The sequence below is a fragment of the Kitasatospora sp. NPDC089797 genome (genome assembly GCF_040684795.1).
Classification (GTDB): domain Bacteria; phylum Actinomycetota; class Actinomycetes; order Streptomycetales; family Streptomycetaceae; genus Kitasatospora.
In genome coordinates this window covers 1-56,959 of the sequence record NZ_JBFBGS010000008.1, presented here as the reverse complement: position 1 = coordinate 56,959, position 56,959 = coordinate 1, and the positions used below count along the sequence as shown (strand labels likewise).

Genomic DNA, 56,959 nt, shown 5'->3' with positions numbered 1-56,959 from the left:
ACATCTGGATTGCCTCCGATGAGATGGGTCGACCCCGCCCGGGCGGGTTGCCCGACGGGGACCTCTACGGCGGCGAGTCCGCACACTCGCTGCGGTTCTTCCTGCGCATCCTACGAGCGCGCCCCCGGCCCGGCACCCCCGGACCGCCCCTCCGGAGGCGGAGGGGCGGTCCGGTCCGGCGGACCGGCCGTCAGGACGGGGTGTTGATCAGCTGGTCGATCGCGGCGTCGGCGTCCTTGGTGGCCTGGTCCACGGACTTGCCCTTGAGGATCGCGGTCAGCATGTCGGGGATGATCTTCTGCTTCTCCACCGCGCCCCAGCCGGGGGCGAGCGGGGTGAACCAGGCGTCCGGGACGGCGTTGGCCGCGGCGGCGGTGGTGGGCTTGTTCTTCAGCGGGTTCAGCTGGGTGAGGTTGTTCGGCAGGATGTCCTTGTCGGCCAGCGCCTGCTCGGACTTGGTGCTGGTGAACATCCGGATCCAGTCGGTGGCCGGCGCCACCTGCGCGGACTTGGCGGTGACGGCGAGGTCGGAGCCGCCGATGAAGGTGGGCAGCGGCTTGCCGTCCGGGCCGGGCATGGTGGCCACCTTGACGGCGTCCTTGAGCGACGGGTCGCCGGTGACCGGCGCGATCACGCTGGCCGCCTCGAAGCCGTTGCCGTAGAAGGACGCGGCGTGCCCGCGCGCCATCGACTCGAACTGGTTCTGCTCGTTCTGCGCCAGGTCGCCCTTGTTGTACTTGCGGACGAGGTCGGCGAAGTGGCTGATGCCCTGCTGGGACTTGGCGTCGTGCAGGGTGCCGTGCCAGTTGCCGGAGCTGTCGAACTTGGCGATGCTGCCGCCGTACGCGGCCACGTAGCTCATCGCGGCGTACCAGTACGGACCGGGCAGGTAGAGCGGGGAGAAGGTCTTGTCGGACTTGTTCTTGTCGGCGATCCGGTCCAGGGCGGCCACCAGGTCGCTCTCGGTCTTGGGGAAGTCGGCGCTGCCGGTGGCCTGTTGGAACGCGGTGGAGTTGTAGACGGCGACCCGGGCGCCAGCGTAGTACGGGACGCACCAGAGCTTGTCCTGGTACGTGCAGGTGTTGGCGAGCGCCTTGATCCAGCTGTCGGAGTTGTCGAAGGTGGTGCGGTCCACCGCGGCCAGCGCGCCGGAGAGCACGTACTTCATCGTCTCGGTGTTGCCGAGCTCGACCACGTCGGGGGCGTTGCCGTCGGCGAGCGCCTTGTCGAGCTTGCCGACCTTGTCGGCCCAACCCTGGTAGACCAGCTTGAGGTTGATGCCCGGGTACTTGGCCGCGAACTCGTCGTTGACCCGCTGGACCAGGTCCGGCCAGTTCTTCTGGGCGTCGTCCATCAGCCAGACGGTGACGGTACCGGTGGCGCCCTTCGGGTCCGCGGCGGCGCTCTTGCCGTCGCCCGAGGGTGATCCGGACGAGGAACAGGCCGTCAGTGCGACCGCCAGGGCCATGATCCCGAGCGTCGAAACGAGCTGACGCTTCTTCACGCCATCCTCCGAGGGTTTTCCAGGAACGGTGGTGCCCGCCGACAGCGTGATTGGCGCCCGCGGCGGTGGTCCGGGTGGGGGCGGCGAAGAGCTTCGAGGAGGGCGCGATACCACATCCGGCGAGGTTCAAGTTCGAACCGGATGCATGGACTCTGGCCTAGACCAAGGGTGGTGTCAACGGCCAACAGGCCCTGTGGCCAAGGCCGTTGCAGAGCCGTTGTACCGGGTGGCGATCAGTCGTCGGGCCGTCACCCACCGTGGGACTTAAGGTGGATTTAAGGCCCACTTGAGGGAACACGGTCATTCGACGAAAGCCCAGGTCAACACCCGGGAAACGGAACGGGCCCGCCATGCGACATGCGCATGACGGGCCCGTCGGCCGACGCCTCCCGGACACGGCCGGTGACGTCCTCGCGGTCGGTTCAGCCGATCGCTCCCGGCTGCCCGGTGAGCACCTCGACGGCCGCCAGCCCGCAGACCCGGGCGGCGCCGTGGGTGGCGATGTACAGCGCGCCGACCGGCTCGGACTGGGGCAGCCCCATCTCCACCACGGCGGCGTCCGGCCGGGCCGCCACCAGGCGGCTCAGCGCGGCGGCCATCCAGGCGTGCCGGTGGGCGTCCCGGACCACCAGCACCAGCCGGCGGCCCTCGGCGCCCGCCACCAGCTCGGCGACCAGGGCGTCCAGCGCCTCCGGCGCGGCCTCGGCCGCCGACACCGCACGGGTGCGGGTGCCGGGGAAACGGTCGGCCAGCATGCCGGCCACGCCCCACGGGGTCACGTCGCCGACCGCGATGTTCGGCTCGTCCGAGAACGAGGCCACGTACGGGCGTTCGCTCACCGGCAGCACCTCGCGGCCCGGCGCCCGGACCACCTTCAGCGCCCGGCGCGCGGCCCGCAGGCCCACCGCGAGGTCCGGCTCGGCCTGCTCGCCCTGGGCGGCGATCCGGCCCCAGCTGCCCAGCGCCCGGACCCGGTCCGCGGCGTCCGCCAGCCGCTCCTCGGTGAGCCGGCCGGAGCGCACGCCCGCCACGATGGCGTCGCGCAGCATCAGCACGGTCTCCTCGTCGGCCAGGCCGCCACCGACGCAGATCGCGTCCGCGCCGGCCGCCAGCGCCAGCACGGTGCCCTCGCCCATCCCGAAGGTGTCGGCGATGGCGCCCATCTCGATCGCGTCGCTGACGATCAGGCCCTGGTAGCCGAGGCCGCCGTCCGCCGGGGCGGCGCGCAGCAGGTCGCGCAGCACGGTCGGGCTCAGGGTGGCCGGCAGCTTCGGGTCCAGCGCCGGGACCATGATGTGGGCGGTCATCACGGCCTTGGTGCCGGCCGCGATGGCGGCCCGGAACGGCACCAGGTCACGGCTGCGCAGCACCTCCAGGTCGACGTCGATCACCGGCAGGCCGTGGTGCGAGTCCACCGCGGTGTCGCCGTGGCCGGGGAAGTGCTTGGAGCAGGCGGCCACGCCGGCCGACTGGAGGCCCTCCACCCAGGCGGCGGTGTGCCGGGCGCACAGCTCCGGGTCGGCGCCGAAGGAGCGGACGCCGATCACCGGGTTGCGCGGGTTGGAGTTGACGTCGGCGGTGGGCGCCCAGTTGTAGTTGACGCCGGCCGCGGCCAGCGCCCGGCCCAGCTCGCGGGCGACGTCCCGGGTCAGCGCCGGGTCGTCGATCGCGCCGAGGGCGAGGTTGCCCGGCCAGGAGGAGCCGGAGCCGGCCTCCAGCCGGGTGACGTCCCCGCTCTCCTCGTCGATCGCGATCAGCAGGTCGGGGTTCTCCGCGCGCAGCGCGCCGGTGAGCGCGGAGAGTTGGTCGAGGTCGACCACGTTGCGGTCGAACAGCGCGACCGAGCCGAGGCCGGCGGCCAGGTGGCGGCGCAGCCAGGCGGGCGGCTCGGTGCCGACGAAGCCGGGCTGCAGGACGGTCAGGGCGTCCCGGTGCAGTTGGTCGCTGTCCGGGGCGGTGGGAATGAGGATGCTCACGATGGCTCAGCCCTTCACGGCGCCGTCGGTCAGACCGCCGACCGCCTTGCGCTGGAGGAAGACGAAAAGGATCAGCACGGGGACGGCGAACATCGTGGAGGCCGCCATGGTGGCGCCCCAGTCGTTGCCGAAGGCGGTCTTGAAGGAGGACAGCCACAGCGGGAGGGTCTTGCCCTGCTCCTTGTTCAGCCACAGGACGAGCGGGAACTCGTTCCAGGCCGTGATGAAGCCGAACAGCGAGGTCGACATCAGCCCCGGGGCCAGCAGCGGGAAGATCACCTTCATGAAGGCCTGGGTCCGGGTGCAGCCGTCCACCATGGCCGACTCCTCCAGCTCCTTCGGCACCGCGGCGATGAAGCCGCGCAGCGTCCAGATGGTGAAGGGCAGGATCATCATCATGTAGAAGAACGTCAACGGCAGCAGGCTGTTCAGCATGTCGTTGTCGCGGGTGATGATGTAGGCGCCGACGGTCATGACCTCCCAGGGCGCCATCTGGGCCAGCATGATGACCAGCACGAAGGCCTTGCGGCCGCGGAACCGCATCCGGGCGACGGCGAAGGACGCCAGGGTCGCGATCACCAGCGAGATCAGCACCGCGCCGACGGTGACGGTGACGCTGTTGGTGACGTACGTCCAGAAGTTCGGCGCGTTCACCGCGGTGGTGAAGTGCTCGAAGGTCCCGTCGAGGGGCAGGAAGACCGGCGTCTTGCTGATGATGTCGTTGTTCTGCTTGAACGCCGTCGCGATCATCCAGTAGACGGGGAAGATGAAGAAGACGACGAGGACGACCGCGATCACGTTCGGCCAGGTGCGTCCGAAGAGAGAGCGCCTCACAGCTCGTCCTCCTGCTTGATCATGATGCGGAAGTAGTAGGCCATCAGGACGCCGAGCATCAGGATGGTGAGCACCGCGATCGCGGCGCCGACGCCGTAGTGCTGGCTGCCCTGGCCCTCCAGGAAGGCGTGCACGGGCAGGGTCCGGGTGAGCTTCTCGGGGCCGCCGCCGTTGATCGCGTAGATCTGGGTGAAGGACTTGAACACCCAGATGACCTCGAGGAAGGTCGTGGCCAGGAAGAAGGGCTTCAGGTTCGGGAAGATCACCGAGCTGAAGATCTTCGAGGAGCCGGCGCCGTCCATCCGGGCGGCCTCGTAGAGCTCCTTGGGGATGGTGGTCAGACCGGCGTACATGTTGAACGCCACGAACGGGATCGACTGCCAGACGATCAGCAGGATGACCACGAAGAACGTCGAGTACTCGTCGCTCATCCAGTTGTAGTGCGCCATCGAGTGCCAACCGAGCTTGTCCAGGAACCAGTTGACGACGCCCCACTGCTCGTCGAACAACCAGGTGTAGACCGTGGTGGCGGCGACCACCGGCATCGCCCAGGCCATCAGCAGCGCGATCGACAGCGCCAGCCGCATCTTCTTGCCGAGGTGGTTGAGCAGCAGGCCGACCAGGGTGCCGCCGACCATGATCAGCACCACGTTCACCAGGGTGAAGACGACGGTGCGCCCGGTGACCGACCAGAACTCCGGGTCGGTCAGCTGCTCCTTGTAGTTGTCGAAGCCGGTCCACTCGGTCAGGTGCATCACCAGCTGGCGCCGGTTGAGGTCCTGGAACGACAGCAGGAAGGTCTTCAGCAGCGGCCAGCCGAGCAGGACGATGGTCGCCACGATGGCCGGCAGCAGCAGCAGGTACGGCGCCAGGCGGGCACCGAGGGCGGGACCGCCCGCGGATCTGGTGCCCTTCGGCGTGGTGCCCCTGGCCCCGCCGCCGGCGGCACTGGTGTCAATCTCGGCCACAGCAGCCTTCCCTGACTCCGGGGACTGCGTCTGCACCCGGTCCGAATGCACAGCCATCGTTCTCACTTCCTCACAACCCGGCCACGACGGACGGGCGCCGCCCACCGACCCCCCGCCGGGGGCCGGTGAGCGACGCCGCTCAATGCCTTAGTTCTTCTGGTTGAGCCGCTTCGCGATCTCGTCGTCGTACTTCTTCGCGGTGGCCGCGTAGTCGCCGCCCTGGAGGGCCGCGGTCAGGAAGTCCTTGATCGGGTTCGGGGTGTTCTCGACGCTGGCCCAGTTCGGGGTGTTCGGGGTGATCCCGCCGACCGCGGTGGCCGCCTGGGCGGCCTTCGCGAAGTCACCGGTGAGCTGGCTGTTCAGGGCCGGCTTGTTCGGGATGTTGCCGGCCGCGGCGACCAGGCCCTCGTTCTTGTCGTTGAGGGCGACCTTCAGGAAGTCCTTCGCCATGTCGGTGTTCTTGCTCTGCGAGGCGATCGCGAGGTTCGAGCCACCGATGAAGACGCCGGACGGCTTGTCCGCGGTCTTGCCCGGGATCGGGAAGAAGCCGATCTTGTCCTTGGCCATGCTCTTCTCGTCCGGGAGCTCCCAGCCGAGGGCGATCATGGCGCCGACGTCACCCTTGGCGAAGACGTCCTTCTGCTGCGGGGTGGCCTCGTCCTTGTCCTTCGGACCGGTGGCCGAGTAGCTCTGCAGCTTCTTGTAGGTCTCGAAGGCGCGCTGGGCCTCGGGGGACTCCAGGCCGCCGACCCACTTGCCGCCGTCCTGCTTGGCGATCTTGCCGCCCTCACCGGTGAGCAGACCGAAGTAGGTGTACCACTCCTGGCCCGGCAGGTAGATCGGGTCGGTGACGCCCGGGGTCTTCTTCAGGGTCTCCAGGTCGGTGTAGAACTCGTCCAGGGTCTTCGGGGCGGCGGTCAGGCCGGCCTTGGCCCAGAGGTCCTTGTTGTAGGCGACCACGCGGTTGGAGACCCACCACGGGGCGGCGTACTGCTTGCCGTCCAGCACCGCGGCCTCGTTCTGGTTGGCGGCCCAAGCGTCGCCGCCCAGCGCGGACTTGTCCTTGGTGATGTCCAGCAGACCGCCGGAGGCGGCGTAGCCGGCGGTCTGGGTGTTGCCCAGCTCCAGGACGTCGACCGAGCCCTCGGAGAGCGCGGCGGTGATCTTCGGGCCGATGTCGGTCCACTCCTGGGTCTGGAAGTCGACCTTCGAACCCGGGTAGGTGGTCTCGAACTCGGACTTGACCGCGTCGGTCCAGCCCTTGGGGGCCGAGCCGGTCATCGTCCACACCTTGAGCGTCTTGCCCTTGTACTTGTCGGCGGCGTTGGAGGACGACGACGAACCGCTGTCGTCCTTCTTGCCGTCCGAGCTACAAGCCGCGAGACCGACGACCATGGCCGCGACGCCGACCGCCGCGATGAGCTGACGCTTCACGCCATCCTCCTGAGGGATGCCTGGGTTACCCCCGTCGGGCGGTTGCGGCATACCCACGCAAAGCGGGAGAACAGGTGCCGCGGACACCTTCGAACGGGTGGGGGGATTCATCGTTACCGGCCTAGTGGTGTAGACCAGATGCCTGGAGCTTGGCCTAGACCAATGGGCCTGTCAACGGCTGTTCGACCGATCTCGACCACCCGTTATCAAGCCGACACCGCACATCGTTCATCGCGTGATGAGGTATTCGTTCCGTAGCCATACATGCAACGATGTGATCCGTTAACGATGTGGCGGGGCGGTAAAAGGCCCCGCGAGAAGCGGGAGAACAGGTCCGATGAGCAGCGACGGGGGAACCACCGCCCAGGCCGACGACCCCGAGGTGAGGAACGTCCCGACCCAGGCCGGCACCGACCCGACCGCGCGCGTCCCCAAGTACTACGGCCTCAAGCGCCACCTGCTCCAGCTCACCGAGACCCAGCCCGCGGGCACCCCGGTCCCGCCCGAGCGCGCGCTCGCCGCCCAGTTCGACACCTCGCGCACCACCGTCCGCCAGGCCCTCCAGGAGCTGGTCGTCGAAGGCCGGCTGGAGCGCATCCAGGGCAAGGGCACCTTCGTGGCCAAGCCGAAGGTCGCCCAGGCGCTGCAACTCACCTCCTACACCGAGGACATGCGCGCCCAGGGCCTGGAGCCCACCTCCCGGCTGATCGAGATCGGCTACATCACCGCCGACGACCGGCTCGCCCCGCTGCTGGACATCAAGCCCGGCGGCCGGGTGCTGCGGATCGAGCGGCTGCGGCTGGCCAACGGCGACCCGATGGCCATCGAGGTCGCCCACCTGTCCGCCAAGCGCTTCCCCGCCCTGCGGCGCAACCTCGCCAAGCACAACTCGCTGTACGCGGCGCTGCGCGAGGTCTACGGGGTGACGGTCGCCGAGGCCGAGGAGACCATCGAGACCACCCTCGCCAACCCGCGCGAGGCCGGCCTGCTCGGCTCCGACCTCGGGCTGCCGATGCTCCAGCTCTCCCGGCACTCCTTCGACGGGGACGGCGACCCGGTCGAGTGGGTCCGCTCGATCTACCGCGGCGACCGCTACAAGTTCATCACCCGGCTGAAGCGCCCGGAGTAACCGGGCGCCCCCTGCTCACCACGGGCACCGGCGTGCGCGACCCGCGCGTGCCGGTGCCCGTCGGCGTTCCGCACCCCCTGCTCCTCCCGCACCCCGGTCCGGACCGGCGCCCCGGGCCGCGCGTGTCCTCACCCCGGAATGCGCGCGTCCCCATTCCGGGCCGCGCGTCCCCGTGCGTCCGGATGGCGGGAAGTTGTGTCGAATCCGGTGACATGGATCACTCCATGCCCTAGATTGCGCAGCCGTACTGACTGCCGATCACCGATGGTGCTGCTCGGCGGGCTCACGGGGGGTGCGCGGTGCTCCCGGGGCTGCGGCGCCGACGGGGAGAACCCTCCGGAGCGGAGCCGAAGATGCCGTCTGACCAGTCCCCCGACCGAACTGTCATGCCCGAGCCATCCACCAGACCCGTGCCGGCGGTGACGCCCGAACGGGTGCTGGCCGGGCTCGCCCTGCTCGTGCCGATCGTCGCGATGCTCTGGGTCTCCTCGTACGACAAGACCGACCCGGCGCTGGCCGGGCTGCCCTTCTTCTACTGGTACCAACTGCTCTGGGTGCCGGTGTCGGCCGTGTTCACGGTCGCCGCCTACCTGCTGATCAACCGGGACGAGAAGGCCCGCAAGGCGGCCCGGGACGGCGGTGCGCGATGAAGGACGTCAACGTGCCGGCCCTGGTGGTCTTCGCGCTCTTCTTCCTGCTGGTCACCGTGATGGGCTTCCTCGCCTCGCGCTGGCGCCGGGCCGGCGACGCGGCGCACCTGGACGAGTGGGGCCTGGGCGGGCGCAGCTTCGGCACCTGGGTGACCTGGTTCCTGCTGGGCGGCGACCTCTACACCGCCTACACCTTCGTGGCCGTCCCGGCGGCGGTCTACGCGACCGGCGCGGCGGGCTTCTTCGCGGTGCCGTACACGATCGTCGCCTACCCGCTGGTCTTCCTGTTCCTCCCCCGGCTCTGGTCGGTCTCCCGGGTGCACGGCTACGTGACCCCGGCGGACTTCGTCCGCGGCCGCTACGGCTCCCGGCCGCTCTCCCTGGTCATCGCGCTGACCGGGATCCTGGCCACCATGCCGTACATCGCCCTGCAGCTGGTCGGCATCCAGGCGGTGCTGGACGTGCTCGGGGTCGGCGGCGGCGCGGACGCCAACTGGTTCGTCAAGGACCTGCCGCTGTTCCTCGCCTTCGGCGTGCTGGCCGCCTACACCTACTCCTCCGGCCTGCGCGCCCCGGCGCTGATCGCCTTCGTCAAGGACGCCCTGGTCTACATCGTGATCATCGTCGCGGTGATCTACATCCCGATCCGGCTCGGCGGCTACGGGCACATCTTCGACGCGGCCGCGGACCACTTCAAGCAGACCAAGGCCGGCGGGCTGACCCTGCCGGAGAACAAGCAGTGGACGTACGCCACGCTGGGCCTGGGCTCGGCGATGGCGCTGTTCATGTACCCGCACTCGGTGACCGGCGTGCTCGCCTCCAAGTCCCGCAACACCGTGCGCCGCAACATGGCGATCATGCCCGCCTACTCGCTGATGCTCGGCCTGCTGGCGCTGCTCGGCTTCATGGCGATCGCGGCGGGCGTGGGCAGCGGGGTCAAGGGCTACAACTCCCAGCTGTCGGTGCCGCAGCTGTTCGCGAGCATGTTCCCGGACTGGTTCACCGGGGTGGCCTTCGCCGCCATCGGGATCGGCGCGCTGGTGCCGGCCGCCATCATGTCCATCGCGGCGGCCAACCTGTTCACCCGCAACGTCTACAAGGAGTGGCTCAAGCCCGCGGCCACCCCGGCGGACGAGACCCGGATGGCCAAGCTGGTCTCGCTGCTGGTCAAGGTCGGTGCGCTGGTCTTCGTGCTCGGGATGGACAAGCAGGCCGCGATCAACCTCCAGCTGCTGGGCGGCCTGTGGATCCTGCAGACCTTCGTGGCCATCGTCGGCGGCCTGTTCACCCGCTGGTTCCACCACTGGGCGCTGTTCGCCGGCTGGGCGGCCGGCATGGTCTACGGCACCTGGACGGCGTACGGGCTGGCCAGCCCGGCCACCAAGCACTTCGGCGGCAACGCGGCCGAGATCCCCGGCATCGGCGAGCTCGGCTACATCGGCCTGACCGCCTTCGTGCTCAACCTGGTCGTCGCGGTGGCGCTCACCCTGGTGCTGCGGGCGGTCAAGGCGCCCGACGGCCCGGACGAGACCAAGCCCTCCGACTACAGCGCCGAGGCCGGCGAGGACGAGCGGAAGAACGCGCCGGAGCCCGTAGCGGCGCACTGATTGGACCTGCGCGCGCCCTGTGATCGCGCCGCCTCCTCCGTGAACACTGGAGGAGGCGGCGCGATCATATGTATGAACAGGCGTGCACGCCGGGCACCACCAGACCGGACCGGCATCCGGCCGGAACATGATCGACCCACGGGGAGCTCGCGGCCATGGCAGAACTCGGCACCACCCTCAACGGCCAGCACCAGACCACCCAGAACCCGCACCAGGCCGCCCAGGGGGCGCACCACCTCGTCCCCGGTCACCGCCCGGCGGCGGCCACCCGGCTGCCGTCCGTGCTGATCGCCACCCGGCACGGCGAGTCCACCGCCAACGTCGAGTTCCAGCGGGCCGACGCCGCCGGCGCGCTCAGCGTCCCGATCAGCTGCCGGGACGCCGACATCCCGCTGTCCCCGCGCGGCGAGCAGCAGGCCCAGGCACTCGGCCGCTGGTGGGCCGCCCTGCCCGGCGCCGACCGCCCGCGCAGCGTCTGGTGCTCGCCCTACGTGCGCACCACCGAGACCGCCCGGATCGCGCTCGCCCAGGCCGCCGGGCTCGGCGCGGTGCCCGTCGCCCTGGCCATCCGGTACGACGAACGGCTGCGCGACCGCGAGCTCGGCGTCCTGGAGATGCTGCCGAAGGCCGCCATCGAGGCCGAACACCCGCAGGAGGCGGCCCGGCGGCGCAAGATGGGCGAGCTGTACTACCGGCCGCCCGGCGGCGAGTCCTGGGCCGACGTCGCGCTGCGGGTGCGCAGCCTGCTGCGGGACCTCTGCGAGGAGGAGGCCGGACGGCCCGTGCTGGTGGTCGCCCACGACTGCACCGTGCTGATGCTGCGGTACGCGCTGGACCGGCTCACCGAGCAGCAGCTGATCGCGCTCGGGCCGGTGCACAACTGCTCCACCAGCCTGTGGCGGGCCCAGGAGGGGAGACTGCGGCCGGAGCGCTGGAACGGCCTCGACCACCTGAACGGTACGGCGAGCTGACTGACTGTCAGTCGGCGATCCGGTCCGCCGTTCGGTCCGCCGTCCCGTTCACCGTCCCGCCCGCCGTCCCGTTCACCGTCCCGCCCGCCGGGCCGTTCGCCAGTCCTTCCGTCCGGCCGTTCGCCAGTCCTTCCGCCGGGCCGTTCGCCAGTCCTTCCGCCGGATCGGCGAAGCAGCGCCGGTAGGCCAGCGGCGTGGTGCCCAGCCGACGGCCGAAGTGGTGCCGCAGCGCCGCGGCGTTGCCGAAACCGCAGCGGGCGGCGATCGCGTCCACCGACTCGGTGGTGGACTCCAGCAGCCGCTGGGCCAGCAGCACCCGCTGCCCCACCAGCCAGCGGTGCGGGGTGGTGCCGGTCTCCTGCTGGAAGCGCCGGGCGAAGGTGCGCGGCGACATGTGGGCCCGGGCGGCCAGTTGCTCGACGCTCGCCTCCTGGTCCGGGTGGTGGCGCATCCAGTCCAGCAGCGGGGCCAGCGAGTCGCCGCCCGCCGGCAGCGGACGGCTCACGAACTGGGCCTGCCCGCCCTCGCGGTGCGGCGCCACCACCATCCGGCGGGCGATCCTCCGGGCCACCTCGGCGCCCTGCACCTTGCGGACCAGGTGCAGGCAGGCGTCGATGCCGGCCGCCGTACCGGCCGAGGTGATCACCGGGTCCTCGTCCACGTACAGCACGTCCGGCTCGACCACCGTCCGCGGGAAGCGCTCGGCCAGCAGGTCCGAGTACCGCCAGTGGGTGGTCGACCGGCGGCCGTCCAGCAGCCCGGCGGCGCCCAGCACGAAGGCGCCGCTGCAGATCGACAGCACCCGGCCGCCGTCCGCCACCACCGCGCGCAGCGCCTCCAGCAACGGCTCCGGGTACCGCTCGCGGATCGCCGTGGCGGTCACCACCGCCAGGTCCGCCCCGGCCAGCCGCTCCGGGCCGTACGGGACGTCCACGGCGAAGCCGGCGTGGGTCGTGTGCAACCCGGGCCGGGCGCCGGCCAGCGCGAAGTCGTAGCCGGGCAGCCCGTCGGCGGTGCGGTCCAGGCCGAAGACCTCGCAGGCCACCCCCAGCTCGAAGGGGTGCGCCTCCTCCAGCACCACCGCGACCACGTTCCTCAGCATGCCGCCCAGGATGCCCCCGACGGGCGGGCGCCGGGAAGGGCCCGGCCGGATCGGGCTGGCAGGATTTCGAGGCAACCCGACGTTCCTGCCACTCGTGGGCCCCGGCACCGCCCGGCCACAGTGGTGGGCATGGACAGCGACCTCCTCTCCGGTGCACTCGCCCTGGCCGGCGCCGTCTTCGGCTTCGGCCTGCTCGGCGCCCTGATCGGCCGTGAACTCTCCCGCGGCCCCGCCGCCCACCGCGACAACTACCACCGCCCGGGCGGCTACCCCGCCGACCCCGACCGCGCCGACCGGCTGCACGGCACCCCGGCCGTCCCGCCGGCCCCGGTGGCCCCACCGGCCCCCGTGTACGAACGCCTGACCGGCTCCGGCACACTGGCCCGATGGACTACCTCATCCGCCACGCCCTCCCCCGGGACCTCGACGACGCCGGCCGGATCACCGTCGACGCCTTCGTCGGCGACGGCTTCACCCAGCCCACGAGCGGCTACGTCGAGCTGCTCCGCGACGCCGAACGGCGCTCCCGCGAGGCCGAGCTCCTGGTCGCGGTCGACGCGGCCGACGAACGGGTCCTCGGCTGCGTGACCTTCGCCGTCGGCGGCACCGAGTGGGCCGACATCGCCACCCCGCAGGAAGGCGAGATCCGGATGCTCGCCACCGCCGCCGTCTCCCGCGGCCGCGGCGTCGGCGAGGCCCTGGTCCGCGCCTCGGTCGCCCGCACCCGCGAACTCGGCCTGACCGGCATGGCCTTCTCCACCCGCCCCGAGATGACCACCGCCCACCGCGTCTACGAGCGGGTCGGCTTCCGGCGCACCCCGGACCGCGACTGGGCCCCCTACCCGGGGATGAACCTGATGGTCTACACCATGGCCGTCTGACCCCGCCCCACCCACCCGGCGGCCCGGACCGCGGCGGTCCGGGGCCGGTCACGGCCTCCGGTCGTACCCGGGGGCCACGTAGACGGTGTACTGGCCGTGCTCACCGCTCTTCACCACGGTGGCCACCCGGTACCCGGCGGCCTTCAGGGTCGGCTGGACCGCCCGGTCGGTGTCCCCGGTCTGGGTGAAGTCCAGGACCACCACCTTCCACTCGTGCGCCGCGATCCCGGCCTGGACGGCGGGCACTCCGTTCTCCATCCGCCCGGTGGCCGGATCCCTGCGGAACACCGCCACCAGGTCGTGCCACTGCTGCCAGTTGCTCTGCTCGCGCAGGTAGTAGGCGGGGACGTTGTAGTTCTCCACCAGGTAGCGGTCGTCGCCCTTGACCACGTACGGCTCCAGCGCGGCGACGAACTCCTTCGAGTTCGACCACTCGCCGAACATCTCCCGGCCCTGGGCCACCCCCACTCCGGCCAGCGGGCCGACCACCAGCGCGGCGGCCACGATCCCGGCGGTGACGTGGAAGCGTCCCTTCAGCCACAGCACCGCGCGGGCCAGCACCGCTCCCACCACGATGCAGGAGAACCAGGCGCCGAAGTCCACGTGCTTCTGCAGCGACAGCCAGGTGTGGATGCGGATCTGGTTCACCGGCGCCAGCAGCCCGGCCACCAGCAGCAGGCCGGCCAGCCAGAACCCGGTCCAGGCCGCGCCGCCGCGCCGTCGCGCCGCCACCAGCTGCGCCAGGACCCCGAGCAGCGCGACCACCAGCAGCGGTCCGACCCAGCGGGCGGCCTCCCCCGCCACGTACGCGTAGGCGTCGTGGCCCGGCGCGCGCTGGAGCGTGGTGTGCTCGAAACCGTCGAGGTACTGCTTGCCGGCCGCCGCGGCCGCCGCTCCGGCCGCGACCGCGAAGACGGCCAGGACCAGCAGCCCCCGCCGCCAGCGCGCCCGGGCCCGCACCGGGCCGCCGGTACCCGCCAGCACCGCGATGCCGCACACCACCGGCACCCACAACAGCGCGGCGTACTTGGTCACCCCGGCCAGCGCCAGCAGCAGCCCGGATCCCAGCAGGCTCGGGTACCCGCCGCCGGTGGTCAGCCGCACCGCCAGGTACCCGGCCCAGGCGAGGACCGCCAGCGCCATCGCGTCGTAGGTGGCCAGGGCGCCCAGGAACTGGGTCGGGCCGAGCGCCGCGAACGCCGCCGCCGCGCAGAAGGCCGCGAGCGAGCCGTGCAGCCGGCGGGTGGCCAGGTGGACGGCCACGGTCGCGGACAGCATGAACGCCAGGCTGAGCAGGCGGGCCGCGGTCAGCCCGCCGGCGAAGTCCGCCAGCGCGACGACCACCGGGTAGACCAGCGGGGAGCCGGAGAAGAAGGTCTCGTACGTCGCCACCGGCGTGCCGTGCCGCAGGTGCGCGATCTCCTGGTAGCCGGAGTAGATGTAGGTGCCCTCGTCGATGAAGGCGGTGTTGCTGAGGATCAGGTGGTACGAGAGCGCCCCCTGCACCAACAGCACCGCCAGCAGCGGCAACCAGTCGGCCCGCAGGACCGGCCGCGGCGGGTGCGGCACCCGGGGCAGGCCGGGCTTGCGGCGCCGCCGGTCGGTCGGGGCCGGCCGGACCACCGCGGTCGCGCGGTCGCGCCCGTCCAGCGCCGCACCACCGGCCGGACGGGCCCCGGCGGGGCCCAACACGGGCTTGCGGGTGGACTCGGGCCGGATCCAGCGACCGTCCGCGCTCATCAGTACTGCTCCTATCTGGGGCTCTGCGTCCGGATGCGCCCGCTGGGCGCGACACGCTCCGGGGCGCGCGCCGGCCGCCCCGCGCGGCCGTGACGGCGGTGCGGGGCGGCCGACTTGACGCTCTCTCGGGCCGAGCGGCTCAGCCGTTCAGCCAGGCGCCGGTCGGCGGAACCGACGGGGGCGAGCTCGGGCCCGCCACGATCTTGACGATGTCGGCCTCCGGCAGCACCTGGTCCCAGGTCTGGATGTCGGCCACCGCGCCGTGCCACGGGTCGACCCACTGCGAGTTCGAACTCAACCGGCCGACCTGGAGGTTGTTGTTGCCGGAGGGCTGCACGCCGGCCGACTTGGCCGAGGTCTGCGGAACGCCGTTGACGTACAGGGTGAGCTGCTGCGACGGGTCGTCGTACACCCCGGTCAGCAGCACCCACTGGTTGACCGTCGCGTCGGCCTTGGACCAGGCGATGGCCGAACCGCCGCCCGGCACCTGGACCTTGAAGTACCACTGGTCGTGGCCGTTGTTGTTGGCCCGGCCCAACGCGTAGGCGTAGTACTGGCCGTCGCCCTGGCTGACCGCGCTCCGGTTGCCGGCCGGCAGGTCGACCAGCACCCGCGCCGAGACGGTGAAGCTCTTGCTCACGTCGACGGCCTGGCCGGAGGTCGAGGCGAAGGAGTCCTGGCCGCTCGGCAACTTGAGGACCTGCCCGGAGAAGCCGCTCACCGTCCCCGGCTTGGCGTCCGCGCCCAGGTTCAGCACCTGGCCCGTCCTGGCGGCCAGGGTGCCGACGGTCGGCGGGCTGTCGATGCCCTTGACCGGCGGGGCGCTGTTCGTGGCGGACGACGGACCGGTCGACGCGGGAGTGCTCGCCGAGGCCGTGGGGCCCGGCTTCCGGTCGCTGTCCTTCTGGTACAGCCAGAACCCTGTGCCGGCGCCGGCCAGGACCACCACGGCGGTCGCCGCACCGATCAGCTTGAGCCGGCGGCCGCGTTTGGCAGTTCGTTCGTTCTGCTCGGCCAGGGCCTCCCAGTCCGGGGTGCCGGAGGAGGCGGTCGGCGGCGGGAAGCCGGGCTGCGGCTGCCAGGCCGGCGCGGGCTGCGGCTGCGGCTGCGGCTGCGGCTGCGAGGGAAAGGGCTGCGGTGCGGCCGGGCCCGGCTGCACCGGGTACGGGGCCACCGGCCCGGGTTGCACCGGCCCGGGCCGGACCGGACCGGGCTGCACCGGGGACGCCCCACCCGGCTGCGGCACCGGGGGCACCGGCTGGGCACGGGGCGTCGGTTCCGGCCCGGGTGGTTGAGCGGGCCCACCGGGCGGAGGCCCGAAACCGGTCGCGGGGCCGAAGGCGCCGCTCGGACTCTGTGGTGGCACACCGGTGGCCGGAGCGGGCCCCCCGGCCGGTGCCTGCTGCGGTGGCGGGTAGGGCTGGCCCGGCTCGCCACTCGGTACCGGTCGATCGCTCATGGCCGGAATGCTAGGGCATCGGCACCATCGCGCCCATGGGGGGTGCGCGGGCGGATCACCGAGCCCACCGCCCCCGTCCGGACGCCGTCCGGGACGCCCCGACCGGCCCGCCCCGCCGACTCCCCACTCACGCGGCCCCGTTGTACGGGATCCTCCAACGCTGCGAGACCACGTCCGCGCACGGGCGCAGCTGAGCCGCCGTGCCCTCCGCGAGGACGCCGGCGGCGGTGCCCAAGCACAGGCCCGAGTCCGGGTGCGCCAACCTCCCGCCCGCCGCGGGCGTCCAGCGCTGGCCGGAGCCGCCGGTGCAGTCGGTCAGTGTCACCACGGTCCGGTCCGGCCCCGGCGCCAGACAGGCCGCTCCCGCGCGCAACGAACCGTCGTTGCCCACCGTCCAGTTGGTCGACGAACCCGGGTCACCGCAGGCTCCGACGGTCACCACGGCACCGGCACCGTGCCGCAGGCAGACGCCCGGTGCCCCGGCCGGGATCTCACCGACCGGCAGCCCGACCCGGTTGTGGAAGGCGAAGGACTCGCTGCGCAGACCGGTGCCTCCGCTCCACACCTCGAAACCCGCCTGCACCCGGCACAGGTAGGAGCCCTCGGGGACATAGCCGCGGGCCATCGCGTCGGCGGTGAACAGCCGCAGGTCCAAGCCCCTTGCGGTGTGGGTCGGTTGGGCGCGCACATAGCTGATGACGCTGTGCGGGCCGGTGATCGGCGCCTGGAACACGTTGTACGCCGCGTCCCCGAACTGCTGGTCGTCCGCGACCTTGTCCCCCGCCGGACGCACGCTGTCGGTGGCGTCCAGCCAGACCATCAGCTCGGCGCTCTCCCCCGGCGCGCAGTTGTCCGGGCTGGAGCCGTACCAGAGGTCGAACGACAGGTTGAAGGAACCGCTCACCCTCCCGTTGGCCTCCCAGTCGGCGGTCGCGTCACCGAGCGCGCTGACCGGCACCGGCAGCCCGTCCGCGCCCGGGGCGGTGGAGACATTGGGATAGGCCCCCGGGGCCAGCGGGTTCTTCGGGACGAAGTCACGGATCCGGGACACCGTGAAGCCGGTGTCGCCCACCGGGTCCACGCAGACCGTGCCCGCGGTGTTCCACGGATTGGGTTCGAGGACCTTCGACCCGGCGTCCAGCGCCAACTTGGGGAACGGGACCTGCGGGGTCGAACACAGACCCGCGTCCGCCGCCGCGGTGGTGAGCGGCGTCCGCTCCGCCGCACCGACCTGGCCGCTGCACCCGGCCAACAGCACGGCGACCGCACCGGCCGCGACGACCGTCCGCAGCCTGCGCGCGGCACGTCCGGCCCCACCGAACTCGATGTTCATCACGCTTCCCCGAACCGTCCTCGCCCCCTTGGGCGGCCAACCGTACACAAGTGCTTCAGTCGCACCGCCGTGCGCATCACGACCGGAACCCGCTACCGGTTCCGGGCGACCCCCGGGAGAGGGGGGAGAGAACTCACCGCAACCAGTCCCGTACGATCCTGGCGTCCCGCACGCGGCCGACCGGTAACGGCCGACCGGCGGGGAAGGTTCAGATCGACACGGCTTCGGGGGAGTAGAGCACGTGACCGTCACCGAGAGCACGCGACTCGCGGGCAGTGGTCAACCACCCGGCTCACGTCGCCGCAGCCGGCGTGCCCCGGCCGCCCGCAACCAGTGGGGGTTGCTCCCCCAACCACCGGACAACACCGAGAAGTACCTGTACGCGCGCACCCACCTGTGGGTGCTGACCTGCTTCTCCCTGATCAGCTTCGGCTGCATGGTGGCCAGCGAGATCGGCCTGCTGAGCGCGACGCCGTGGTTCCTCGTCTTCGTCCCGCCGCTCGCCTTCACCGTCGTCTACTACCTGATCTCCCGATGGGTGCACGGCTTCAACCAGACCTTCGACCTCGCGGCGCACCGCGCCCTGGTCAAGTCCTGGCAGCCCGAGCACTATCCGACCGTCGACGTCTTCCTGCCCGTCGCCGGCGAACCGATCGAAGTCCTGCACAACACCTGGACCCACGTCGCCCGCCTGCGCGACCAGTACCCGGGCGAGGTCACGCCGTACGTCCTCGATGACAGCAACAGCCCCCAGCTCGCGCAGATGGCCGTCGACTTCGCGTTCGTCTACGGCACCAGGAACAGGCTCGGCTGGTTCAAGAAGGCCGGGAACCTGCAGTTCGGCTTCCGCAACTCGGACAGCGAGTACATCCTCATCCTGGACGCCGACTTCGCACCCCGGCCGGACCTCTTGAGCGAGATGCTCCCCTACATGGCGGCCGATCCCCGCCTCGGCATCGTCCAGTCCCCGCAGTTCTTCCGCATCCTCGACTCGCAGAACTGGATCGAGCGCGGCGCGGGCGCCGTCCAGGAGCTGTTCTACCGGACCGTCCAGGTCTCCCGGCAGCGCAACGACGGCGCCATCTGCGTGGGCAGTTGCGCGATCTACCGGCGGGCCGCCCTGGAGGAGAACGGCGGCACCACCCTGATCGGCCACTCCGAGGACGTGCACACCGGGTTCGACCTGCGCCGCCTGGGCTGGGACCTGCGGTACATACCCGTCGCCCTGGCCACCGGGGTCTGCCCCGACAACGTCGGCGGATTCTTCAACCAGCAGTACCGATGGTGCACCGGCTCCATGAGCCTGCTCGGCAGCCGGAAGTTCTGGCTCACCAAGCTCCCGACGGTCACCCGCGCCTGCTACCTGTCCGGGTTCTTCTACTACATCCACACGGCGCTCTTCACCGTCGTCTCCCCGCTCATCCCGATCGTCCTGCTGCTCGCCCGCCCCGACCTGGTCCGCTGGCAGAACACCGCGCTGGTCCTGCCCGGCCTCATCTACGCGACGGTCATCTTCCCGCTGTGGCACCGCAACCCGTACCGGCTGGAGGCCTGGGCCGCCCGGATGATGTACGGCTGGGCGCACGTCTTCGCCATCTGGGACATCGTGCGCCGCAACCGGATGGCCTGGCAGCCGACCGGCTCCACCGGCGCCAGGAAGAACCGGACCCGACGGTTCTGGATCGGCGTGATCGTCTGGGGCGGCGGGACCGCACTGCTCTGGGTGGGGGTGAGCATCTGGCGGATGCTCACCATGGGCCCGCTGAACTTCGCCCTCGTCCTCGCCTCCGGGCTGTTCTACGCCACCATCGTCGGCCGGGTCCTCGTCCAACCGCGCCCCACGGAAGCAGGGTGATCACCATGTCCGCCCACCCCCGACGGGCCGGCGCCCTTCGTCGCCGACTGGCGCTCACGCTGCTGACCGCCGCCCTGCTGCTCACCGGCTGCGGCCCCGCGGACCCGGGCTTCGCGCTGCAGGACGAGCTCGCCCCGCCCGCGCCGACCGCCACCGGCCCCGGTGCCGCCCCCGGTGCCACCGCCAGGCCGCAGGCACTGCCCACCGGCGTGCCCTACGACGTCACCCCGCTGCTCAAGCCGAGCCACAAGTACCTGGGCGTCGCGCTCCCGGACGTCCCCGCGTCGATGGACGCGCTGCCCGGCTACACCACCGCGATCGGCAAGCAGCCGAACGTCCTGGCCTACTACGCCCACTGGCAGGGCGGTTTCGACAGCGCCGGCGCGCGCCGGATCTACCAGGCCGGCGCCCTGCCCTTCATGGCCTGGGAGCCGTACGGCCACTCGCTCGCCTCGATCGCGGCCGGCGACACCGACGACTACGTCCGGGGCGTGGCCAAGGCGGTCGCCAAGCTCAACCTCCCGATCGCCGTGAGCATCGCGCACGAGATGAACGGCGACTGGTACCCGTGGGGCCGCAAGAACGCCGCCCCCCAGGACTTCGTCGCGGCCTGGCGGCACGTCCACGACATCTTCGACAACGCCGGCGCGACCAACGTGATCTGGGTCTGGAGCCCCAACATCACCCTCCCCGCGCCCAACACACGGCTCGCGCCGTACTACCCCGGCGACGCCTACGTCGACTGGGCGGGCATGACCGGCTACTTCACCCGCACCGATCCCGACGCCTTCGACGAGCTGTACGGGCCGACGATGGCCGAGATCCGCGCCTTCTGCAAGAAGCCCTTCTTCATCAGCGAGACCGCCGTCGAACAGGGCAAGCACCAACGCGAGGACACCGACCAGCTGTTCTCCGGCCTGGAGGAGCACGACGACATCGTCGGCTTCATCTGGTTCAACATGATCAAGCGAGCCGACTGGCGGGTCGAGTCCGTCCCGGACACCCTGGCCACCTTCAGGAAACGCGTGTCCGACCCCCGCTACGGCTTCGACATCCGGGACCCACGATGAGCACAGAGCCCGAGTCCTCCCCGCAGCACTCCGCCGGCCCGGAACCGCGGGCGGGCCTCCCCTCGCCCCGCCGCGCCGGCCCCGGAACCGGAACCGACGCCCCCGGAGCCGCGACCGCGGCCAACCCCGACGGGATCGAACTCGCTCCGTACACCATCCCGCAGGCCCCCGCGATCGGCTGGAACCCGGCCCCCAGCCCCCGGCGGCGCTGGATCGCCCGCGGCCTGCTCGCCGCGGTCCTGGCCGTCCAGGCCGCGCTCTCGCTGCGCCTGCTCGCCGCCGCCCACCCCGACGAGGCCGCCGCCATGGTCGCCGGCCGCCAGCAGCTCGCCCACCTCCTGCACGGCACCCCGGTCACCACCGACCTGCTCGACCGCATCCCCGGGTCGCCCTGGCTCTACCCCCCGCTGGCCGGTGCCACCGCGAACGCCAACGGCATCTGGGGCACCCGGCTGCTCAGCCTCGGCCTGGCGCTGCTCACCACGGCACTGCTGTACTCGCTGACCCGGCGGCTCTTCAACGAGCGGGTCGCCATCTGCGGCATAGCGGCGTACGCGGTCCTGCAGTCCACCGTCGTGGTCGGCTTCTACGGCGCCCCCGAGTCCCTCGCCGTCCTGCTGGTCGCCCTCGCGGCCTGGACCCTCGTGTTCACCGCCCGGCGCCACCCGCTCCTGGCGCTGCTGGCCGCCCCGACCACGGCACTGGCCTGTGCCGTCGCCTACTCCGCGGTGCTCGCCGTCCCCGCCCTGGTCCTGCTGGCCCTGGCCGGCGCCTGGCCGCACCGCCGGCTCGGCCCGGCCACCCTGCGGGCCGTGCTGCTGGGGGGCGGCACCGTCCTCCTGCTGCTGCCCTTCGGCATGCTGGGGAAGGCCGTCCGGTGGTCCCCCGCGCAGGGCGGCGCCACCGGCTCGGCCGGCTCCGTCCTACTGAACGCCGTCCAGTGGGGCGGCCTCTTCACCCTCCTCGCGGTGGCGGGCACGGTCGGGTACGCCCGCCGCGCGCAGATGCACGAGCACGAGTCGCCCGAGGCCGACGGCGTGGCCACCACCCGCGCCCAGCGGGCCCTGCTCGGCACGGTCCTGACCGCCACCGCGCTGCTGGTCCCCACCGTCCACCTGTGGACGGGCACCTCCGGAGCGCTGTTCCGCCACCTCGGCTACGCCATGCTGCTGGCCGCCCCGATCGCCGGCCTCGGCCTCACCCGGCTGATCGGCGCCCACTTCCGCCACCCCCAGCTGGGCATCCTGGTCTGGGTCGCCCTTCTGGCCCTGGGCCTGGAGCAGTCCTCCCTGCGCTACCAGAACGGGCCCGACTCTGGCCGCCTGCTGGCCGTCCTGCGGGCCCACGCCGTCCCCCAGGGCCACTACCTGACCGAGGTCGACGGCCTCGCCGAGTACTACCTGGGGAGCGTCAGCAAGCCCGAGCAATGGGTCTCCGCGCGGGCCGGGACGGACTACCGCGACGGCGCCGGAGTGCAGCACCACGGCGAGGAGGGCAGCGCCGCCGCGATCCGGGACGGCTGGTTCACCATGGTCGTCCTCGACAGCACCGCGCCGGCGCCCGCCGACCGCGCCCTGGGCGCCGTCCTGGCCTCCTCCGGGCGGTACCGGTTGATCGCCCAATTCACCTCGCCGACCGGCGATTCGGGTACGTACAAGGTCTACCTGAAGCACTGAGCGCCCGCCTGGCCCACCGGCATCCGCGACACGCCAAGCACAACATATGGTGCCGCCGCAGTTCGTCGCCACTACATGTATGCTCGCTTCTGCTGTCGATGCAGGGGAACCCGGTGCGAATCCGGGACTGCCCCGCAGCGGTGTGCGGGCGGCTCCAGCAGCCGTACCGCGAGTCCGATTACCTGCCGACCAGCGTGCGCACGGCCCTCCCGCAGAGGCCGCACAAGCACCAGTACGACCCCCTCCGGGCCTCGCGGGCGGGCCGGGGAGACACCTCGCGCGGCGCTTTCTGTGTTCGCGCCGTGCTCCCCTGCCCACATCGGCCCGGGTGACCCCGATCACGCCGCCGATCGCCGCCAGGAGAGAGCGCCTTGACCACCGCTGCCTCAGCCACCCTGCCCACCCAGGGCACCGGTACCGCCTTTGTCGACCCGACGGTCGCCGACCCCGGCGGCGCGCTCCTGCGGCTGCTCACCGACCGCAGCGCCGACCTCACCGAGGTCGACCCCGGCCATGTCGCCGCCGCCGCGCTGCGCGGCCGCCACGCCGGCTCGGACTTCGCCGAGCTCCGCGGGCTGGCCGTGGACGCCGCCGCGTCGATGATCGCCGAGGACCCCCAGTACTCGAAGCTCGCGGCCCGCCTGCTGGCCCTGGAGATCGTCGACGAGGCGAACAGCCAGGGTTCCACCTCCTTCGCCGCCTCGATCACCGTCGGCCACGCCGAGGGCCTGATCGGCGACGCCACCGCCGCCTTCGTCGCCAAGCACGCCGCCGCCCTGGACGCCCTGATCGACACCAAGGGCGACGACCGGTTCGAGTACTTCGGCCTGCGCACCGTGCAGTCCCGCTACCTGCTGCGCCACCCGATCACCCGCAAGGTGATCGAGACCCCGCAGCACTTCCTGCTCCGCGTCGCCTGCGGCCTGGCGGTCGGCGACAGCGACCAGTCCGTGCGCGAGGTCGCCGAGCTGTACGGCCTGATGAGCCGCCTGGAGTACCTGACCTCCTCGCCGACGCTCTTCAACTCCGGCACCCGGCACCCGCAGATGTCCAGCTGCTACCTGCTGGACTCGCCGCTGGACAACCTGGACTCGATCTACAACCGCTACGCGCAGATCGCCCGGCTGTCCAAGCACGCCGGCGGCATCGGCCTGTCCTACTCGCGCATCCGCTCGCGCGGCAGCCTGATCCGCGGCACCAACGGCAAGTCCAACGGCATCGTGCCGTTCCTGCGCACCCTCGACTCCTCGGTCGCCGCCGTCAACCAGGGCGGCCGCCGCAAGGGCGCGGCCTGCGTCTACCTGGAGACCTGGCACGCCGACATCGAGGAGTTCCTGGAGCTCCGCGACAACACCGGCGAAGAGGCCCGCCGCACCCACAACCTCAACCTGGCGCACTGGATCCCGGACGAGTTCATGCGCCGCGTGAACGCCAACGCCGACTGGTCGCTGTTCTCCCCGGCCGACGTGCCCGAGCTGGTCGACCTGTGGGGCGCCGAGTTCGACGAGGCCTACCGCAAGGCCGAGCTGGCCGGCAAGGCCGTCCGCACCATCCCGGCGCAGACCCTGTACGCCCGCATGATGCGCACCCTGGCGCAGACCGGCAACGGTTGGATGACCTTCAAGGACGCCTCCAACCGCGCCGCCAACCAGACCGCGCTGCCGGGCCGCACGGTGCACTCCTCCAACCTGTGCACCGAGATCCTGGAGGTCACGGACGACTCCGAGACCGCCGTCTGCAACCTCGGCTCGGTCAACCTCGGCGCCCACGTCGCCGTCGGCGCCTCGGCCGACGACCTGCTCGGCGCCATGGACTGGGAGCGCCTGGACGCGACCGTCCGCACCGCCGTGACCTTCCTCGACCGCGTGGTGGACATCAACTTCTACCCGACCACCGAGGCCGGCACCTCCAACTCCCGCTGGCGGCCGGTCGGCCTCGGCGTGATGGGCCTCCAGGACGTCTTCTTCAAGCTGCGGATCGACTTCGACTCCGCCGAGGCGATGAAGATGTCCACCATGATCGCCGAGCGCATCATGCTCACCGCCTACGAGCGCTCCGCCGAGCTGGCCGAGCAGCTGGGCCGCCACGAGGCCTACGACGAGACCCGCGCCGCCCGCGGCGAGCTGCACATCGACCACTTCGACGTGGCCCCGCAGTGGGGTGCCCGCTGGGAGGCGCTGCGCGCCCGCATCGCCGTCACCGGCCTGCGCAACTCGCTGCTGCTCGCGATCGCCCCGACCGCGACCATCGCCTCGATCGCCGGCGTCTACGAGTGCATCGAGCCGCAGGTGTCCAACCTGTTCAAGCGCGAGACGCTGTCCGGTGAGTTCCTCCAGGTCAACCCGTACCTGGTGCGCGAGCTCAAGGAGCTCGGTGTCTGGGACCAGCAGACCCGCGACGCCCTGCGCGACGCCAACGGCTCGGTGCAGGAGCTCAGTTGGCTGCCCGCCGAGGTCCGCTCGCTCTACCGCACCGCGTGGGAGCTGCCGCAGCGCGCCCTGATCGACCTGGCCGCGGCCCGCATGCCCTACCTGGACCAGAGCCAGTCGCTGAACCTGTTCATGGCGGCGCCCACCATCGGCAAGCTCAGCTCGATGTACGCCTACGCGTGGAAGGTCGGTCTGAAGACCACCTACTACCTGCGTTCGCGCCCCGCGACCCGCATCGCCCAGGCCGCCTCCGGCACCGCCCGTGCCGCCGCGCCCGCGCCGGTGCCCGTGAACACCCCGACCCTCACCCCGGAGCAGGAGGCCGCCATCGCCTGCTCCCTGGAGAACCCCGAGTCCTGCGAGGCCTGCCAGTAATGACTGCCGACGACCGCAAGAAGATGCTGCTCGACCCCGGCTTCGAGCTGACCCTGCGCCCGATGCGCTACCCGTCGTTCTACGACCGGTACCGCGACGCGATCAAGAACACCTGGACCGTCGAGGAGGTGGACCTGCACTCCGACGTCGCCGACCTGGCGAAGCTCAGCGAGGGCGAGCGCCACCTGATCGGCCGCCTGGTCGCCTTCTTCGCGACGGGTGACTCGATCGTCTCCAACAACGTGGTGCTGAGCCTCTACAAGCACATCAACTCCCCGGAGGCGCGGCTCTACCTGAGCCGTCAGCTGTTCGAGGAGGCCGTGCACGTCCAGTTCTACCTGACGCTGCTGGACACCTACCTTCCGGACCCGGAGGACCGCAACGCGGCCTTCGCCGCGGTGGAGAACATCCCCTCCATCCGCCAGAAGGCCCAGTTCTGCTTCAAGTACATGAACGCCGTCGACCACATCGAGTCGCTGCAGACCAAGGAGGACCGCCGCGCGTTCCTCCTGAACCTGATCTGCTTCGCGGCGTGCGTCGAGGGGCTGTTCTTCTACGGCGCGTTCGCGTACGTGTACTGGTTCCGGAGCCGTGGCCTGCTGCACGGCCTCGCGACCGGCACCAACTGGGTGTTCCGCGACGAGTCCATGCACATGGACTTCGCGATGTCGGTGGTCGACACCGTCCGCGAGGAGGAGCCCGACCTCTTCGACGATGAGATGGCCAAGCAGGTCACGGAGATGCTGGAGGAGGCCGTCGAGGCCGAGCTCCAGTTCGCCCAGGACCTCTGCGGTGACGGTCTCGCCGGCATGAACACCGACTCCATGCGCCAGTACCTGGAGGCCGTCGCCGACCAGCGCCTGGCGCGGCTCGGCCTGCCGATCCGCTACGGGTCGACCAACCCGTTCGGCTTCATGGAGCTCCAGAACGTCCAGGAGCTGACCAACTTCTTCGAGCGCCGGGTGTCGGCGTACCAGGTCGCGGTCGAGGGCTCGGTCGCCTTCGACGACGACTTCTAAAGAAGACGAATCAACAGAGGTGCCCCGCCCGGCCACAGCCCGTGCGGGGCACCTCTCTTGTCCTAGTCGGCCCACGCCTCACCCTCGAACAGCAGGACCGGCCCGCCCGGATCCTTCGCGCCCCGGACGGCCCGCGAGCTCCGGACTCCCTTGCCGTGCGCGGGAAGTCGACCGATCCGACTTCCCGCGCGCCACCTCCGCCTACTCCTCCCACCACTCGGCCGCGCAGAACCGGACCTCGCTGAGCATGGCGTCCCCGGCCCGGACGGCCCGGACGTACCAGTTGTCCCCGTACGGCCCCTGGTCCCCGGCACAGGTGACACGCAGACCCACGCCCCGGGTCCCGACGTGGCGGTCGACCTCCCCGTCGACCTCGGACACCGGCCGACCGATCAGCCGGATGCCCTCGAACTCGACCTGCGGCCCGGTGAACGCGTGCACGGTCACGGCCCCCAGCACGGGGACTTGGGACCGGTACTCGTAGTGGGCGGTCACCCCGACCCCGTCGAAGACGTCCGCGTGCAGGAACCACTGTCCCGCCTCGCGCGGAAGCCAGGGCCAGGGATCGGGGAAGGACCCCTGCCGCTCGGTCGGTGCCGCACCCCCCAGAGCGGCCGCCACCTCCGAAGGGCCCATGCCGAACCGCAGCGGCCCGACGCCCTCCAGCGGCACGCACCCCCAGCGGGCCCGCTCCCGCTCGGAAGTCACCGGCCGCTCAGCGGAGTTCGCGATCTGCCCGCGCGCACCGCCCCACCCCCACGGGGTGCCCCGCCACCGGACGACCGTCTCGAACCCGTACGGATCCTCGGCCAGCCCCGGCCCGACCAGCAGGGCGTCGGTCACCACCCGGCCCGTCCGCGCGCCGAACGGCCCGGACGCCGGCTCCTGTTCGTGCACCGCGCCGATCGACACGCCCCACGCGGCCACCTGCGGTTCACCGCCCGGGCCGACGCGGGTCGGCACGCCCTGCCGACGGGCGAGCCCGAGGAGGTCCGACCGCACCTCCGAGGGCGCCCTGGCGATCAACTCGACATCGCCCAGCCGCACCGAGGGGCCGGAGAGCGCATCGATCGCCACCGCGACCAGGCTCGACCCACCTGCGAAGATCGCGGTCACGCCTCCGGCCCGGTAGGTCTCCCAACCGGATGACACCACGGGCGCCGGCTCCCCCAGAGCCTCCCCGACCTCGGTCGGACTCATCCCGAACCGCAGCGGCCCGACCCCCACCAACGGATCGAGCACCCACCGCACCCGCTCCCCGCCCGCGTTCCTCTTCTGCCGGTCCACCGGTGCACCCTCCATGATCGCCGCCTCGTCCGAACCCTGGGCAGCCCCTCCGACAGCGCCCCGGACAGCGCGGAGGCCGGTGCGGATCGCTCCGCACCGGCCTCCGTCGAATCCGTCGAATCCGTCGGACCCGTCGGGTCTCAGGCGTTCGCCACCGTCGCGTACTTCGGGGTGCCCTCGGCCATCTGCTTCAGGGCGTCCTTGCGGTCCCGCTTCGACAGCTTGTCGATGTACAGGAACCCGAACAGGTGGTCGGTCTCGTGCTGGAGGCAGCGGGCGAAGAAGCCGGTGCCCTCGACCCGGATCGGGTTGCCGTCCTTGTCCACGCCGGTCACCGCGGCGTAGTCCGGACGGGCCAGCTCGGCGTAGGCGCCCGGCACCGAGAGGCAGCCCTCGTTGCCGTCGTCGAGCACCCGACGGCGGTCGGCCGGGTACTCCTCCAGAACGGGGTTGATCACGTGGCCGATGTGGCGCACGCCCTCGTCGTCGGGGCAGTCGTAGACGAAGACCTTGAGGTCGACGCCGATCTGGTTGGCGGCCAGGCCCACGCCCTCGGCGGCGTACATCGACTGGAACATGTCGTCGATCAGCGCGGACAGCTCGCCGTCGAAGGCGGTGACGTCCTTGACCTCGCGGTGCAGGACGGGGTTGCCGACCACGGTGATCGGACGCGCGGTGCCCTTGCTGAGGTCGGGCTCCTCGCCGATCACCTTCACGGGGGCCTCGGGCGCCGCCCCCTCCACGCCGTGCTCGTGCTGGTGGTCGTGCTGCTCGGCCTGCTCCGCCATGTCTTCCGCTTCCATAGGTCTACACGTACCTGTCCAGGGTACTCAGCAGACTTCTTCGAGGTCCCGGTACGCCCGGCTTGCGGGGGCGGCCGCGGCCCAGCGGTCCAGCAGCGTGCGGACCAGCGCGGCGGGGGCGGCGATCCCGCACTCGCGCTCGACCAGCCAGGACATCCCGGCCGCGCCGCCCTGGCTGAGGTGGCTGAGGTGCCCGGGGTGGGCGGCGTCACCGTCGTCGTGCGGGTCGTGGTGGGCGACCACGCCGTCGTCCGAGGCCATCCGGCTCTCCGAGCAGGCGCGGCACAGCAGCCGCACCGAGGAGGTCCAGTCCTCGGCCGCGTACCCGGCCTCGGCGACCAGCCGCTCCAGCGCGTCCCGGTCGTCGGCGGTGGCGGCCTGGAGCAGCACCACGTAGGTCGGCACCGGGGACGGCGCCCACAGCTCGATCTCGTCGAACACCGGGTAGGCGACGCCGTCCGTGACCCGCTCGCCGTGCGGGGCGCCGTCGTGCAGCACCACCTCGCCCCAGCGGCGGCCGGAGGACGGCAGCGGGATGGACAGCACCTCGATCCGGGCCGGGTCGAGCCGGCGGCCCCACACCACCTCGGACTCGCCGTCCGGGGACAGCCGCACCGGGGTGGTGCCGAGGTCCAGGCTGACCGGGCCGTCCCCGCCGGGGCCGCCGGGCAGCTTCAGCCCGTAGGCCTGCCAGGCGCGGCGGGCCAGCGGCCAGTCCTGGAGGGCGGTGGCGGTGATGCCGAGGTTCCACCAGTCGGGGGCGCCGTGCTCGCGGTCCAGCAGGGCGACGGCGCGCAGGCCGGCCGAGCGGGCCTGCTCCCAGTCACGGCGGAACTTGTGCAGCAGGGCGAGGTTGAACCAGGAGTCGGACAGCCACGGCTCCAGGTCGGCGGCCATCACCAGCAGGGCGCCGGCGTCCTCGTAGCGGCCGTCGCCGATCAGCGTGAAGGCCCGGTCGGTCGTCTGCCGCCAGGTGGCGGACGGCCGGTGCCGTGCCCGGTGGAAGATCCTCACGTTCGTCCCTGCCGTCGTCGTCCGCTCAAGTCCCTTACCGCCGGGGCCGTCCCGTCCTCGACGGGGCCCGGTCCCGGTGTCCCGGGTCGGTGTTCCACGCTACGACCGCATCCAACCACGCCCGCCCCCGCCCGCGCTCCCCACCGCCGAGGTTGGGGACCGCCCCTCCCCAGCCTGCCCGCCGGAGCGCGCCTCCTCAACCCCTGGCGGGTGCCGCTCGACCGCGCCCCGACCGGGACCGCCGCGCCCCGACCGCCCGGCCGCGCCCGGTCGCCCGCCCGCACCCCGGCCGTCCGACCGCGCCCCGGGCGCCCCGACCTGGGCCGTCACACCCCGCCCGCACGCCGACGGCGCCCCGCCCCGGGCCGGCGCGCCCCCGGCAGCCGAGGGGCGCGGTCGGACCGCCCGGGCCCGCGGCTCAGCCCCGGGCCTGCCCGCCGACCCGGGCGAGGGCGTCCACCACCCGGGCGTCGTAGACCCGCCCGCGCCCCAGCCGCAGCAGCTCCAGCGCCTCCAGCCGCCCCACCGCCTCGCCGAGGCCCCGGCCGCGGGCGGCGGTCAGCAGGTCGTCGTGGGCGTTGGCGACCCGGATGATCCGGGCGGCCAGCGGCACCGGCCCCTCGGCGCCGACCGGCCCGGGGCAGGGGTCGGCCAGTCGGGCGACCTGCTCCGCGACCTGCCGGGGCACCCCGGTGCGGCTGATCACCTCGCTGCCGAGCCGGGCGATGCGCTGCTGCTCGTCGCAGGGCAGCAGCGCGGTCGCGCCGTCCGGCACCGGCTCGACCAGGGACAGCTGGCCGACGTCGTGCATCAGCGCCGCGTACTCCAGCAGGGCGAGCTCCCGGGTGCCCAGACCCAGCTCGCGCCCGAGCGCGCACGCCGTGTCCGCGACCCGGCGCGCGTGGCCGTGCGGGGTGTAGCCGGCCACCTCGGTGGCCCGGGCGAGGCTCGCGATGGTCTGCCCGGTGGTGGCCCGCACCGCCGCGGCCCGCCGGAAGGAGACCTGGGCGAGCAGCAGCGGGGTGCAGAACAGCGGCAACGCCCACAGCCCGACCTCGCCGGCCGCGAGGCTGACCAGCATCCCGGTGGCGACGATCGCCGAGCCGATCCCGAACAGCGAGCGCAGCTCGTCCTCCAGCGCCGCCGGCAGCCGCAGCCCGGTCGCGGAGGCGCGCAGCAGCGCCGCCAGGGTGGCGTCGCAGAGTGCGGCCAGCGCGGCGACAGCGGTCAGGAACGCCCCATAGGCCGGGCCCTCGGGCGAGAAGCGGTCGACCATGCCGCCGTTGTAGAGCGGCTGGAAGACGGCCGCGGCGAAGCCGACGGCGAGCAGCCGACGGGCGGCGCTGTCGCGGCGGGCCGGGTCGGCCCAGGGCGGGCGCCGGTGCGGACGGCCGGGGCGGTGCGGCACGGCGAGGCCGGGCAGCCAGCCCAGCAGCAGGCCGACCCCGGTCACCGCGACGACCTGGAGCGTGCCGTGCGCGGTCGGCACCCCGCGCAGCGGCCCGAGCAGGGCGTACGCCAGCGCGCCGGCCGCGCCGATGGGCGCCTGCTCGCGATCGCCCGGAAGGGTGATCCGGACGCATTCGCCGAGCGCGATCAGCGCGGTGAACGCCAGCGCGACCCTCGGCTCCGCGACCCCGCGCACCGCGACCACACCGAGCGCGAGCAGCAGCAGCCCGGCGGCCGAGGCGTACAGGGCGCGGGCGGTGCGGCCGCGCGCCGCCGGGGTGCGGGCGCCCGGGCCGGCCGTCGGGCCGACGGCCGCGCGGACGGGCCCCTGAGCGCGACCGGGGCCGGCCCCGCGACCATGATCATGACCGCGGCCGCGACCGGGGCCGGTCACGGCTGCCCGGCCGCGGGGACGCTCCCGCCCTGGGCGGGCACCCGGCCGGGCGCGGCCCGCGCCGGTTCGGGCACCCCGAGCGGGATGTCCGGGACGGCCCGCACGCAGTCCTCGGAGTGCACCACCGGCTGCCAGCCGTGCACGGCCAGCGCGTCGATCAGGGCCCGCACCATCACCGGGTCGAACTGGCTGCCGGAGCAGCGCTCCAGTTCGGCGACCGCCTCGGCGACCGGGCGCCCGCGCCGGTAGGAGCGGGTGGAGGTCATCGAGTCGAAGGCGTCGGCGACGGAGATGATCCGGGCGAACTCGGGGATCTGCCGGCCGGCCAGCCCGCTCGGGTAGCCGCGCCCGTCCATCCGCTCGTGGTGGTGCAGGATCCCGGAGTGCGCCTCGCCGAGGAAGTCGATCCCGCGCACCAGCTCGTACCCGTACACCGGGTGGACCTCCACCGCGCGGCGCTCGTCCTCGCTGAGGGGACCGTTTCTGCGCAGCAGCTCGGTGGCCACGCCGAGCTTGCCGACGTCGTGCAGGATCCCGGCGAAGCGCAGGGTGCGCAGCCGCTCGGGCTCCATGCCGAGCTGATCGGCGATCAGCACCGAGGCCCGGCCGACCCGTTCGCTGTGCCCGCGGGTGTACGCGTCCTTGATCTCCACCGCCTGCACCAGCGCCTGCACGGTGGCCTGGTGGGCGTCCCGCTCGCGCTGCCCCTGGGCGAACACCCAGGCCGAGATGGACAGCGGCAGCAGCGCCAGCAGCGCGGCGAACGCCCCGTACGGGCCCTGCCAGAGCACCGCGACCATCAGCCCGCCGGCCGCGTGCACCAGCACCGGCAGCCCGCACACCGCGCAGGCGCCGCGCAGCACCTCGACGGCCCGCCGACCCTCGCTGAGCCGCACCATCACGCCCACCACCAGCCCGTTGACCAGGCAGAACGCGGCGACGGCGGCGAAGCCGGGCAGCAGCGCGGCCGGGAACCGGGAGCCCAGCAGCAGCTGCGGGCCGTGCAGCAGGTGGAAGGCGACCGAGGAGGCGAAGGCGCACAGCGCGAGCTGGGAGCCGTTGAACAGCTGGCGGCCACGGCAGCCGGGGCCGGTCGGGCCGCCGAGCAGCGCGGCCGGCGCCGCGACCAGGGCGGCGGCGGCCGGCGGGAGCATCAGCACCCCGGCGAACAGCACCGGGAAGAAGGCGTTCACGCCGGGGCGGGCGGGGGCCCGGCGGGCCGGCGTGGGCAGCCGCAGCAGCCGGCGCACCAACAGCGAGCAGGGGGTCGGCAGGCCCTGGGCGAGCGACTCCCAGCAGCCGTGCAGGAAGCCCAGCAGCCCGACCTTGGGCCAGTCCACCGGGTGGCCGAGCCAGTGCGGCAGCCCGGGCGTGACGGCCGGCGGCAGCAGCGGCAGCAGGCAGCACAGCGCTGCCACCGGAACGGCGACCAGGTAGCGCGCAGCCCCCTGCGGCAGGGTCTCGCCTCCACTGTCGGTAGCGATCTCGACCTCCCCGCGTCCGGGCCCCGTGTTGCCTCAGCGCGCCGGGGGGACCGGCGGTGAGCGTCCGTCAGGAGAATAGGCCGCCGTCCGGGCGTGGGGACGCATGATCGCGCAATGGCGCAGTTGGCGCACCGCCAACTCACTCGATCGAGTGAGGGCGCATACGAGCAGAACGGGAGCGGCCCCGGGAGCACACGCTCCCGGGGCCGCTGACGTCCGGTCCGGACCGCTCCGCCCCGCCGTCGCCGACGGGGTGCGCGGGGCCTACTCCGCCGGGGCTCCGGCCTCGACCGGCGCACCGGGGCGCACGGACGGCTCCTCGGCCGCCTCCGCGCGCTCCTGCGGCTGCGCCTTCGCCGACTCCGGCACCGTCGGCGCCGGACGGGCGGACTCGACGTGCACCTCGACCGAGGTCTCCACGGCGACCACCACCTGCTCGCCCGAGCGCTGCCCGGCCCGGATCGAGTCGATCCTGGCCAGCACCTTGCTGCGCAGGTCCGCCGGGGTGTCGTCGCAGCCGCAGGAACGCTTGATCAGCGCCTTGATCGCCTGCTCCAGCCCGTACTGCTTCAAGCACGGCGAGCACTCGTCGAAGTGCACGCGCAGCTTGGCGCAGTCTCCCTCGGCCATCTCGTTGTCGAGGAATTCATAGAGGTGGTCGAGGACCTCGCCACACTCGGTTTCGTGCGGATCGCCGCAGCTCATGAGCCCGAGCCCTTCGCTTCCTGCCCTGCCCCGCTGCCGGCCGGGACGAGCCCGCGCTCACGGGCGTAATCCTCCAGCATGCCGCGCAGTTGACGGCGGCCGCGGTGCAGCCGGGACATCACCGTACCGATGGGAGTACCCATGATGTCCGCGATCTCCTTGTACGCAAAGCCTTCTACGTCCGCGAGATAGACGGCGATCCGGAATTCCTCCGGGATGGCCTGGAGCGCGTCCTTCACATCGCTGTCGGGGAGGTGGTCGAGCGCCTGGGTCTCGGCCGAGCGCAGCCCGGTCGACATGTGCGACTCGGCCCTGGCCAGCTGCCAGTCCTCGATCTCCTCCGCCGCGGTGCGCTGGGGCTCCCGCTGCTTCTTGCGGTACGAGTTGATGAACGTGTTGGTGAGGATGCGGTACAGCCAGGCCTTGAGGTTCGTGCCCTCACGGAACTGGTGGAAGGACGCGTACGCCTTGGCGAACGCCTCCTGGAGCAGGTCCTCCGCATCCGCGGGGTTGCGCGTCATGCGCAGCGCCGCCGAGTACATCGGATCGAGGTACCCCAGGGCGTCGCGCTCGAAGCGCTCCCGCCGGGCCTCCTCGGACTCCTCCGCCGACACCCGGTAGGTGTCCTCACCGATCGCCTCGGCCAGCTCCTCACCGGTGAGCGCCTCGCCCGCAGGCAGGGCGTCGTCCGGGCCACGGCCCGGATCGGCCTCGTGCTCGGTCCCGACGACCGGACCCACCTCCTCGGCATGACGGGCACGGCCCACCGCGGGCCGCCCAGAAATGGAGGATATCGGGCTGACGGGCTTCTCGCCCGCGTCAATCCACTCCGGCCACGAGGGGGCGAAGGCCGCGGCGGCCTCGCGCTCCTCAGGCCGTTCGGGGCACGCGATCGAACCCATCTGCCCTGCCTCTCACCGGTGACTCGTGCTGACGGACACGACAACCACACCGGCCCCGCCCGCATTCCCGCCCCGGCCGCCCGTTCACTCGCACGAGTGATCGAGCGCGAACGCCCCGCTCACGGCGCCGCGACCAGCCCCAGCACCCAGTCCCCCACCGCCGAGCAGATCAGCTCCAGCGTCTCCTCCTGCCCCACCGGCGCCCGCTTGGGCACCTCGAAACCGTGGTTCCCGTGCGGCACCTCCACCAGCACGTGCCCCGGCGGCAGCTCCGGGAACTCCCCCGGCCCGCCGAACGGGTCCGACCCGCCCTGCACCACCAGCGTCGGCAGCCCCGACCCCAGCAGCTCCGCCGCGCGGCTCTTCTCCGGCCGGCCCGGCGGGTGCAGCGGGAACGCCAGCGCCACCACCCCCACCGCCCCGCTCCCCGCCCCCGTCCGGCAGGCCACCCGCGCCCCGGCGCTGCGCCCGCCGACCACCAGCGGCACCCCCTGCCCGGCCAGCCGCTCCGCCACCGGCCGCCAGCCGACGTCCAGGGTCTTCGGCGCCGGCCCCAGCTTCTTCCCCGCCACCCGCCAGGGCTGCTCGACCAGCGCCACGGTGATCCCGCGGGCCGGCAGCGCCCCGGCCAGCGCCACCAGGTCCCGGGCCGCCGTCCCGCCACCGGCCCCGTGCCCCAGCGCCAGCACCGCCCTCGGCGCGGCCGCCCGGTGATACGTGATCCGGGCGTCCCCGGCCCCGGTCCCGACCAGTTCGGAGGAGGTGGTGGTCATCTCTCAGTGACTCCCGACGTGCGAAAGGACGACTCGGAACGGCAAGGCCCGGAAACAGCGAGGGCTCAGAACAGCGTGGTCTCGTACTCGACCTCGGTCCACGGCTCCTTGAGCTCCGGACCGTTGTTGCGGATGTTGCCGACCGCCGGCGACACCGGCGTGGCCAGCAGCGCCCCGGGCGGCGGCGGTATCAGCAGCCGGCGCAGCTCGTCCGGGTCGCTCAGCCCCGGGTCCAGCCACTCCCCCCACGCCTCCCGGTCGAGGAACAACGGCATCCGCTCGTGGATCGGCGCCAGCAGCTCCTCCGCGTCCGTGGTCACGATCGTGAAGGTCACCAGCCAGGCCTCCGGGTGCCCCGGCGGCACCGCCCGGTTGCGCCAGAACTCGTACAGCCCCGCCAGCGCCAGCGGGCCGCCGTCCGCCCGGGAGACGAAGAACGGCTTCTTGCGCGCCCGGCCCCGCTCGCCCGGCACCGTCTGCCACTCGTAGTAGCCGTCCACCGGCAGGATGCACCGGCGCGCGGCGAAGGCCTGCCGGTACGAGGGCTTCTCGTGCACCGTGTCCGACCGCGCGTTGATCATCTTCACCGCCGTCTCGGCGGAGTTCGACCACTGCGGCACCAGCCCCCAGCGCAGCGCCCGCAGCTGCCGCACCGGCCGCGGCGCCCCCTTCGCCAGCCGCTCCAGCACCACGAGGGCGCTGTTGGTCGGCGCCACGTTCCAGTTCGGGTCCGGGGACTCCGCCGGGTCCCAGAACTCCACGTCGAACAGCTCGACGAGGTCCTCGGGCTTGCTGCTGGCTGCGAAGCGACCGCACATGCGGGCCAGCTTGCCATGCCGCCCGTCCTCAGCACTTCCTCATCCCGGCGCGAGAACCGCCCGCTGCCGTCCGGCCGTCCCCGCATGGGAGGCTGCCCCGAACGGCCCAACGCGGCACACGCAAGCGCACGGAAGCGAACGGAGGCGCAGACCCCCCGATGAACCCGAACAACCAGAACCTCGGCGAACTGTGGGACCGGGTCACCGGCACCCAGGCCGCCCCACCCGGCTGGCTGGTCCTCGCGACCGGCTGCGCCGCCCTGCTCACCGTCCTCGCCCGCCCGCTGTGGCACGTCGCCCGCAACGCCGTCACCATCGCCCACGAGGGCGGCCACGGCCTCGCCGCCCTCGTCACCGGCCGCAAGCTCGCCGGCATCCGGCTGCACTCCGACACCTCCGGCCTCACCCTCTCCTACGGCCGCCCCACCGGCCCCGGGATGGTCCTCACCGCCGCCGCCGGCTACACCGCCCCCGCCCTGCTCGGCCTCGGCTGCGCCGCCCTGCTCGCCGGCGACCGGATCACCCTGCTGCTCTGGCTGGCCGTCGTCCTGCTGCTGGCCCTGCTGATCCGGATCCGCAACGCCTACGGCCTGTTCACCGTCCTGGTCGCCGGCGCCGCGTTCTTCCTGGTCTCCTGGTTCGGCAGCGCCCAGGTGCAGGCCGGCTTCGCCTACCTCGGCTGCTGGTTCCTGCTGTTCGGGGCGGTCCGCCCGGTCCTGGAGCTCCAGCACCAGCGCCGGATCGGCTGGGCCCGGGACTCCGACGCCGACCAGCTCGCCCGGCTCACCCACGTCCCCGCGCTGGCCTGGGTCACCGTCTTCCTGCTGATCGCCCTCGCCTGCCTGGCCCTCGGCGCCTCCTGGCTGCTGCGGCCGCTGTAAGGGCTCCCCCGTCCGGCATCCGGACCGTTCCTGCACGGCCCCTAGACTGGCCTCCATGACCGAGACCCCGTGGCCCGCCCCCGTCGCCACCGCCCCCGTCGACGCCACCGTCACCATCCCCGGCTCCAAGTCGGTCACCAATCGGGCCCTGGTGCTGGCGGCGCTCGCCGACGGGCCGGGCTGGGTGCGCCGCCCGCTGCGCAGCCGCGACTCCCAGCTGATGGCCGACGGCCTGCGCGCCCTCGGGGTCACCATCGAGGAGAAGGTCAACAACGACTCCGGCGGCACCGGCGGCGGCGAGGCCTGGCGGGTCATCCCGGCCCCCGTGCTGCGCGGCCCGGCCAACGTCGACGTCGGCAACGCCGGCACCGTGATGCGCTTCCTGCCCCCGCTGGCCGCCCTCGCCGACGGCCCGGTGCACTTCGACGGCGACCCGCGCAGCCACGAGCGCCCCCAGCACGGCGTGATCAACGCCCTGCGCGCGCTCGGCGCCCGGATCGACGACGGCGGCCGCGGCAGCTTCCCGCTCACCGTCCACGGCACCGGCGGCCTGGACGGCGGCCCGGTCGAGCTGGACGCCTCCTCCTCGTCCCAGTTCGTCTCCGCCCTGCTGCTCTCCGGCGCCCGCTACAACCACGGCGTGGAGGTCCGGCACGTCGGCGGCCCCGTCCCGTCGCTGCCGCACATCCGGATGACGGTCGAGATGCTGCGGCTGGCCGGCGCCCAGGTCGACGCCCCCGAGGACGGCGGCGAGAAGGACGTCTGGCGGGTCACCCCCGGCGCCCTGCTCGGCCGCGACCTGGTGGTCGAGCCCGACCTCTCCAACGCCGCCCCGTTCTTCGCCGCCGCCCTGGTCACCGGCGGCCGGGTGACCGTGCGCGACTGGCCCCGGCACACCACCCAGCCCGGCGACCAGCTGCGCGACCTCTACACCCGGATGGGCGGCAGCTGCGAGTTCACCGACGAGGGCCTGCAGTTCACCGGCACCGGCCGGATCCACGGCATCGACGCCGACCTGCACGACGTCGGCGAGCTCACCCCGGTGATCGCCGCCGTCGCCGCCCTCGCCGACTCCGAGTCCCACCTGTACGGCATCGCCCACCTGCGCCTGCACGAGACCGACCGGCTCGCCGCCCTCGCCAAGGAGATCAACGACCTCGGCGGCGACGTCCGCGAGACCGAGGACGGCCTGCGGATCCGCCCGCGCCCGCTGCACGGCGGCGTCTTCCACACCTACGAGGACCACCGCCTGGCCACCGCCGCCGCGGTGCTCGGCCTCGCCGTGCCCGGCGTCGGCGTGGAGAACGTCGGCACCACCGCCAAGACCCTGCCCGACTTCCCGCGGATGTGGGCGGAGCTGCTCGGCGCGGGCGGCGACGCGGGCGCGGCAGCGGCGGCGGACGCCTGAGCGGAGACTGGGACCATGCGCCGCTACGGCAAGGACGCCGACGAGGACGACATCCGCAACCGCCCCGCCCGCCGGGGCTCCCGGCCGCGGACCCGGATCCGGCCCAAGCACGATGACGCGGCCGAGGCGATGGTGCTCACCGTCGACCGCGGCCGGATCACCTGCCTGGTCGACCCGGGGACCAGGCAGGAGCGCCAGGTCATCGCCATGAAGGCCCGCGAGCTGGGCCGCAAGGGCGTCGTCGTCGGCGACGTGGTCAACCTGGTCGGCGACCTCTCCGGGGACGCCGACACCCTCGCCCGGATCGTCCGGGTCGAGGAGCGCGACTCCGTGCTGCGGCGCACCGCGGACGACGACGACCCGTACGAGCGGATCGTCGTCGCCAACGCCGACCAGCTGGCCATCGTCACCGCGCTGGCCGACCCGGAGCCCCGCCCCCGGCTGATCGACCGCTGCCTGGTGGCCGCCTACGACGCGGGCATGGAGCCGCTGCTGGTGCTCACCAAGTCCGACCTCACCCCGGCCGACGCGCTGCTGGAGTCGTACGCCCCGCTCGGCATCGACTACGTCGTCACCCGCCGGGACGAACTGGAGACCACCGGCGCCGAGGCCGTCCGCGAGCACCTGCGCGGGCTCTCCACGGTGTTCATCGGCCACTCCGGCGTCGGCAAGACCACCCTGGTCAACGCCCTGGTCCCGGACCGCCAGCGGCAGACCGGCCACGTCAACGCGGTCACCGGCCGCGGCCGGCACACCACCGTCTCGGCCCTCGCGCTGCGGCTGCCCCCGCCGCCCGGCGCCAAGCCCGGCTCCCGCCGGGCCCTCGACCCGGGCTGGGTGATCGACACGCCCGGGTTCCGCTCCTTCGGCCTCTCCCACATCGACCCGTCCCGGGTCATCCACGCCTTCCCCGACCTGGAGCCCGGCACCGTCGACTGCCCGCGCGCGTGCAGCCACGACGAGCCGGACTGCGCCCTGGACGCCTGGGTCGCCGACGGCCACGCCGAGGCCGCCCGGCTCTACTCGCTGCGCCGCCTGCTGGCCAGCAAGGAGGCCCGCGAGGGCGACTGACCGCCGCGCCGCCGCCGGGTTGGTGACCCGTTCGAGGTGTCGGACCGCCTCGCCTTGGCGATCATAGGAAAGTCGGGCCGGGTACGGCCCGTCCGTCGATCGACAGGGAGGGCACGCGATGGCATGGGCCCTGGTGGTCCTGGCCGGCCTGCTGGAGACCGGCTTCGCGATCAACCTCAAGCTCAGCGACGGCTTCACCAAGCTGTGGCCCACCATCAGCTTCTGCGTGTTCGCGCTCAGCAGCTTCGGGCTGCTCACCCTCTCGGCGAAGAGCCTGCCGGTCGGCCCCGCCTACGCGGTGTGGACCGGCATCGGCGCGGCCGGCACCGCCGTCTACGGCATGGTCTTCCTGGACGAGACCACCTCGGTGCTCAAGCTGGTCTCCATCTCGCTGGTGATCGCCGGGGTGATCGGCCTCCAGCTCAGCGGCTCGGCCCACTGAGCCGCGGTCCGGCCGCCCGCCGACCCTCCGCCCGCCCGCCGGAACGGGGCCCGGCGGGCGCCGCCCGCTGAGCTAGGGTTTCCGACATGGCCGACTACCACGACGATCTCCGACTCGCCCACGTCCTCGCCGACTCGGCCGACTCGGTCACCCTGGAGCGCTTCCGCGCCCTCGACCTGAAGATCGAGACCAAGCCGGACCTCACCCCGGTCAGCGACGCCGACAAGGCCGCCGAGGAGCTGGTGCGCAGCGTGCTCCAGCGGGCCCGCCCGCGCGACGCGGTGCTCGGCGAGGAGTTCGGCCTGCAGGGCTCGGGCCCGCGCCGCTGGGTGATCGACCCGATCGACGGCACCAAGAACTACATCCGCGGCGTCCCGGTCTGGGCCACCCTGATCGCCCTGCTGGAGGACGGCCCGGACGGCGTCGAGCGCCCGGTGGTCGGCATCGTCTCCGCCCCGGCGCTGCAGCGCCGCTGGTGGGCCGCCAAGGGGCTGGGCGCCTACGCCGGCCGCAGCCTGGCCAAGGCCTCCCGGATCCACGTCTCCGGCGTCTCCCGGATGGCCGACGCCTCCCTCTCCTACTCCTCCCTCACCGGCTGGGAGGACCGCGGCCGCCTGGACCCGTTCCTGGACCTCACCCGGGCCTGCTGGCGCACCCGCGCCTACGGGGACTTCTGGTCCTACATGATGGTCGCCGAGGGCGCCGTGGACATCGCCGCCGAGCCCGAGCTGTCGCTGTGGGACATGGCCGCGCCCTGCATCGTGGTCGAGGAGGCCGGCGGCCGCTTCACCGGCCTGGACGGCGTCCCCGGCCCCGGCGGCGCCGACGCGGTGGCCAGCAACGGCCTGCTGCACGAGGAGACCCTGCACCGGCTGTCCGTCTGAGCCCACGGCCCGCCCGCCTCCGGGGCGGACGGGCGGAGGGCGGACATGGTTGCGGGCCCCTCGACCAGTGGGAGCTGGTCGGGGGGCCCGCCGCTGTTCGGCCCGGGTCGGCGCTACTGCTTGCGCAGCTCCCGGACCGCCGCCTCCAGCCGCTGCCCGTAGTCGGCGTCGGCCTTGCGGAAGTTGTCGACCGCCCGCTCCACGATGTCGTCGCGGTCGGCGGAGACCTTGGCGATGAAGCCCGCCAGGTTGGCGATCAGGCGCTGCTTCTCGTCCTCGGAGAACAGCCGGTAGAGGTCGCCCGCCTGCACGAAGTCGTCGTCCTCGGCGTGCGAGGGCGCCGGGTGGGTGCCGGTGGAACCGTCGACGGCGGTCGCGGCCCAGAGCGGCCGGCCGGTCTGCACCGGGCCGCCGAAGCTGTTCGGCTCGTAGTTCTTCTGCCGGCCGTGGCGGCCGTCGTAGAGGTGCCCGTCGCGGCTGTTGGTGCGGGCCTCGGTGGCGTGCGGGCGGTTCACCGGCAGGTGGTCGGCGTTGATGCCGACCCGGTAGCGGTGGGCGTCCGCGTAGGCGAAGAGCCGGCCCTGGAGCATCTTGTCCGGGGAGGGGCCGATGCCGGGCACGAAGTGCGCCGGGGAGAACACCGACTGCTCGACCTCGGCGAAGACGTTGTCGGGGTTGCGGTTGAGCTCCAGCCGGCCGATCTCGATCGGCGGGTAGTCGGCGTGCGGCCAGACCTTGGTCAGGTCGAACGGGTTGAAGCGGTAGGCGGCCGCGTCGGCCGCCGGCATGATCTGGACCTGCACCGTCCAGCTGGGGAACTCGCCGCGCTCGATCGACTCGCGCAGGTCGCGCTGGTGGCTGTCCGGGTCCTCGCCGGCCAGCCGGTTGGCCTCGGCCTGGGTGAGGTTGCGGATGCCCTGGTCGGTCTTGAAGTGGTACTTGACCCAGAAGTGCTCGCCGGCCTCGTTCTGCCACTGGAAGGTGTGCGAGCCGTAGCCGTTCAGGTGCCGGTAGCTGGCCGGGATGCCGCGGTCGCCGAACAGCCAGGTCACCTGGTGGGTGGCCTCGGGCGACAGGCCCCAGAAGTCCCAGACGTTGTCGGCCTCCTGCGAGCCGGTGTACGGGTCCCGCTTCTGGGTGTGGATGAAGTCGGGGAACTTGATGGCGTCCTTGATGAAGAACACCGGGGTGTTGTTGCCGACGAGGTCGTAGTTGCCCTCCTCGGTGTAGAACTTCAGCGCGAAGCCGCGCGGGTCGCGCACCGCGTCGGCCGCGCCCAGGTTGCCGGCCACGGTGGAGAAGCGCAGGAAGACCTCGGTCTGCTTGCCGACCCCGGACAGGAACGCCGCCCGGGTGAAGGGCGTCACGTCGGCGGTCACCGTGAAGGTGCCGTACGCGCCGGCGCCGCGGGCGTGCACCACCCGCTCCGGGATCCGCTCGCGGTTGAAGTGCGCGAGCTTCTCGAACAGCAGCTGGTCCTGGATCAGGGCCGGGCCGCCGACGCCCGCGGTCTCGGTGTTCTGGTTGTCGGCGACGGGGGCACCCGCCTCCGTGGTGAGCGTCGGGCGCAGCTCGTCCTGCGTGGTCATAACGGGTCGCCTCCGAGGTGTCCGGTCGTGATGACACGATCCTAACTTGGACTTCGTCTAAGTCAACACTGGAACCAATCCAGGACCGTGACCTACTCTGGAGCCATGAGCGACCTGCTGGAGAGACTGCGCGCACGCGGCTGGCGGCTGACCTCGCAGCGCCGCGTGGTGGCCGAGGTCCTCGACGGCGAGCACGTCCACCTCACCGCGGACGAGGTGCACGCCCGCGCCGCCGCCCGGCTGCCCGAGATCAGCCGGGCCACCGTCTACAACACGCTCGGCGAACTCGTCGCCCTCGGCGAGGTGTTGGAGGTCGCCACCGACGGCCGCGCCAGGCGCTACGACCCCAACGCCCACCACGCCCACCAGCACCTGGTCTGCTCCGGCTGCGGCGCGATCCGCGACGTCCACCCGCACGGCGACCCGCTCGCCGCCCTGCCCGCCGACGGACGCTTCGGCTTCACGGTCACCGCCGCCGAGGTCACCTACCGCGGCCTGTGCCCGAACTGCCTTCCCCCACAAGCCCCTTGACGGGCGTCCGGCGCCCCGGGGCTGCTACGCGCTGAGTTCCGCGTGCAGCGCGCCCAGCAGCCGCCCGGCCCGCTCCGCGACCTCCGCCGGCCCCTGGTCGATCGCCCGCCGGCACCAGTTCTCGGCCTGCACCGGCTCGCCCCGGCGCAGCGCCAGCAGCGCCAGCCGCAGCGCCGCCCGGCCGTGCCCGGCGTCCGCCGCCCGGGTGTACCAGAGCATCGCCTCCGCCTCGCTGTCCTGCCGGGCCAGCAGCAGCCCCAGGTTGAACGCGGCACTGCGGCTGCCCGCCTCGGCCGCCCGCCGGTACCAGCTCTCGGCGATCTCCAGCGCCCCGCGCTCGGCCGCCCGCACCCCCATCCGCACCTGCGCCCGACGGTGCCCGGCATCGGCCGCCAGCGCGTACCAGTGCTCGGCCTCGGCGTCCGCGTCCCCGCGCCGGTCCAGCACCGAGGCCAGCCGGAACGCGCCCTCCGCCGACCCGCCGGCCGCCGCCTGCCGGTAGCGCTCCAGCGCGCCGGACAGGTTGCCGCGCTGCTCCTGGGCGACCGCCAGTTGCAGCGCCGCCTCGCCGTGCCCCTCGGCCGCGGCCCGCGCGTACCACTCCTGGGCCTGCCGCCCCTCGCCGCGCCCGGCGTGCAGCACGCCCAGGTTGAAGGCGCCGTCGACACTGCCGGCCTCGGCCGCCTTGGAGAACCACGGCTCGGCACCGGACTCGTCACCGCGCTGCAGCAGCACCACGGCCAGCGCGTTGCAGGCCTCCCGGTGCCCGGCGTACGCGGCCCGGCGGTACCACTGCTCGGCCTGCTGCTCGCGGCCGGTGCCGGCGCAGAGCAGGCCGAGGTTGAAGGCGCCGTTCTGGTCGCCCGCGTCCAGGGCGGTGCGGTACCAGTGCTCGGCGGCCTTGGCCTCACCGCGACCGGCGTGCAGGGCGCCGAGCGCGTTGGCGGCGTTGCCGTCCCCGGCCTCGGCCGCCTCCTGCCACCACTCGGCGGCCGCGGCGACGTCCCCGGAGTCGCGCAGCAGGAAGCCGAGCGCGCAGGCCGCGCGCGGCTCGCCGTTCTGCGCGGACTGCCGGTACCAGCGGGCCGCCTCGTCCAGCAGCGACCGGTCGGTGCGGGCGCGCTCCTCCAGCAGCACGCCCAGCCGCAGCGCGGCGCGGGCGTGGCTGCGGGCGGCGGCGGTGCGGTACCAGGCCTCGGCGGTGTCCTTGTCCCCGGCGGCCTCGCGCATCCGGGCCAGCCGGTAGGCGGCCTCGCGGTGCCCGGCGTCGGCGGACACCTTGAACCAGCGCTCGGCCCGCACGTCGCGCCGGTGCTCCATCAGGTCGCCGAGCGCGTAGGCGCCGAGCGGGTGGCCGTGGTCGGCGGCGAAGTGCAGCCAGTACTCGGCCGCCTCCTCCTCGCCCTGGTCCCGCAGCTGGAGCCCGAGCGCGTGCGCGGCGGGCGCGCTGCCCGCCACCGCCGCCTGGCGCCACCACTGGCCGGCCTCCGCGCGGTGGCCCAGCTGGTGCAGCAGGACGCCCAGGTTGTTGGCGGCGGCCCGCACCCCGGCGGCCGCGGCCGCCCGCAGGTAGGACTCGGCGTCCTCCAGGTCGCCGCGGCGCAGCAGCAGGGTGCCCAGCCGGCCCGCCGCGTCCGCGTCGCCGGCGTCGGCGGCCTGCCGGTGCCGGGCCTCCAGGGCCGCGGACTCCCGGGCGGCCAGCGCGGTCTCGAAGCTGGTCGAGTCCAGCCCGGCCGGGTCCAACGCGGCGGCGGGCGCCTCCTCGCCGCCCTGCCCCCGGTACGGGCCGACGGCGGCGGAGAACTGCCGGGTGGACACGTGGACCAGGCTGTCGGGCCCGAAGCCGTCGGCCGCGGGGCGTTCGGACAGTCCGCTGGTGCGCTGGGCGGGCAGGGTTCCGGGGCGGTTCTCGGGGCTCTCGGCGCTCTCCGCCCAGGCGTCGGTGTCCGCCTCGGCGGCCGCACCGGGCTTGGCGCCTGACTTGCCGATCAGCCTCATGCCGACTCCCGCTCCCCCAGAGTGTCGCGGCATCGTGCCCCGGCCGACGGCCGGGGGGACTTCCAGGAGAGGCGCCGGACCGGACGGCCCGTCAGCGGCCGTGCACCGTCCCCCGTGTGTCCCATCGTCGCATCACCCGCTACCCGCGTACACCTGCCCCGGCCGAATTCAGGCGGAGCAGACCCGAAGCCGACGAAATTGCTTCGGCGCTTTGTCGATTTCCCGACACTTCCACCCCACAAACCCCGGTGCCGTCCCCGTTGGCGACGGTCGATAGTACCGGAGCGGTTCCCGCCGCTTCCGGACGAGAACGTCCGGACACGACAGAGGCCCGGAGGAATGATCCTCCGGGCCTCTGACACTGAGTAGCGGGGACAGGATTTGAACCTGCGACCTCTGGGTTATGAGCCCAGCGAGCTACCGAGCTGCTCCACCCCGCGTCGGTGATCAAACAGTATCACGGAACACCGGGCGCCCCGAACCACCGGGAAAACGCCAAACGCCAGGGGCCCGGAGGAATGATCCTCCGGGCCCCTGGCACTGAGTAGCGGGGACAGGATTTGAACCTGCGACCTCTGGGTTATGAGCCCAGCGAGCTACCGAGCTGCTCCACCCCGCGTCGGTGAAAGAACCGTAGCACGGACGCGGGGTGGAACCCAAAACGGTTGTCGCAGCTCAGCCCGACTACGGGCGCGGACTCGCCGCCCCCGACCCGGTCGGCGTCGCCGCCGGCGGCACCGGCTGACCCGCCGCCGGACTTCCGCCGCGGGCCGCGTCGGCCGCCTTCAGGGCGTCCCCGAGCGCCTTCTGGGCGTTGCCGTACGCCACCCAGTCACCGTTCTTGAACGCGGTCTGGCTGTCGTTGTACGCCTTCTCCGCGTCCGAGAGCGCCTTCTGCAGCTCGGGCGAGATCGTCCCGCCCGGCGCCGGGGTGCCCGGCGCGGTGGGCGTGGGCGTCGGCGTCCCCGGGGAGGTCGGCGTCGACCCCGAACCCGGCGTCGTCCCGCCCGGGACGGCCACCCCGCCCGGGTTGGACGGCGCGACCGGCGTGGCCGGCGGGGCCTGCCCGTTGAACAGCTTCTTCAGCGCGTCCTCCAGGGTGTTCTCGAAGGCCACGTTGTCGTCCCCGTACACCGCCAGGACCTTCTGCAGCGTCGGGTACTTGGCCCCGCGCCCGCGCACGTACACCGGCTCGACGTTCAGCAGTCCGCCACCGACCGGCAGGGTCAGCAGGTTGCCGTACTCCAGCTCGGTGTCCCCGCCGCTCTTCAGCGCGAAGATCTGGTTGGCCACCTCCTGGCGGGAGTTGAACTTCGACTGCACCAGGCCGGGGCCGGGTGCGCCGCTCTCCCCGGTCATCTTCAGGATCCGGATCTTCCCGTAGTCGTCCCCCGGGTCCGCGTTGACGGACATGAAGGCCGCCAGGTTCGGCCGCCCGTTGGGCACGAAGGTGCTGGTCAGCGAGAAGCTCGCGGCCGCGGCGTCCGGCGTCCGCACCGTCACGTAGTACGGCGGCTGGACCTGCTTGGTGTCACTGGTCGGATCCACCGGGACCTGCCAGATGTCACTGCCGTTGAAGAAGGAGTTGGCGTCCGTCACGTGGTACTGGCCGAGCAGGTCGCGCTGCACCTTGAACATGTCCTGCGGGTAGCGCAGGTGCGGCAGCAGCGTCGCCGGGATGTCCGCCTTCGGCTCGACCGTGCCCGGGAAGGCCTTCATCCAGGTCTTCAGCACCGGGTCCTTGTCGTCCCACTGGTAGAGCTTCACCTCGCCGGTGTAGGCGTCCACCGTGGCCTTGACCGAGTTGCGGATGTAGTTGACCTGGTTGGCGGCGGTCAGCAGCTCACCGCGCTGGTTGGTCAGCGAGTCCTTGGTCGCGGTGCCCAGCGTCGTCTTCGACGAGAACGGGAAGCCGTCCGAGGTGGTGTAGCCGTCCACGACCCACACCACCCGGCCGCCCTGCACCACCGGGTACGGGTCGGCGTCGATCGACAGCCACGGCGCGACCTTCTCCACCCGCTCCTTCGGCGTCCGGTTGTAGATCACCTTGGCGCCGTCGGTGATCGCCCCCGCGTACAGGATCTGCGGCTCGGCGAAGCGCACCGCGTACGCGGCCCGGGTGATCGGGTTGTCCAGCGACACACCGCTCGCACCGGTGTACGTGTACTCCACGTTCTGACCGGTCTTGATGTCGGTGTAGTCGATCTCCTTGTTCGAGCCGCCGACGATCGAGTACGTCGTCGTCTTCTCGCCGTAGTAGATCCGCTGCTCGTAGTCGCCCAGCGAACCGGTGGCCGGCAGACCGGACTCGGTGAACACCGGCCCGCCCTTGTCGTCGACCTGGTTGCCCTTGGCGACCGCCGCGCCGTAGCCGTGGGTGTACTTGAAGTGGTCGTTGATCCAGTTGCGCTGCACCCCGTTGAGGTCCAGCTCGCGCAGGCCGATCACGGTGTCCTGCTTGTCCGCGCCGGTGCCGTAGCGGTCCACCGACAGCGTGCTCGGGAACGCGTAGTAGTTGCGCTGCTGCTCCAGCGACTGGAACGTCTGCGAGACGATGTTCGGGTCCAGCAGCCGCACGTCCGCGATGGTCTGCGCGTCCGGCTTCAACGCGTCGGCCGTGGTCGAACCCTGCGGGCTGTACGGGGTGGTCTGCGAATCCGCGATCCCGTACGCCTGCCGCGTCGCGTCGATGTTCTTCTGGATGTACGGCGTCTCCTTGGCCTGCTCGTTCGGCTTGACCTGGAACTGCTGCACGATCGCCGGGTACAGCCCGCCGATCAGCACCGCCGACAGCACCATCAGCCCCAGCCCGATCAGGGCCGGCGCCCAGGTCCGGCGGATCGGCGTCAGGAAGAACAGCACCGCGCAGATGATCGCGACGAAGAACAGGATCGTCTTCGCCGGCAGGAACGCGTTGGCGTCCACGTAGCGCAGGCCCGTCCAGCCCGACACCCCCTTGTAGCCGCCGGTCTTCACCGCCAGCGCGTACCGGTCCAGCCAGTACGCCACCGCCTTCAGCAGCACGAACACGCCCAGCAGCACCGCCAGGTGCCCCTGCGCCCCCGCACTCGCCCGCCGGCCCGGGCCCTGCAACCGCAGCCCCCCGTACAGGTAGTGCACCAGCGCCGAGGTCAGCAGCGAGACGATCACCGCGCTGAACGCGAAGCCCAGCACGAACTCGTAGAACGGCAGGTCGAAGGCGTAGAACGAGACGTCCATGCCGAACTGGGCGTCCTTCTCACCGAAGGACGTCGCGTTCGTCCACATCAGCCAGGTCCGCCACTGGCCCGACGCCGCGGCGCCCGCCACCAGCCCGATCACCAGCGAGACGCCGATCAGCGCCCAGCGCTTGAACGGCGCCAGCCCCGACCGGTAGCGGTCCAGGCTCTGCTGCTCCACCGACATCGCGGACAGCGGCGGCCGCAGCCGGTGCGCCAGCCAGATGTTGAAGCCGACGATCACCGCCATCAGCAGGCCGAACACCGCGAACAGCCCGATCTTCGTCCACAGCTGGGTGGTGAACACCGAGGAGTAGCGCACCGACCTGAACCACAGCCAGTCCGTCCAGAACCCGGCGAACATGACGAACAGAAGGAACAGCACCGCGAGTACGCCCAGGGTCAGCAGGGCCACTCTCGCCCGCCGGGAGGGCGGGCCCACCCTCCGCCGGAAACCCGGCCCTGAGCGTTCCGGCATCTGGAATACCACGGTGGCACCTCAGCTGTGTCGTCTGGAATCGGTCGGTCGTCAGAGCAACTTAACCAGGCTTCGACCGAGTTCCCACCGTTAGCAGACGGTTACGACGAGGTTCCCCGGCGGGCCGCCCCGGCAGGCGCCCGACGCCCGGCGTGTGAGGATTGAGTCATGTCCGACGCGCCTGATCTGAACAATTCCCCCGACGACGTCTCCAAGCTCCCCGCCGCCACCCCGCTCACCCGGGCCGCGCTGGAGATCGACGAGTACGCCGCCACCCTCGGCTGGGACCTCCCGGCCCGGCTGTTCGCCCTGGTGGACAGCGCCGCCCTGCGCAAGGCCGACCCGCGCATCGCCAAGCAGCTCGGCCTCGCCGACAGCGACGAGCCCGGCCTCACCCCGGTCGAGCAGGACGAACTGCCGGCCGGCATGGAACTCGACAAGTTCCTCGGCACCATCGCCTGGCCCGACGCGGTGGCCGGCTGCGCCCTGGTCGTCGAGCGGATGATGCTGCCGCCCGGCGCCGAGCAGTCCCGCCCGCGGGGCGCCAGCGACGCCCAGCTCGCCGAGTGGGTGGCCAACCACCCCCAGCGCGAGGAGGTGCGGATCACCGCCGCAGTGCTGCGCGACGGCAAGAAGGAGATCGCCCTGCGGCTGCGCTCCAAGGACGTCGCCCGTGAGGTGCTGACCGGCCCGGACCTGGTGCCCGGCCTGACCAAGGCCCTGCTGGCGACCTTCTCGTAGCGGCCCGCCGCCCCGCTACGACTTGGGGCAGGACGGCAGCGCGGAGGTCTGCCCGGAGCGGATCTGCTCCAGCGACTTCAGCGCGCCGTCCAGGGTGTCCGTCTTGATCAGGGTCAGCCCGGACGGCACGTTCTTGCTCGCCTCGGCGCAGTTCGAGGACGGGGTGAAGAAGTACTGGGCCCCGGCGTCCCGGGCGGCGATCAGCTTCATCGATATGCCGCCGATCGGGCCGACCTTGCCGTCGTCGTCGATGGTGCCGGTGCCGGCCACGAACTTGCCGCCGGTGAGGTCGCCACCGGGGGTCAGCTTGTCGATGATGCCGAGCGAGAACATCAGCCCGGCGCTCGGGCCGCCGACGTCCTGCAGCCCGATGTCGATCTGGAACGGGTAGGTGTGCCGGATCCCGGTGCCGATGCCGACCACCGCGAGCTCGGCCCGCTCGGCCGGGGCCTTCGGGTCGAGGTCCTTGGCCCGCACGGTCGGGACGGTGACGTCGGTCTTCGCGCCCGGCGCGGCCGAGCCGTTGCCGGAGGTGTCCTTGACCCGCGGCACCACGGTGAAGACCGCCGACTCCCCGGGCTTGTGCTTGGTGACGGCGGCGACCACCTGGTCGACCGAGTCCACGGCGGTGCCGTCCACCGCGACGATCTGGTCCCCCGCGTGCAGCCGGCCCTCGGCCGGGGCCCCCGCGGTGACCGACTTGACGATCAGCTCGTCGCCGACCGGGACGCCCAGCTGCTTGAGCGCGGCGGTGCGGGCGCTGTCCTCGGAGGAGGCGAACTCCTCGGCGTTCTGCTTCTTGGCGTCGGCGTCCGACTGCCCCTTGGGGTACACGTTGTCGTGCGGCACCACCAGCACGTCGTCGCGCAGCCAGCCGACCACCGCGTTGACCAGGCTGGGCTCGTACTTGGCCCCGGTGACCTGGACGGTGGTCATGTTGAGGTGCCCGCTCGTCGGGTACGAGTCGTGCCCGGTGATGGTGATCACCGGCTTGCCCCCCTGCTCCCCGAGCGTGTTGTACGTCGGGCCCGGGCTCATCTCCGTGTACGGCACCTTCATCAGCACCGAGACGCAGAGCAGCGCTATGAGCAGCAGGGTGGCAGCGAGCATCGTCGCGGAGCGGCGTGGCATGCCACGACAGTACGGGACGCGGGTGACGCACCGCCCGCCGGGCCACCGGCTCGTCACCGGCCGGAGGGCTCCCCGGGGGCGGCGGTGTCGGCGGTGGTGCGTTCCATCGCGGCCATGAAGCGCCGGTGCTCGGCCAGCGAGGCCGGATCGCCGGTGGCCCTGGGGGCCCGTTGGGCCCAACCCGCCCAGGCGGCCGCGACCAGGACGGCGACAACCGGAATGATCAACCAGGCGAGCGCACCCATGTCAGTACTCCCAGCTCGTCGTGTCTATGAGCAGATTAACCACTCCGGCGGACAACGCGGCCGGCGCCATCCGGGTTACGGGACGGCCGATCGGCTCACTTCCAGGGAGTATCCGGCGCCCCCGGCCGGACCCGTTCGGGTGAGGCCCCGGCGCGCCTGCCCCGAGGGACGCCCTCCGTGTGCGAGCGGTTCCGCCGCACCGGCGGCGGGCCGGTCAGCAGCCGCCGGCGCCGACCCACTCCTCCTCGCCGTCGGCGAAGACCTGGTGCTTCCAGATCGGCACCTCGTGCTTGAGGTCGTCGATCAGCCGGCGGGCGGCCGCGAAGGCCTCGCCGCGGTGGGCGCAGGAGACGGCGACGATCACGGCCTTGTCGGTGATCTCCAGCCGGCCCACCCGGTGCACCGCGGCGAGCGCCCGGACCGGGAAGTCCGCGACGACCTTCTCGGCGATCCGGCGCATCTCCTCCTCGGCGCTGGGGTGGCAGCTGTACTCCAGCGCGGCGACCGACTTTCCGCCGTCGTGGTCCCGGACCGTCCCGACGAAGACGGTGGTGCCGCCGGCCGCGTCGTCACCGACCGCCTCGTACACCTCGTCCAGCGAGAGCGGGGTCTCGCGGATCGCGAGCAGCCGGATGGGGTCGTGGTTCTCGGACATGACCCCATGATGGCCCACCCGGGGCCACCGGGGGCAAGGGGCTTCCGCATCACGATTGCGGAATTTCGCATCGTGAGAACCGTGCCGTCGCCGACGGACCGCCCCCGGCTGTCCCGACCGTCCCGACCCTCCGGACGGTCCGGCCCGGCCGGAGTCAGAAGCGGCGCCGCTTGCGGGCCCGGCGCACCAGCGCCGCCGTACCGACCAGCGCCACCGTCGCCCCCGCCGCCCCCAGACTCGTCGCGGCCTCCTTGCCGCCGAGGCGGCGCCCCGCGACCGCGTGCTTGCCGGACACCTGCGCCAGCAGCTCGGCCAGCACCTGCTCATTGGTGAACTCCGGCCGCCAGCCCGCCTCGTGCAGCCGGCTGCCGGACACCACCCACGGGTACATCGTGTACGCCAGGTCCCCCGCCGGGGCCGGGGTCAGGCCCAGCCGGTGCAGCCGCGCCGCCGTCCCGAGCGCCAGCGCCGCCGGCAGCTCCATCCGCCGGATCCCCGACAGCCGCTCCACGTCCTCCTGCTCCAGCCAGCCGTCGCAGCCGACCGTCACCTCGCCCTCCACCAGGCCCAGCGCCGCGTACTCCAGCGCCGCCGCCAGGTCGTCCACGTGACAGAACTGCCAGCACGGACGGGACCCCGCCACCACCAGCAGCCGGGGCGCCTCGAAGTGCCGGGTCAGCACCGTGTCCACCCCGGGACCGACCACAACGGCCGGACGCAGCACCGTCACCTGCAGCCCCGGGTGGGCGCGCGGCGCCCGCCGGGCCAACCGCTCGATCTCCAGCAGGTCCCCGACCAGCGAGGCCTCCTCGGTCGCCCGCAGCTCGGAGTCCTCCGCCAGCGGCACCTCGTTGTCGGCCAGCGCGCCGTAGACCATCGCGGACGTGCACAGCACCACCCGGTGCACCCCGGCCGCCGCGGCCGCCGTCAGCACCGTCTGGGCACCGCGCACGTTGTAGGCGCTGCGGGCCCGCGCGTCGGACTCCATCCCGAAGTCCATCGCCAGGTGCACCACCACGTCGACCCCGGCCAGCCGCTCGGCCACCGCCGGATCCCGGACGTCCAGCACCCGCCACTGCACACCCGGGACCTCACCGCGCCGGTCGTCCACCGCCAGCACCCGGCGCACGTGCGGCGAGGCCACCAGCCGGGCGGCGACCCGCTCGCCCAGCACTCCTGCGGCACCGGTGACGGCCACGGTCAGCGGCCGCCCGCCGTAGGCTGGAGGCGGCGACGCCGTGGTGTCCGGGTCGTCCTCTCCTGCGGTCAGCCCAGAGCGAACGTCCGAAGGCGGGGAACTCACCGGCCATCCTCCACGGTTAGCTTATGTGCGTACGTACGTGTGTCACGTACGTCCATCCTGCCCGAGGCGAAGGCCCGGCGGTGCACCCGGCGCGGGCCTAGCGCACGGGAGCCGCCCACGAGTCCCCCGCTCCACCGGAGCCCCGGGCGGACCGCACTTCCCGCCACACCCGTATGACGGCCTACCGGATCGAGGACCCCGTGAGCGACCTTCCCTTCGGATTCGGCGTTCCTCCCGAGGAGCCCGAGGACGGCAAGGCCAAGCCCGACGACGCCCAGCAGAAGAAGGACCAGGGCCAGGAGGGCGCCGGCGGGCCCCAGCCCTTCGGCTTCGGAGCCGGCAACCCCTTCGGTGCCATGTTCGGCATGCCCGGCGCCCCGGGCGGCCCCGGCGGGCCCGGCGCCGACAACCCCTTCGCCGCGATGTTCGGCGGCCTCAACCCCGGCGACCTCGGCGCCGCCTTCCAGCAGCTCGGGCAGATGCTCTCCTTCGAGGGCGGCCCGGTGAACTGGGAGCTCGCCCAGAACATCGCCCGGCAGACCGTCGTCGCCGAACCCGCCGAGGGCAAGAGCAAGGACCGCTCGGTCGGTGCCGCCGAACGCGCCGCCGTCGAGGAGGCCGTGCGCCTGGCCGACCTGTGGCTCGACGGCGTCACCGAGTTCCCCTCCGGCGCCGGCACCGCCGTCGCCTGGAGCCGCGCCGAATGGATCGAGGCCACCCTCCCGGTCTGGAAGGACCTCGTCGACCCGGTCGCCGAACGCGTCGGCACCGCCATGGGCGGCGTCCTGCCCGAGGAGATGCAGGCCATGGCCGGCCCGCTGATGGGCATGATGCGCTCCATGGGCGGCGCCATGTTCGGCACCCAGATCGGCCAGGCGCTCGGCGCCCTGGCCGGCGAGGTGGTCGGCTCCGCCGACGTCGGCCTGCCGCTCGCCCCGGCCGGCAAGGCCGCCCTGCTGCCGCAGAACGTCGCCGAGTTCGGCGAGGGCCTGAACGTGCCCGCCGAGGAGGTCCGGCTCTACCTCGCCCTGCGCGAGGCCGCCCACCAGCGGCTCTTCGCCCACGTGCCGTGGCTGCGGGCCCACCTGCTGGGCGCCGTCGAGGCCTACGCCCGCGGCATCAAGGTCGACACCTCCCGCATGGAGGAACTCGTCGGCCAGCTCGACCCGAGCAACCCCGAAGCGCTCCAGGAGGCGCTGGCCGGCGGCCTGCTCCAGCCCGAGGACACCCCCGCACAGAAGGCCGCCCTCGCCCGCCTGGAAACCGCGCTCGCACTCGTCGAGGGCTGGGTCGACGCCGTCGTCCACGCCGCCGCCGAACCCCACCTGCCGCAGGCCGGCGCCCTGCGCGAGACCGTCCGCCGCCGCCGCGCCGCCGGCGGACCCGCCGAGCAGACCTTCGCCACCCTGGTCGGCCTGGAACTGCGCCCGCGCCGCCTGCGCGACGCCGCCCGGCTCTGGGCGCTGCTCGCCGACGCCCGCGGCGTCGAGGGCCGCGACGCGCTCTGGGAGCACCCCGACATGCTGCCGACCGCCGCCGACCTGGACGACCCGGACGCCTTCGTGCACCGCGGCACCGGCGACCTCGAGAGCGGCTTCGACTTCGACGCCCTCGACAAGCTGCTCGGCGAGGCCGCCGCGGGCACGTCCGACCCCGCGACGTCCGACCCGGCCGCGCCCGACCTCCGCAAGGACGACCAGGGCAAGCAGCAGCCCGGGTCCGACCAGGACGGCACCGACGGAAAGGGCGAGCCCACCGCATGACGGCCACCGGGACGGCCGCGTCCACCCTGCACGCGGACGCCGTCCGCACCCTGACCGACTGGCGGCCCGCCGAACACGAGCAGGACCGGCTGCGGCTCGACTACCTCGCGCACCTCGCCGAGCAGCCCGAGGGCCTCTACCGCTCCTGCCTGCCCGCCCACATCACCGCCAGCGCGGCGGTCGTCGACCCGGCCGCCGGGCGGGTGCTGCTCACCCTCCACCCCAAGGTCGGCATCTGGCTCCAGATGGGCGGGCACTGCGAGCCCGGCGACGCCGACCTCGCCTCGGCCGCGCTGCGCGAGGCCGTCGAGGAGTCCGGCATCCCCGACCTCCTCCTGCTCCGGGAGAACGGCACCCCCGTCCCCGCCAAGCTGGACCGGCACCTGGTCCGCTGCACGGGCAAGGACCGGCCGGAGAACACCCACCTCGACGTCCAGTACATCGCGCTCGCCCCGGCCGGGGCCCAGGCCCTGATCAGCGAGGAATCGCTGGACCTGCGCTGGTTCGACTACGACCGGCTGCCGGAGCTCACCGACCACTCGGTGCGCGACCTGGTCGCCCGGGCCCGGCGACTGACCGGCTGACTTCCTGAGGTGCGACGCGCCGAGGGGGCGCGGACCGATACGGTCCGCGCCCCCTTCGCATGTCCGCTCGCCCGCGCCACCCGGGGCACCCGGGCCACCGGCGACAGCCGTCTCAGCCGCAGGAGGCCGCCGGATCCGGGCCCGGCGCACCGTGCCGGGCCCCCGGAATGTGCGGCAACCGGGCGGCCGACACCACACCCTCCAGATAACCGCGCGCCCGTTCCGTCCGGGGATAGGCCGCCAGCAGCGCCCAGAACGCCGGACCGTGGTCCGGCACCAGCAGATGCGCCAGCTCGTGCAGCAGCACGTAGTCCACCACGTACTCCGGCATGCCCTGCAGCCGGTGCGACAACCGGATCGTCCCCTCACTCGGGGTGCAGGAGCCCCAACGGGAGTTCTGGTTGGTCACCCAGCGGACCTGCACCGGCAGGGCGCGGCCGGCCAGATAGGCCTCCGACAGCTCCCGGGCCCGCGCCATCAGCGCGTCGTCCCCGAGGATCCGACGCCGCTCCTGGGCCGCGAGCTTCTCCAGCATCTGCGCCACCCAGCGCTGCTCCTCGGCGTGCGACATCCGGGCCGGGATCAGCACCACGGTGCGGTCGCCCTCGCGATAGGCGGAGACGGTACGGCTGCGACGAGCGCTGCGGCGCACCTCGACCCGGCCGCGGTCGTGCCCCTCCGGGGCCCCGGCACCGGCGGGCGGGTGCTGCGGTCTCTGCTGCTGCGCCTCGTGCTGCTTCTCGTCCGGGCGCCCGCGTGTGCTCGGTGTCGCCGTCTGTGACCCGGACGCTGCACGGGCACGCCGACGCGACGCCGGTGGATGGGAGTCCCGCTCGGCTGCCATGGCACACGACGTTACCCGGTACCACTGACAGAAGTCCGGTGCCGTGGCCGAAATCTTTCATGGAGCGATCGGGAACGAAAGGCCGACGGAGGGTGTCCGGAAACCGACGCCCGGAAGGATGGCCAGTTATCCACAGGACCCCCGAACCGATGGTGTGATCATGCCCCCGGGCCTGTGGATAACTTTCCGCACGCCGTCGGCGCGATGGGGCATGCTGCGGTCAGCCGTCCGGAAACGATCGGAAGGGAGATCGTCGTGCGCCTCGCCCTCAAGCCCGCCCTGTCCCGCAGCTGGCGGGACTCCGAAACCCTGCAGTTCGGCACCGTCACCCGGTACGCCGGAGTGCTCGGCAACGCCGACAAGACGCTGTGCGCGTTCCTCGACCTGGTCGACGGAACGCGCGACCGGCCCGAGCTGCTCTCCGCCGGAGAACGGATCGGGATCGGCCGCGAACCCGCTGACACCCTGCTGAGCGAACTGGAGGAGACCGGGCTGCTGGACGACGCGGAGGCCACCGACCAGGCGCTGTCCCGCTACCCGCTGCCGCACCGCGACCTGCTCGGGCCCGACCTCGCCTCGCTGTCCCTGGTCCACTCCGGACCGGGCGCCGCGCCGGCCGTCCTGGCCCGCCGGGCCGAGGCCCGGATCGAGGTGCGCGGCGCGGGCCGGGTCGGCGCGGCCGTGGCGGCGGTGCTCTCCGCCGGCGGCACCGGAGCCGTCACCGTCACCGACAGCGGCCGGGTCCAGCCCGGCGACTGCTCCCCCGCAGGGTTGCCGCCCGCGGACATCGGGCGGCTGCGCTCGACGGTCGCCCGGGAGGCGGTGCAACGGGCCGCGGGCCGTCCACTGGTCCCGGTGCCACGCCGGAAGACCGACGACCCACCGCCCGACTTCGTGGTCCTCGCGCCCCGGGACGGCAGTGCCGCCTTCGCGGGCGGGACGTACGAGGCGCGGCTGCTGCTCCGGGCCGGAGTGCCGCACCTGTACGTGGGCGTGGTCGAGGAGTTCGGCATCATCGGGCCACTGGTGATCCCCGGCCGGTCCGCCTGCGGCCACTGTCTGGTGCTGCGGCGGGAGGACGAGGACGCCGCCTGGCCGCGGGTCCTGGCACAGCTGGCGGACAACGGCCCCGGCCGGGCCCGCTCCCCGGCCTGCGACACGGCCCTGGCGACGGCCGTCGCCGGACTGGCCGCGCTGCACACCCAGGTCTACCTGGACGGCGGCCGACCGCCGAGCGTCGACGGCTGGTGCGAGATCTCGGCGGGCGACGGGATGCCCCGCCGCCTGCGACTACGCGGACATCCGGACTGCGGCTGCCTGTGGCAACCGCTGCCGCCGGGCTGAGGTGGAGGGAGGAACGAGGAGGGTACCGGGCACGGGCCCGGCGGCCGCGGGGCTCAGCGGCTGCCTGGTCCGGTGCCCGGGCCGAGACGGGTGGGTCCCTGCGACGGACCACCTTGCCAGGTGAGCCCATGGCCAGGTGAGCCCATGGCCAGGTGAGCCCATGGCCAGGTGAGCCCATGGCCCGGGGCCCGCCCGGGGGGGCGCGGCG

The 56,959-nt window shown here is 72.8% G+C and carries 46 protein-coding genes, 2 tRNA genes, 1 pseudogene and 1 riboswitch (1 of these 50 cut by a window edge); of the genes and pseudogenes, 20 read left to right on the top strand and 29 right to left on the bottom strand.

Going from position 1 to position 56,959, the window contains the following annotated elements:
- The 6 genes from AB0O91_RS08355 to AB0O91_RS08330 all read right to left on the bottom strand — a co-directional run.
- Positions 1 to 4: the 5' portion of an SIS domain-containing protein gene (locus AB0O91_RS08355; RefSeq protein ID WP_363429248.1), read on the bottom strand. The gene continues 1,055 nt to the left of window position 1, outside the view; the window shows 4 of its 1,059 coding nt (coding positions 1-4); the start codon lies at positions 2 to 4; the stop codon falls past the left edge of the window.
- Between the two features lie 186 nt (positions 5 to 190).
- On the bottom strand, positions 191 to 1,468 hold the full coding sequence (locus tag AB0O91_RS08350; RefSeq protein ID WP_363429469.1) for an extracellular solute-binding protein: 1,278 nt from the start codon (positions 1,466 to 1,468) through the stop codon (positions 191 to 193).
- A gap of 458 nt (positions 1,469 to 1,926) precedes the next feature.
- Positions 1,927 to 3,480, bottom strand: a complete 1,554-nt coding sequence (locus AB0O91_RS08345) for a glycoside hydrolase family 3 protein (RefSeq protein WP_363429246.1) — start codon at positions 3,478 to 3,480, stop codon at positions 1,927 to 1,929.
- A gap of 6 nt (positions 3,481 to 3,486) precedes the next feature.
- Entirely contained in the window at positions 3,487 to 4,314 is an 828-nt protein-coding gene (locus AB0O91_RS08340; protein ID WP_363429244.1) for a carbohydrate ABC transporter permease, read from the bottom strand.
- Positions 4,311 to 5,339 carry a sugar ABC transporter permease gene (locus AB0O91_RS08335; protein WP_363429242.1) on the bottom strand — a complete coding sequence of 343 codons (1,029 nt, stop codon included), beginning with the start codon at positions 5,337 to 5,339 and terminating at the stop codon, positions 4,311 to 4,313. Before AB0O91_RS08335 ends, AB0O91_RS08340 begins: the two co-directional genes overlap by 4 nt.
- Positions 5,340 to 5,429: 90 nt before the next feature.
- Positions 5,430 to 6,716 (bottom strand): extracellular solute-binding protein, encoded by a 1,287-nt coding sequence (locus AB0O91_RS08330; protein WP_363429240.1) that lies wholly within the window; start codon positions 6,714 to 6,716, stop codon positions 5,430 to 5,432.
- A 337-nt stretch (positions 6,717 to 7,053) separates the two neighbouring features.
- Between AB0O91_RS08330 and AB0O91_RS08325 the strand changes: the two genes are divergently transcribed.
- The 4 genes from AB0O91_RS08325 (at position 7,054) to AB0O91_RS08310 (ending at position 11,073) form a co-directional block, all read left to right on the top strand.
- The gene (locus AB0O91_RS08325; RefSeq protein WP_363429238.1) at positions 7,054 to 7,845 is read left to right on the top strand and encodes a GntR family transcriptional regulator; all 792 of its coding nucleotides are present in this window, start codon (positions 7,054 to 7,056) and stop codon (positions 7,843 to 7,845) included.
- 386 nt (positions 7,846 to 8,231) lie between these two features.
- The gene (locus tag AB0O91_RS08320; RefSeq protein WP_363429236.1) at positions 8,232 to 8,495 is read left to right on the top strand and encodes a DUF3311 domain-containing protein; all 264 of its coding nucleotides are present in this window, start codon (positions 8,232 to 8,234) and stop codon (positions 8,493 to 8,495) included.
- The gene (gene mctP / locus AB0O91_RS08315; protein ID WP_363429234.1) at positions 8,492 to 10,102 is read left to right on the top strand and encodes a monocarboxylate uptake permease MctP; all 1,611 of its coding nucleotides are present in this window, start codon (positions 8,492 to 8,494) and stop codon (positions 10,100 to 10,102) included. The genes AB0O91_RS08320 and mctP overlap by 4 nt, the downstream gene beginning before the upstream one ends.
- 155 nt (positions 10,103 to 10,257) lie before the next feature.
- Positions 10,258 to 11,073, top strand: coding sequence for a histidine phosphatase family protein (locus tag AB0O91_RS08310; protein WP_363429232.1), 816 nt, complete (start codon positions 10,258 to 10,260; stop codon positions 11,071 to 11,073).
- 7 nt (positions 11,074 to 11,080) lie between these two features.
- On the opposite strand, the gene AB0O91_RS08305 is transcribed toward AB0O91_RS08310, so the two are convergent.
- On the bottom strand, positions 11,081 to 12,175 hold the full coding sequence (locus AB0O91_RS08305) for a helix-turn-helix domain-containing protein (RefSeq protein WP_363429230.1): 1,095 nt from the start codon (positions 12,173 to 12,175) through the stop codon (positions 11,081 to 11,083).
- A gap of 386 nt (positions 12,176 to 12,561) precedes the next feature.
- Between AB0O91_RS08305 and AB0O91_RS08300 the strand changes: the two genes are divergently transcribed.
- Positions 12,562 to 13,056, top strand: coding sequence for a GNAT family N-acetyltransferase (locus AB0O91_RS08300; RefSeq protein ID WP_363429228.1), 495 nt, complete (start codon positions 12,562 to 12,564; stop codon positions 13,054 to 13,056).
- A 48-nt stretch (positions 13,057 to 13,104) separates the two neighbouring features.
- Here the strand turns inward: AB0O91_RS08300 and AB0O91_RS08295 are convergent, their stop codons facing one another.
- The 3 genes from AB0O91_RS08295 to AB0O91_RS08285 all read right to left on the bottom strand — a co-directional run bounded on the left by AB0O91_RS08295 (position 13,105) and on the right by AB0O91_RS08285 (position 17,588).
- On the bottom strand, positions 13,105 to 14,796 hold the full coding sequence (locus AB0O91_RS08295; protein WP_363429223.1) for a hypothetical protein: 1,692 nt from the start codon (positions 14,794 to 14,796) through the stop codon (positions 13,105 to 13,107).
- 139 nt (positions 14,797 to 14,935) lie between these two features.
- The gene (locus AB0O91_RS08290; protein ID WP_363429221.1) at positions 14,936 to 15,970 is read right to left on the bottom strand and encodes a LamG domain-containing protein; all 1,035 of its coding nucleotides are present in this window, start codon (positions 15,968 to 15,970) and stop codon (positions 14,936 to 14,938) included.
- A 412-nt stretch (positions 15,971 to 16,382) separates the two neighbouring features.
- On the bottom strand, positions 16,383 to 17,588 hold the full coding sequence (locus tag AB0O91_RS08285) for a ricin-type beta-trefoil lectin domain protein (RefSeq protein WP_363429219.1): 1,206 nt from the start codon (positions 17,586 to 17,588) through the stop codon (positions 16,383 to 16,385).
- Positions 17,589 to 18,024: 436 nt separating this feature from the next.
- Between AB0O91_RS08285 and AB0O91_RS08280 the strand changes: the two genes are divergently transcribed.
- The 5 genes from AB0O91_RS08280 to AB0O91_RS08260 all read left to right on the top strand — a co-directional run bounded on the left by AB0O91_RS08280 (position 18,025) and on the right by AB0O91_RS08260 (position 26,012).
- Positions 18,025 to 19,443, top strand: a complete 1,419-nt coding sequence (locus AB0O91_RS08280; RefSeq protein ID WP_363429467.1) for a glycosyltransferase family 2 protein — start codon at positions 18,025 to 18,027, stop codon at positions 19,441 to 19,443.
- A gap of 5 nt (positions 19,444 to 19,448) precedes the next feature.
- Positions 19,449 to 20,513, top strand: a complete 1,065-nt coding sequence (locus AB0O91_RS08275) for a glycosyl hydrolase (RefSeq protein ID WP_363429217.1) — start codon at positions 19,449 to 19,451, stop codon at positions 20,511 to 20,513.
- A complete protein-coding gene (locus AB0O91_RS08270) occupies positions 20,510 to 22,189 on the top strand; it encodes a glycosyltransferase family 39 protein (RefSeq protein WP_363429215.1) in 1,680 nt (559 codons plus the stop codon). The genes AB0O91_RS08275 and AB0O91_RS08270 overlap by 4 nt, the downstream gene beginning before the upstream one ends.
- Before the next feature lie 62 nt (positions 22,190 to 22,251).
- A riboswitch (cobalamin riboswitch) is annotated at positions 22,252 to 22,394 on the top strand.
- A 190-nt stretch (positions 22,395 to 22,584) separates the two neighbouring features.
- Positions 22,585 to 24,993, top strand: coding sequence for a ribonucleoside-diphosphate reductase subunit alpha (locus tag AB0O91_RS08265; protein WP_363429465.1), 2,409 nt, complete (start codon positions 22,585 to 22,587; stop codon positions 24,991 to 24,993).
- Positions 24,993 to 26,012 (top strand): ribonucleotide-diphosphate reductase subunit beta, encoded by a 1,020-nt coding sequence (locus AB0O91_RS08260; protein ID WP_363429213.1) that lies wholly within the window; start codon positions 24,993 to 24,995, stop codon positions 26,010 to 26,012. The genes AB0O91_RS08265 and AB0O91_RS08260 overlap by 1 nt, the downstream gene beginning before the upstream one ends.
- A 201-nt stretch (positions 26,013 to 26,213) precedes the next feature.
- On the opposite strand, the gene AB0O91_RS08255 is transcribed toward AB0O91_RS08260, so the two are convergent.
- The 9 genes from AB0O91_RS08255 to AB0O91_RS08215 all read right to left on the bottom strand — a co-directional run bounded on the left by AB0O91_RS08255 (position 26,214) and on the right by AB0O91_RS08215 (position 35,641).
- Positions 26,214 to 27,314 (bottom strand): hypothetical protein, encoded by a 1,101-nt coding sequence (locus AB0O91_RS08255; RefSeq protein WP_363429211.1) that lies wholly within the window; start codon positions 27,312 to 27,314, stop codon positions 26,214 to 26,216.
- Positions 27,315 to 27,439: 125 nt separating this feature from the next.
- Positions 27,440 to 28,087 (bottom strand): peptide deformylase, encoded by a 648-nt coding sequence (gene def / locus AB0O91_RS08250; RefSeq protein WP_363429209.1) that lies wholly within the window; start codon positions 28,085 to 28,087, stop codon positions 27,440 to 27,442.
- A gap of 42 nt (positions 28,088 to 28,129) precedes the next feature.
- Positions 28,130 to 29,116, bottom strand: coding sequence for a hypothetical protein (locus AB0O91_RS08245; protein WP_363429207.1), 987 nt, complete (start codon positions 29,114 to 29,116; stop codon positions 28,130 to 28,132).
- Between the two features lie 418 nt (positions 29,117 to 29,534).
- Complete coding sequence (locus AB0O91_RS08240; RefSeq protein ID WP_363429205.1) at positions 29,535 to 30,959, bottom strand: HD domain-containing protein; 1,425 nt, start codon at positions 30,957 to 30,959, stop codon at positions 29,535 to 29,537.
- Positions 30,956 to 32,377 carry an HD-GYP domain-containing protein gene (locus tag AB0O91_RS08235; RefSeq protein ID WP_363429203.1) on the bottom strand — a complete coding sequence of 474 codons (1,422 nt, stop codon included), beginning with the start codon at positions 32,375 to 32,377 and terminating at the stop codon, positions 30,956 to 30,958. The genes AB0O91_RS08240 and AB0O91_RS08235 overlap by 4 nt, the downstream gene beginning before the upstream one ends.
- 330 nt (positions 32,378 to 32,707) lie before the next feature.
- On the bottom strand, positions 32,708 to 33,148 hold the full coding sequence (gene rsrA / locus AB0O91_RS08230; protein WP_363429201.1) for a mycothiol system anti-sigma-R factor: 441 nt from the start codon (positions 33,146 to 33,148) through the stop codon (positions 32,708 to 32,710).
- Positions 33,145 to 33,783, bottom strand: coding sequence for a sigma-70 family RNA polymerase sigma factor (locus tag AB0O91_RS08225; RefSeq protein WP_224285424.1), 639 nt, complete (start codon positions 33,781 to 33,783; stop codon positions 33,145 to 33,147). The genes rsrA and AB0O91_RS08225 overlap by 4 nt, the downstream gene beginning before the upstream one ends.
- Before the next feature lie 386 nt (positions 33,784 to 34,169).
- Entirely contained in the window at positions 34,170 to 34,823 is a 654-nt protein-coding gene (locus tag AB0O91_RS08220) for an alpha/beta family hydrolase (RefSeq protein ID WP_363429199.1), read from the bottom strand.
- Between the two features lie 65 nt (positions 34,824 to 34,888).
- On the bottom strand, positions 34,889 to 35,641 hold the full coding sequence (locus AB0O91_RS08215; RefSeq protein ID WP_363429197.1) for an SOS response-associated peptidase: 753 nt from the start codon (positions 35,639 to 35,641) through the stop codon (positions 34,889 to 34,891).
- Between the two features lie 158 nt (positions 35,642 to 35,799).
- Between AB0O91_RS08215 and AB0O91_RS08210 the strand changes: the two genes are divergently transcribed.
- The 5 genes from AB0O91_RS08210 (at position 35,800) to hisN (ending at position 40,327) form a co-directional block, all read left to right on the top strand.
- A complete protein-coding gene (locus AB0O91_RS08210) occupies positions 35,800 to 36,522 on the top strand; it encodes a M50 family metallopeptidase (RefSeq protein ID WP_363429195.1) in 723 nt (240 codons plus the stop codon).
- 55 nt (positions 36,523 to 36,577) lie between these two features.
- Entirely contained in the window at positions 36,578 to 37,930 is a 1,353-nt protein-coding gene (aroA, locus tag AB0O91_RS08205; protein WP_363429193.1) for a 3-phosphoshikimate 1-carboxyvinyltransferase, read from the top strand.
- A gap of 15 nt (positions 37,931 to 37,945) precedes the next feature.
- Positions 37,946 to 39,001: a ribosome small subunit-dependent GTPase A gene (rsgA, locus tag AB0O91_RS08200; protein ID WP_363429191.1), complete on the top strand. Its 1,056-nt coding sequence runs from the start codon at positions 37,946 to 37,948 to the stop codon at positions 38,999 to 39,001.
- A 118-nt stretch (positions 39,002 to 39,119) separates the two neighbouring features.
- Positions 39,120 to 39,443 carry a multidrug efflux SMR transporter gene (locus AB0O91_RS08195; RefSeq protein WP_363429189.1) on the top strand — a complete coding sequence of 108 codons (324 nt, stop codon included), beginning with the start codon at positions 39,120 to 39,122 and terminating at the stop codon, positions 39,441 to 39,443.
- A gap of 86 nt (positions 39,444 to 39,529) precedes the next feature.
- Positions 39,530 to 40,327, top strand: coding sequence for a histidinol-phosphatase (gene hisN / locus AB0O91_RS08190; protein ID WP_363429187.1), 798 nt, complete (start codon positions 39,530 to 39,532; stop codon positions 40,325 to 40,327).
- A 113-nt stretch (positions 40,328 to 40,440) separates the two neighbouring features.
- On the opposite strand, the gene AB0O91_RS08185 is transcribed toward hisN, so the two are convergent.
- Positions 40,441 to 41,916, bottom strand: coding sequence for a catalase (locus AB0O91_RS08185; RefSeq protein WP_363429185.1), 1,476 nt, complete (start codon positions 41,914 to 41,916; stop codon positions 40,441 to 40,443).
- A 105-nt stretch (positions 41,917 to 42,021) separates the two neighbouring features.
- Between AB0O91_RS08185 and AB0O91_RS08180 the strand changes: the two genes are divergently transcribed.
- The gene (locus AB0O91_RS08180) at positions 42,022 to 42,447 is read left to right on the top strand and encodes a Fur family transcriptional regulator (RefSeq protein WP_363429183.1); all 426 of its coding nucleotides are present in this window, start codon (positions 42,022 to 42,024) and stop codon (positions 42,445 to 42,447) included.
- Positions 42,448 to 42,471: 24 nt separating this feature from the next.
- Here the strand turns inward: AB0O91_RS08180 and AB0O91_RS08175 are convergent, their stop codons facing one another.
- The 4 genes from AB0O91_RS08175 to AB0O91_RS08160 form a co-directional block, all read right to left on the bottom strand.
- The gene (locus tag AB0O91_RS08175; RefSeq protein ID WP_363429181.1) at positions 42,472 to 44,445 is read right to left on the bottom strand and encodes a tetratricopeptide repeat protein; all 1,974 of its coding nucleotides are present in this window, start codon (positions 44,443 to 44,445) and stop codon (positions 42,472 to 42,474) included.
- Between the two features lie 366 nt (positions 44,446 to 44,811).
- A tRNA-Met gene (locus AB0O91_RS08170) sits at positions 44,812 to 44,885 on the bottom strand.
- Between the two features lie 105 nt (positions 44,886 to 44,990).
- Positions 44,991 to 45,064 (bottom strand) — tRNA-Met (locus AB0O91_RS08165).
- 65 nt (positions 45,065 to 45,129) lie between these two features.
- The gene (locus tag AB0O91_RS08160) at positions 45,130 to 48,141 is read right to left on the bottom strand and encodes a UPF0182 family protein (RefSeq protein WP_363429179.1); all 3,012 of its coding nucleotides are present in this window, start codon (positions 48,139 to 48,141) and stop codon (positions 45,130 to 45,132) included.
- Between the two features lie 168 nt (positions 48,142 to 48,309).
- On the opposite strand from AB0O91_RS08160, the gene AB0O91_RS08155 reads away from it, so the two are divergent.
- Complete coding sequence (locus AB0O91_RS08155) at positions 48,310 to 48,882, top strand: PPA1309 family protein (protein WP_363429177.1); 573 nt, start codon at positions 48,310 to 48,312, stop codon at positions 48,880 to 48,882.
- A 15-nt stretch (positions 48,883 to 48,897) separates the two neighbouring features.
- On the opposite strand, the gene AB0O91_RS08150 is transcribed toward AB0O91_RS08155, so the two are convergent.
- The 4 genes from AB0O91_RS08150 to AB0O91_RS08135 all read right to left on the bottom strand — a co-directional run bounded on the left by AB0O91_RS08150 (position 48,898) and on the right by AB0O91_RS08135 (position 52,117).
- Complete coding sequence (locus tag AB0O91_RS08150) at positions 48,898 to 50,013, bottom strand: PDZ domain-containing protein (protein WP_363429175.1); 1,116 nt, start codon at positions 50,011 to 50,013, stop codon at positions 48,898 to 48,900.
- 53 nt (positions 50,014 to 50,066) lie between these two features.
- Positions 50,067 to 50,258, bottom strand: coding sequence for a hypothetical protein (locus AB0O91_RS08145; protein WP_363429173.1), 192 nt, complete (start codon positions 50,256 to 50,258; stop codon positions 50,067 to 50,069).
- Between the two features lie 214 nt (positions 50,259 to 50,472).
- Positions 50,473 to 50,913 carry a molybdenum cofactor biosynthesis protein MoaE gene (locus tag AB0O91_RS08140; RefSeq protein WP_363429171.1) on the bottom strand — a complete coding sequence of 147 codons (441 nt, stop codon included), beginning with the start codon at positions 50,911 to 50,913 and terminating at the stop codon, positions 50,473 to 50,475.
- Between the two features lie 154 nt (positions 50,914 to 51,067).
- Positions 51,068 to 52,117: an NAD-dependent epimerase/dehydratase family protein gene (locus AB0O91_RS08135; protein WP_363429463.1), complete on the bottom strand. Its 1,050-nt coding sequence runs from the start codon at positions 52,115 to 52,117 to the stop codon at positions 51,068 to 51,070.
- 299 nt (positions 52,118 to 52,416) lie between these two features.
- On the opposite strand from AB0O91_RS08135, the gene AB0O91_RS08130 reads away from it, so the two are divergent.
- A complete protein-coding gene (locus tag AB0O91_RS08130; RefSeq protein ID WP_363429169.1) occupies positions 52,417 to 53,979 on the top strand; it encodes a zinc-dependent metalloprotease in 1,563 nt (520 codons plus the stop codon).
- On the top strand, positions 53,976 to 54,563 hold the full coding sequence (locus tag AB0O91_RS08125) for an NUDIX domain-containing protein (RefSeq protein WP_363429167.1): 588 nt from the start codon (positions 53,976 to 53,978) through the stop codon (positions 54,561 to 54,563). The genes AB0O91_RS08130 and AB0O91_RS08125 overlap by 4 nt, the downstream gene beginning before the upstream one ends.
- 112 nt (positions 54,564 to 54,675) lie before the next feature.
- Here AB0O91_RS08125 and AB0O91_RS08120 read toward each other — a convergent pair.
- Positions 54,676 to 55,221 (bottom strand): annotated as a pseudogene (locus AB0O91_RS08120) (SprT-like domain-containing protein); the annotation flags it as partial.
- Between the two features lie 441 nt (positions 55,222 to 55,662).
- On the opposite strand from AB0O91_RS08120, the gene AB0O91_RS08115 reads away from it, so the two are divergent.
- Positions 55,663 to 56,751, top strand: coding sequence for a TOMM precursor leader peptide-binding protein (locus AB0O91_RS08115; RefSeq protein WP_363429165.1), 1,089 nt, complete (start codon positions 55,663 to 55,665; stop codon positions 56,749 to 56,751).
- The last annotated feature ends 208 nt before the right edge of the window (positions 56,752 to 56,959 follow it).

Excerpts from the sequence above, each read along its gene's own strand:
- AB0O91_RS08310 (WP_363429232.1), top strand. The coding sequence starts at position 10,258 with ATGGCAGAACTCGGCACCACCCTCAACGGCCAGCACCAGACCACCCAG.
- aroA (WP_363429193.1), top strand. The coding sequence starts at position 36,578 with ATGACCGAGACCCCGTGGCCCGCCCCCGTCGCCACCGCCCCCGTCGAC.
- AB0O91_RS08210 (WP_363429195.1), top strand. The coding sequence starts at position 35,800 with ATGAACCCGAACAACCAGAACCTCGGCGAACTGTGGGACCGGGTCACC.
- AB0O91_RS08215 (WP_363429197.1), bottom strand. The coding sequence starts at position 35,641 with ATGTGCGGTCGCTTCGCAGCCAGCAGCAAGCCCGAGGACCTCGTCGAG.
- AB0O91_RS08175 (WP_363429181.1), bottom strand. The coding sequence starts at position 44,445 with ATGAGGCTGATCGGCAAGTCAGGCGCCAAGCCCGGTGCGGCCGCCGAG.
- AB0O91_RS08320 (WP_363429236.1), top strand. The coding sequence starts at position 8,232 with ATGCCCGAGCCATCCACCAGACCCGTGCCGGCGGTGACGCCCGAACGG.
- def (WP_363429209.1), bottom strand. The coding sequence starts at position 28,087 with ATGGCGGAGCAGGCCGAGCAGCACGACCACCAGCACGAGCACGGCGTG.
- mctP (WP_363429234.1), top strand. The coding sequence starts at position 8,492 with ATGAAGGACGTCAACGTGCCGGCCCTGGTGGTCTTCGCGCTCTTCTTC.
- hisN (WP_363429187.1), top strand. The coding sequence starts at position 39,530 with ATGGCCGACTACCACGACGATCTCCGACTCGCCCACGTCCTCGCCGAC.
- AB0O91_RS08325 (WP_363429238.1), top strand. The coding sequence starts at position 7,054 with ATGAGCAGCGACGGGGGAACCACCGCCCAGGCCGACGACCCCGAGGTG.
- AB0O91_RS08295 (WP_363429223.1), bottom strand. The coding sequence starts at position 14,796 with ATGAGCGCGGACGGTCGCTGGATCCGGCCCGAGTCCACCCGCAAGCCC.
- AB0O91_RS08220 (WP_363429199.1), bottom strand. The coding sequence starts at position 34,823 with ATGACCACCACCTCCTCCGAACTGGTCGGGACCGGGGCCGGGGACGCC.
- AB0O91_RS08255 (WP_363429211.1), bottom strand. The coding sequence starts at position 27,314 with ATGGAGGGTGCACCGGTGGACCGGCAGAAGAGGAACGCGGGCGGGGAG.
- AB0O91_RS08350 (WP_363429469.1), bottom strand. The coding sequence starts at position 1,468 with ATGGCCCTGGCGGTCGCACTGACGGCCTGTTCCTCGTCCGGATCACCC.
- rsgA (WP_363429191.1), top strand. The coding sequence starts at position 37,946 with ATGCGCCGCTACGGCAAGGACGCCGACGAGGACGACATCCGCAACCGC.
- AB0O91_RS08180 (WP_363429183.1), top strand. The coding sequence starts at position 42,022 with ATGAGCGACCTGCTGGAGAGACTGCGCGCACGCGGCTGGCGGCTGACC.
- AB0O91_RS08185 (WP_363429185.1), bottom strand. The coding sequence starts at position 41,916 with ATGACCACGCAGGACGAGCTGCGCCCGACGCTCACCACGGAGGCGGGT.
- AB0O91_RS08260 (WP_363429213.1), top strand. The coding sequence starts at position 24,993 with ATGACTGCCGACGACCGCAAGAAGATGCTGCTCGACCCCGGCTTCGAG.
- AB0O91_RS08125 (WP_363429167.1), top strand. The coding sequence starts at position 53,976 with ATGACGGCCACCGGGACGGCCGCGTCCACCCTGCACGCGGACGCCGTC.
- AB0O91_RS08300 (WP_363429228.1), top strand. The coding sequence starts at position 12,562 with ATGGACTACCTCATCCGCCACGCCCTCCCCCGGGACCTCGACGACGCC.
- AB0O91_RS08140 (WP_363429171.1), bottom strand. The coding sequence starts at position 50,913 with ATGTCCGAGAACCACGACCCCATCCGGCTGCTCGCGATCCGCGAGACC.
- AB0O91_RS08160 (WP_363429179.1), bottom strand. The coding sequence starts at position 48,141 with ATGCCGGAACGCTCAGGGCCGGGTTTCCGGCGGAGGGTGGGCCCGCCC.
- AB0O91_RS08155 (WP_363429177.1), top strand. The coding sequence starts at position 48,310 with ATGTCCGACGCGCCTGATCTGAACAATTCCCCCGACGACGTCTCCAAG.
- AB0O91_RS08270 (WP_363429215.1), top strand. The coding sequence starts at position 20,510 with ATGAGCACAGAGCCCGAGTCCTCCCCGCAGCACTCCGCCGGCCCGGAA.
- AB0O91_RS08275 (WP_363429217.1), top strand. The coding sequence starts at position 19,449 with ATGTCCGCCCACCCCCGACGGGCCGGCGCCCTTCGTCGCCGACTGGCG.
- AB0O91_RS08195 (WP_363429189.1), top strand. The coding sequence starts at position 39,120 with ATGGCATGGGCCCTGGTGGTCCTGGCCGGCCTGCTGGAGACCGGCTTC.
- rsrA (WP_363429201.1), bottom strand. The coding sequence starts at position 33,148 with ATGAGCTGCGGCGATCCGCACGAAACCGAGTGTGGCGAGGTCCTCGAC.
- AB0O91_RS08305 (WP_363429230.1), bottom strand. The coding sequence starts at position 12,175 with ATGCTGAGGAACGTGGTCGCGGTGGTGCTGGAGGAGGCGCACCCCTTC.
- AB0O91_RS08335 (WP_363429242.1), bottom strand. The coding sequence starts at position 5,339 with ATGGCTGTGCATTCGGACCGGGTGCAGACGCAGTCCCCGGAGTCAGGG.
- AB0O91_RS08280 (WP_363429467.1), top strand. The coding sequence starts at position 18,025 with ATGGTGGCCAGCGAGATCGGCCTGCTGAGCGCGACGCCGTGGTTCCTC.
- AB0O91_RS08150 (WP_363429175.1), bottom strand. The coding sequence starts at position 50,013 with ATGCCACGCCGCTCCGCGACGATGCTCGCTGCCACCCTGCTGCTCATA.
- AB0O91_RS08145 (WP_363429173.1), bottom strand. The coding sequence starts at position 50,258 with ATGGGTGCGCTCGCCTGGTTGATCATTCCGGTTGTCGCCGTCCTGGTC.
- AB0O91_RS08285 (WP_363429219.1), bottom strand. The coding sequence starts at position 17,588 with ATGAACATCGAGTTCGGTGGGGCCGGACGTGCCGCGCGCAGGCTGCGG.